Genomic DNA, 41588 nt, shown 5'->3' with positions numbered 1-41588 from the left:
AACGATGGCACAGTGGTTGAGGGTGATTGGATTACGCATTTTGGTATTGAGCAGCATGGTACTGCTGAAGATGACAGTATCAGTGGCAGCAATATTAATAGCACCATAAAAGGCTTTGAAGGCAACGATACATTATCGGGTGGTTTAGGTGATGACACGCTTGATGGTGGCGCGGGTGATGACTTATTGAATGGAGGTTTTGGGAGTGATATTTATCATTTTGATATTGGAAGCGGTCAAGATATTGTAAGTAATTATGATTCAAGTCCTTCTAGTATTGATGTAGCTCATTTTGATGATATTTCAATTGAGGATCTTTGGTTGAGTCAGAATGAAAATGATCTACAGATCAATATCGTTGGCACCGATGATCAAGTTACCATTTCCGATTGGTATAGTGGTGGGAATTATCAACTTGATCAAATAGAGATGGGGGGGGAAGTATTGCTAAATGCTCAGCTTGAGCAACTTGTTTCTGCTATGGCAAGCTTTGATGTACCAACTGGAGTTGGAAGTATTGTTACTCAAGAGGCTAAAGATGCAATAAAACCTGTCCTAGTTGAAAGTTGGCAAACCATCTAGGAATAGGCTCGTTGTATAACTAAAATTCTATTAGAAGGCACCGCACATAATAGTGATGTGCCTTTTTATTTTAAGCTCTAGCCTTTAAGTAGTTTAATTTCAGATGAAGTTATGGGCAATGATAATATATTAAAATTTGTCAGCTTATGGTTATATTTTATGTCAGTATATGGTTATATTTTATGTCAGTATATGGTTATATTTTTTAGCTAAGCGATTGAAAGTTGGGTGTGGTCTATGTCAGCTTATGCTTGCAGCGACAGTAATTATATCGTCATAAAAAAGGCTGCCTAGGCAGCCTTTTTTATTTGTATTTTAATACGATTATTTGGCATCGAAACTGAATGCTTGACCTGCAATAGCAGCTTCATACATTAAGCCACCTTTAGCTGCCGTGAAAATAGCCATACCGTTCATGTAATTAGCTTTGGCTGCGGTGCGGTTACCCGCATTACCTGCCGCGGCTGAGTTGCCCGTTGAGCCCACTTGCGCGTTTGCGCCAACGGTAATGGCAACAGCTGATGCTTGTGCACTGAATTCAAAGGTACCGCTAGTAAAATCATCGTAGGCGGCTTTATTCTTAAAAAATATAATTTCGCTGTAAGCTTGGCCACCTAACTGAAAGCCGATAGACAATTGCGATAGAGTGGAGTCGCCAGTATGGATCCCGCCTTTGTACACTCGACCCGCGCCATACGCTGCGCCAATACCAATGCCGCCTTTACCCACGGTTGGATAAATGGCATAACCATAAGCATTTTGGAAAAAATTCTGTACTTCAGGGGCTTTTCTAAAGTCTTCCACTGTTTTGGCATATTTATCAGCATGTGCAAAATTTGAAAAAGTCAGTCCTATTAAGACGAAGGTGACGGACAACAGTGATAATATGTTTTTCATATTTACTCCTACAAGTAAGGGAAAGCAGGGCTCAACTTAGGCTGAACCATTAGCTAGCACATGCTAACAGCAACTTGAATCCTTGAGCGGTAACGAGGTTGATGCTCAATGACTAAAAAGTCGATAATCAATTCAGACTAGCAGCATAACAAAGCCAGAGCCGGAAGCACAAAACTAAAACGCCTAATGACAGCTATTGTTCAGGCTGACTCACTAGGCGTTGTTAATCTTTAGGTCGAAATGATGAAAATTGATTAGTTTGAGTTTTGCTTAGTCTTCTATACCTAAGACATAATAATCAAACCACTTTTTGTCCCACTCCATTTTTGCTTTACGGTGCTGATAATGGCTCAGGCCGTGGCCTTCTCCTGGGTAGACCACTAATTCTACAGGTACATTTAAATAGTGCCTTAAGGCACGATATAGCCCTTGTGCATGGCCAACTGGCACGCGTTGATCGTTTTCGCCAATGTGAATAAGAGTAGGCGTGGTGATATTATTAGCTTTGGTCAATGATGAGCCATGGGAGTATGCTTCTGGCTTTTCCCAAGGTAGTCCTTCCATAAAGTTAACCACATGACCGGGTGTATCTTCTAGCATCCACTGTAAACGTTGATCGAACACCCCAGCACCAGAGCTCGCGGCTTTAAAGCGATCAGTTGTGCTAATTAAAGCATTCGTTAAATAGCCGCCATTACTCCAGCCCATCACAGCCATTTTATCTTCATCAACAATGCCTTCTGCGATTAAGTAATCGACGCCAGCAAGAATATCGTTGACTTCAATATCGTGTTCACGACCGACTAATTCGGTTAAGAACTTATCGCCATAGCCAGTGGAACCACGATAGTTTGGCGACAAAATAGCCCAGCCATCAGCAGAAAAAGTGCCACGACCATAGGAACGGTGTTGCAGTGCATAAGGGGTGGCAGCAGTCGGCCCACCATGAATTTGCACGACTAAGGGTAAACGACCTTGTGTTTTGGTGTAGCCATGGGGAAGTTCTAGAATACCTTCAACATCACTGCCATCTGGCGCGGTCCATTTTACTATCGAAATTTGAGGTAATTGCCATTGGCTGACTTGAGAGTTGATATCGGTAATACGCTTAATTTTAGCGCGGCGATTGTTGGCATCTGCAATGAATAAATCACTGAAATGGGTTAAGCCATTATGGCTTAGCGCAACCTTCTTACCAGACTGGCTAAAGTCATAACTGCCAACGACAGTATCAGCACCGATGACACTGCGAGTCTCTTGCTGTTGACCATTGTCAAACTCCGTGCAGTAAATTTTAACTTTGGCTTCGATTGCACCGCGATAACAAATCTCATCACTGTCGGGGCGCCATTTAAGATCGTCGCCATTTAAGGTGACTTTATCTGGGCGAGTTAACTCAGTTATTTTCGTGTTGTTAGCGTTAATATCTGCGATGAACAACTTACCTGGGTGACCGTCAAAATCGATTCTAAATGCCAGGTTATGATTGTCTTCATGCCATGATAACCCGAGCAACCAGCCATATGGTGATGGGGCTTGTTGGCGCCATTGAGTGTCTTGCAATACTTGATGCTTCTGATTGCTGATATCAAAGATGTCGATATCTGACCAGCCTTCAAGTTTGACTAATTCATTATCTTCTGTGGTAATTCGGGCAATTTTTGATTGGTCTTGATTCACGCTAAATTGCCACACGACTTTACCGTCATCAATCAGTGTTTTTTGCTTATAGTGTTCTAAGTCCAGAACATGTAATGGATTGGAATCGTGCGAGCCGTGACCATACTCTGGTGCACTATGGCTGTTTCGCATGGCGCTCCATTGGTCTGTTTCTTCAACGGTTTTATTGCCGATAAAGTACAGGTTTTTGCCATCTTGGCTTATTTGAAATGCGTTAACACCTTTAACCTCTTTGGTGAGAGGCTGAATGTCATTACCGTTTGCGGTCATTCTAAAGACTTGATTTTTACCATTGTGTGGCGCTTTTTCACTGGTATCAGTGCGTTTGCTGAGGAAATAAATATATTGCCCATCTGCACTCCATACCGGGCTTGATTCATTTTCGTTACTAAAAGTGAGACGTTGAGCTTGACGTGTTTTAGTGTCAACTTTCCATAAGTCAGCTTGCGCTTTATCGAGCTCTTTATCCCAACGGCTTTCGACCCAAATAGCGTGTTTAGCATTGGGACTGAAACGGACTTGTTTCATTATGCCGATATCAAAAAAATCGTCGATAGTAATTTTATTAGCTTGATTAGCATAGACTTGAGTTGATAAGCCCATTAGCGTGAACATGCCAATACGGCGTAAGGTTGTGCTGGATAGTGTCATGGAGGTCCTTTCCTTTTTTATTATATTAATTGACTCGCTTTTCTGTCGTGTTTTCGTCGTTCATTATTGTCTGTAAGTAGTTCAACTCTTCTGAATTAAGTAGCTGCTCGCTGGCTTTTTGTGGTTTTTTACTGGCTTCATTACTCAAATTTGTGGTTCCGCGAAGATAAGCCGCGCGGGTAATTTGGTGTAACCCGTAAAGTGCAAATACATAGACAGTCAATAATAGAGATAATCTAGCAATGGTATGCGCCAGCACTGAAACGGTATCGCCAAAATAAAACGGTACTAATAACATGATAAGGCGTAATACCCAGTTAAGTAATATTCCACAGGTTAGAATTAGCAGCCAACGAAATCGAATGTCTTTTAAGGTTTGTTGGTTTGCTAGCTTAAACCGCTTTCTGTGTTTTCTGAGGGTTTTAAAGATAAGCGTAAAGTAAACAGCACTCTGTAAAATGATGAATCCAGGCATGATCAGGGCAATCATATTGATATGACTGAGTTCACTGACCGTTGCGACTGATTGGCGAGATGCGTTTGGATCGATACCGATATTAAAAGACACAGCTAACACAATCACCAGCATGGAAATAAAGGTGGGCAGTAGATGTTTACTACTATTGAGCTCTGAAACCTTTATTTGCAGGCTCGATTTACAGTACGAGTACAGTAGTGGCATCAATAGAAAATAAAATGGCACCATGAGGGTAAGCACAAAGTGCATCTGATATTGCACACTGTCTCGTGGGATAGCACCAGTAGCAAAAAAGAGCGCAATTAAGATGAATAATGCACCAAGAAGACGATTACTTTGAGTGGTTGCAGGATCGTTATTGGCATAGATATAACGTACATATAAGCCCACTCCTAAGCAATGAATGCCACTGAGTAATGATAACCATATGTAAGCTTGCGCAAAAAAAGATCCGAGTTCGATGAATTACCCCTTTTCAAAGTAGAGTGATAATACCTGTAAGCGACTATTTCAACCAGTACCCTAAGTTAATTTTTGCTTTCTTATATGTCGATTAGACACACCCTCAGGTGGTTTTCCTGGCGCAGGCTTTCTTTCTGCCAATAAATGTTTAATCGACATGATGGGATGGGGAATTAACATACGCGGGCCTGAGTAAATCATGATTTCTCTGACTTTTTGTTTCATGTGCGGTTTATAACAATGCACAGGGCATTTATTACAGGTCGGTTTATCTTGACCATAAGGACAACGGTCGAGCCTGGTTTCTGCATATTGCAGTAGCTCTGTGCATTCAGCGCATAAGGTTTGCTTGTGTTCTTGCTGATGATGAGCGCGACAATATATTTTTGCCATAGCAGTCATCGTATTCAGTTCAAACAACAATTGACCAGAGAGAAGTGGAGTGGCTGACATAGATAAATACCTTAGTAATTTACTCGGGTATGGTTAGTGTAACGAGCATCATATTAGGAGTTCAATTTAGGTGATAATAAGCTTGAGCTAAAGCACAAAAAAGTAAAAATTTGAATTTATCCCCAGTTATCATGTTTAAAGGCACAAAAGCGGGATAAATACTTGATTTATGACCACACAATAGCTTATTAATACCTATATAGCTGTTTAAAAATGCAGCGTAGAAATATACTCGCTTGAATACGCTTTGACCTTTTTATAAAAGCTATTTTAAATTCATAATTCATGACACAGGCATGGTGTTATCAATGAAAATTATCGTAATTGTTTTATTAGTGTTGTTAGGCGTCTATTTGTATCGTCGAACTCAAAATGTGGCTAAACAAGAGCTTGAGCAGCCAGAGTCGACAGAAACCGAACAGGAGCCAACCAGTGTCATTGAAGGCGAGGCTGATACTGTGGTTGCAGAAGCTGAAAAAGTGGATGCTGTGCCAGAGCCAGAGCCAGAGCCAGAGCCAGAGCCAGAGCCAGAGCCAGAGCCAAAAGTCGAAGAGGCCGTTACTCAAGCCGCGCCCGTTATTCAAGCGGAGCCAGCTGCTGAGGTTGAAGCTGAAACTACATCTGAGCCTGAAGCTGTCACAGCAGAAGCAGAACCTACACTCGAAACGCAGCCAGAACCAGCCACAAATGATCTGGCTCTGCCTACGACAGGCGCTTGGGCTGGTGAAGTGTTCACTGGTTTAGTGGCGAAGCATGATGTGAATGCTGATGCAGCAGTCCAACATCAGAGCTTATTGAACATTATTGGCCACAGCTATAAATTGCGTAAACAAGCTGAATATTGTCAGTACGGAGCGCAATTGACAGATATTTATTTATCTACTTTTGAGCAATACCAGCAAGATAATAAGATTGCAGCTGATGAAAAAGGTCCAGGCTTTATGCAGCTTTCAACTATGCTTAATGACACCAAACAGTTTGATAAAGCCATTGCAGTGTGCCAGCAAGCAATGACTTATCAATTAAGCGACGGAACTGTCACTGGCTTTGAAGGTCGAATTAACCGTATTGAAAAAGCAAAATCTAAAGCAGGTGACTAATTCAATGCTTAACTAACACATGACTCATTAAATTCATGTTGATGATTATAAAGCGGACTCAGGTTCGCTTTTTTATTGGCAAAAAATACTGATTTGTATAGACAAACCGGACTATGTTGCCATTATAGGGCGCATTTAAATCCCCCATGAGTAATGATGACATCATGGTAGTTATTTGAATCGGGATGGCATATTTATTTAAAGAAAGACTAAAGAGGGTTTTATGAATTCCAAGATACTAATTAAGATAGTTTTTTGTTTGGGTTTAGTCAGTCTGGCAGGGTGTTTACGCACACCTGAATGGACACTATTTTATTATGCAGACGAAGCCCAAAAGCCTCAAAACCCAATAAACACAGATTATATAGCTGGTTATTATGACACCCTTGAACAATGTCAGTTAAAAGGGGACGGCATGTTACGTCTAAGCGGTAAAAGCTATGTTGCAATGGACAATAGCGCCCTTGAAAATGCGACTGCGATTCCAGTCGCCATCGAGAAAGGATATCAATGTGAGCAGCTATGTGAAGTTAATGACGATAATGTCATTATCTGTAAATAGGCTGTCCTAGGGAAAGGCTTAATGCAGTTTAAACAAGATTTTTTTGAGCAACTAGAAGGGTTTTATTCGCAAGTTTACCCTTTGCCGATCAGTAATCCACACTGGTTAGCATGGAGTGATGATGCAGCAAAACTCATCGGGTTATCAGAGCCTAATGATGAGCTGCTAATGCAGTTATCAGCGAATCATGCCGTGCCCGGTGCCAGTTATTATGCCCAGGTTTATAGTGGTCATCAGTTTGGTGGCTATTCTCCTCGTTTAGGTGATGGTCGTTCAATTATTCTTGGAGAAGCATTCACAACCAAGCCAACAGGTGAACATAGCCTTGCTTGGGATGTGGCACTAAAAGGTGCAGGGCCAACACCATACTCCCGTCATGGTGATGGTAGAGCAGTAATGCGTTCGGCGGTGCGAGAGTTTTTAGCCTCAGAAGCATTGGCGGCGCTGTCGGTGCCGACAACTCGGGCACTCGCCGTTATCGGTTCAGATTTACCTGTATGGCGAGAGTCGCAAGAAACCGCAGCGATTACAGTCAGATTAGCTAAAACTCATATTCGATTTGGTCATTTTGAGTATTTTTGCCATAGCAATGAAGGTGGTAAGGATAAATTAATCAAACTGCTTAACTTTACCATTGCTCAGCATTACCCGCATTTATCTCAGGACTATCAAGGTTACAAAGCCTGGTTTACTCAAGTTGTTAAAGATACAGCGGTGTTAATTGGACATTGGCAAGCCGTTGGTTTTGCTCATGGGGTGCTGAATACCGACAATATGTCGATTCTTGGTGACAGTTTTGACTTTGGTCCGTTTGCTTTTTTAGACACCTTTAAAGAAGACTTTATTTGCAACCATTCTGATCCGGAAGGGCGTTATGCCTTTGGCCAGCAGCCTGGTATTGGCCTTTGGAATCTGCAGCGTTTGGCGCAAGCATTAACCCCGGTGATAGAATCCGATGACCTCGTTGCAGCGCTTAATACTTATCAAGCTGAATTAGTGCAGCAATATTTATTACTGATGCGGGCTAAAATGGGTCTTGGACTCGGTGATTTAGCTGCAAACACAGTGGATAAAAGTACATCGAAATTAGCAGAGTTACAGGCAGCACAAGATAAAGCTGATTTAGACTTTATTGGCCGATTTTGCGCGGTTATGCAACATAATATGTTGGACTATACCCATACTTTTCGTGCACTTGGTCAGCTAGATATTGGGTGTAATAATCCTAATATTGCTGATGACATTATTGACCGACCTCAATTTGATACTTGGTTTAAAGATTACCAACAACGCGTTGTTGCAGGTAATAATGGCAAGATGGTCGAGATAGCCGCATGGCAAACAGACCGAAATAGCGTTAATCCAAAGTACATTTTGCGAAATTATTTAGCCCAAGAGGCCATTGTAGCGGTCGAAGAAGGTGATAATAGTAAGCTCGTTGAGCTGCATCAATTACTGACAACCCCTTATGCAGAGCATACAGATAAACAACATTATGCTGAGCGTCCTCCGCAATGGGGACAAGGTTTAATCATTTCTTGCAGTAGTTAATTATCATTACTTGTATAATAGTTAGTTATCGTTATTTGTATAATGGTTACGGTCATTGATAGTCATTAGTCGGCCAATGGGCGCATGTAAATCAGCCCAATAAATCAGTTTACCAGCACACTTAAGGAAGATTATGAACTCAGGTTCATTTGAGAAAAAAGCGCCAAATTCAGTGGCAATTAAAAATGCCCAATTAGATGACGAAGCATTGAGTATCTTGATCTCTGCCAATATTGATTTTGAACGGTTCGAGGCGTTTGCTGACCCTTTAGCTTTGGCGTTAGATTGTGAGGTGCGTGAGCGCCAATGGGGCGCAGATCGCCACCAATGGCTACTAAATTTTGAAGGTAGTCAGCTATGGCTAAACTATGAGTTTTACGGTGATATTTGTTGGATATCCACAGAGACCCAAGCTGATTTGGAAGTGCTAGAGTATCTAATGACTTTGCTCGCGCCGCTGATAACGTCTCCGAATTCATCAATATGTACAGCACAAGATGCATCAAATAAGGCAAAGGACGATTTATGAGTAATCGCATAGAAGAGTCAGTCCCGCAGGTCACACTCACGCCAAACCAGCAGGATGCATCGTTTCATTACCAGGCGCTTACCCCTGATTTAATCCTCGATGCGATTGAAAGCCTTGGCGTATTCCCTGAAACCGGTTTGTTAGCGCTCAATAGTTACGAAAACCGTGTTTACCAGTTTCGATGTGATCGTGGTAATCGTTATGTGGTGAAGTTCTATCGTCCACATCGTTGGAGTGAGGCGCAAATTCAAGAAGAACATGATTATGCATTAGCGCTGGCAGCAGAAGATATCCCTATCGCAGTGCCATCAATCATCAATGGCAAAACATTGCACCATTATCAAGGTTATAAATTTACTTTGTTTCCGTCTATTGGTGGCCGTGCATTTGAAGTCGATAATTTAGATCAACTTGAATCTGTCGGACGTTTTATTGGCCGCATTCATCAATATGCGAGTAAGCAGCCTTTTCAATATCGAGAGCCACTTTCAAGCAAAATACTGGGAGATGATGCGCTGGCCTTTTTACAAGATTCTGGACAAGTTTCAGAAGGGATTAGCCAACAATTTTTTACTGTTGCTGAACAAGTACTGGATAAAGCCAAGGGCATTATTTCAGCCCATTCGTTTCCTACGATTCGTCTGCATGGGGATCTTCATGCCAGTAATATTTTGTGGACCCCAGATGGTCCAGGTTTTGTTGATTTAGATGATGCGCGCCAAGGTCCTGCTGTGCAAGATATTTGGATGATGCTGACAGGTGACCGACAGCAACGCTTATTACAGTTAGATGTGTTACTGGAAGGCTATCAGGAATTTTATGATTTTGACCAACGAGAGCTTAAGCTCGTTGAGCCTTTGCGCGCCTTAAGAATGCTGCATTACAACGCTTGGCTAACTAAAAGATGGCAAGATCCTGCATTTCCAATGAACTTTCCGTGGTTTGGTGATATCAAATACTGGGAACAACAAACGTTGGCATTTAAAGAGCAGCTAGCTGCGTTAGATGAAGCCCCTTTGAGTTTGATGGGATATTAGGCTTCTAAGATTCAATTGTAGATTGTTACAAATGATCTTGATAAGGTCTTGAGATACGAAGATAACCTACATTATGATACGGTTTAAGAAATTATAAATTTAGCTATGCATATTGGCTATATCGCTAATGGCATAAAACAGATGGCAAGTTTTAAATATTTTATTGTAAACAATATATTTTAAAGATTGCACACTAAAGGAAGCAAAATGAAAAAAGCACTATTAATGGCAGCAGCACTACTTTTAGCCCCAATGGCTGCAACTGCTGCAGATTATAAAGAAGGTGTGCATTACACCGTGATTAACGAAGGCCCAGCAACATCTAAGCCTGAAATCACCGAGTTTTTCTCATTCTTCTGTGGTCACTGTTATAACTTTTCAAAAACAGTGGTACCAAAAATTGAATCTACTTTGCCAGAAGGTGTGACATTCAACCAAGCGCACGTTGAGTTTATTGGCCGTGAAATGGGTACTGAAATGTCACGTGCATTTGCTATTGCTCATCAGTTAAACGTTGAAAAGAAAATTGAACATGCCATTTTCGTTGCGATTCATGACACAAAACAACGTTTCACCAGCCTAAAAGACATCCGTATGCTATTTATCGCCAACGGTGTTGATGGTAAAGATTTCGATGCGGCTGCAAATTCATTTATGGTGAATGCACAAATGTCTAAAATGAAGCGTGACACTGAGAATGCTAAATTATCAGGTGTACCTGCGTTAGTCGTTAACGGTAAATACCGTGTTGAGACGGGGTCAATCAAGTCTTATGATGAGTTATTAGAGATTGCTTACTACTTAACGTCTAAAGATAAATAGTCGGTATTTTATTGGCGCGTTAATCGTCGATAACCAGCTAACGAAAGGAGCCTATAACGGCTCCTTTTTTATTGAGGCATTATTCATGAAGAGTGTGTAATGTGCTGAAAAAAAGCAAAAAAAAACCGTAGGTTTTAAAAATAGGATTTTAAAACGATACGGTGATGAGCCAATTGGCTCTTTATTTACCCTGAGTAACGTGGTTACTCTATCAAAGCGTCAAAAAAATGGCAAGCGTCATTTTTGTGTTGTTTTTAAATATCGATGATTTAATGGAAATAGTGTGGGTTATTTCATAGAAATTTAGATAAAAAATGTTTAATTTAATGAAACTCTGAAGGGCTTTATACTGTCCAATATAAGCCAATAAAGATAACAACCAAGCTTAGGAGTTCTCATGAGACGTTTCCCGGTTTATGCACCAAAGCTCATTGTAAAACACGCTAGAATTTTTGTGACAGGAGTGATTTGGGTTAAAGATTTAGGTTGTATTGAATTTAATCGTGGCCGTTTTGTGATGCCGAAAAAAAGCCTGCCAAAAGTGAAGCAGGCTGTTTCAGAACTTAATGAGCTACTTGCAGCTCAGCACCATGAAGCAAGTGCCGTTTAGCTTTCGCTGTTAAGCAAACCAACAAGACCGTTTACTTTGTCGTTCCATGAGTTTAGGTCTTGTTGCAGTTGTTGATTAGACTCAGTCAACTGAACATTCTTTTGCTTCTCTTCTTCAAGCTCCATTTTTAGTAGCTCAGCATTTTCAAGAGTAGCCTGGATTTTGGCTTCCAGTTGGGACAATAATTCAAGGCTCATATCGGGAGTCCTAATAGTTTCTGGATGGAATGCTGATTCTAGCAGTGACTGGGGTTTAAGGAATAGACAAATCTGTTAAGTGGTTAAAAAAAGTACCACTTTTACTACTATTTTCTAAGCTTTTATCATCCACTGGTTTATTTGCCCTGTTTTTTGTATTCAGACTGCAACAATTTACTTTTGTTGGGGGATTTTTCAGGGAAACCTTTTTAGCGTTATTCAATTTATTCCCTGTCTTTAATACGATATTGATTATTGTGCACTTCAATTGACGGTTAAATTTACTCCACATTGTCCATTTGCTTGACATTGCAACTGATGATTCATAGTCTGCAATCTCTGTTTTCAAGGTGGTATCAAATGGACATCAAATATAATTTAAAATCGTCACGCCGTACTGAGCAATTTCAACCTGAAGGTAATGTTGGCTTTGGTAATCTCAGAACTGATCATATGTTTTTAATGGACTATCGAGATGGCCAATGGTGCGACCCTCGCATCGAACCGTATGCTCCTTTTGAAATTGCCCCTGGTGCAATTTCACTGCATTACGGACAATCAATTTTTGAAGGCGCCAAAGCCTTTATGCATGATGATGGTGAAATCTATACTTTTAGATTAAATAAAAATGCCGAACGCTTAAACACCTCTGCAGACATCTTATGTATTCCTAACCTTGATGAAGATAAACAACTTGAAGCAATTAATGCATTAATCGATGTGGACCGTTTATGGTTCCCGATGCAAGACGGTGCATGTTTATATATTCGTCCATTTATTTTTGCAACAGAAGATAGATTGTCGGTTAGCCCTAGCTTGAATTTCACCTTCTGTGTCATTTTAAGCCCAAGTGGTGCTTATTATGCCGATGGCGTGAGCAAAGCGATTCGTTTGCTTATCAGTAAAAAATTCCATCGCGCGGTTTCTGGTGGTACTGGCGCATCTAAAGCCGCAGGTAACTACGCAGCGTCTTTACGTGCAGGCCAAGCGGCAGCCGAGTATGGTGCAGCGCAGGTGTTATACCTTGACGCTAACAACCAGCAGATTGAAGAAGTGGGCGCGATGAACCATTTCCATGTGTTAAAAGACGGTACGGTTGTTATTCCAACCTTCACCGACACGATCCTTAAGTCTATTACGTCTCAATCAATGCTTGAACTTGGGCATATCTTAGGTTGTGAAGTTCGCCAAGAAACGATCATGCTTGATAAGTTCATCGCCGATATTGAAGCGGGTGAAATTGTTGAAGCTGGCGGCTTTGGCACCGCAGCGGTAGTATCGCCTGTAGGATCATATATCTTTGAAGATGGCCGTGTTGTTACTGTTGGTGACGGCGAAGTGGGCCCGAGTATTAAACGTATTTACCAAATTTTCACTGAGTTACAAAATGGCCAACTTGAAGGCCCTGAAGGTTGGGTTAAACGCGTTGAGCGTGTTGCACCATAATTAGTTACAAGGTCATTATTAGCAGAACTTGAGTCGCGAATAGCTAGCTCTTGGCTTAACAAAAATGCGACCTCCTTACGTTATATTTATAACGTTATTTAGGAGGTCGTTTTTTATTGTGCGTATTCAAAGACGAATGATGGCAATAGGCACTAATGAATTCTTATCTCATTATGGCTTATTGCTCGCTGACGATATCCGTACTTTTTTCAAGCTTATCTTGCTTTAATTTCTCTAAGCAATCATCAGCTGTTAGCGGCTTACTTAATAGGAAACCCTGCACTTGATCGCAGCCTTCATATTTTAAGAAGTCGAGCTGCTCTTGAGTTTCAACACCTTCAGCGACAACATTAAGCTCTAAACTGTGGGCGAGGGTAATGATTGCGCTGGTAATTGCGGCATCATCGGGATCTTCAATAATATCACGGACGAATTCTCTATCGACTTTAAGGGTATCGATAGGGAAACGTTTTAAATAACTTAAGCTTGAATAGCCAGTACCAAAATCATCAATGGCAATAGTAAGCCCCAAGGCTTTTAACTGTGATAATACTTTCACAGAATCTTGTGGATTACCCATAATCATCGACTCTGTTAGCTCAAGTTCTAGGGCACTTGCTGGTAGGCCTGATACCGCTAATGCCACTTCAATGGTTGAAATAATATCGGCTTTAAGCTGCCTTGCTGATAAGTTCACCGCAACCGAAATATCGTCAAAACCAAGTTGATGCCAACTAGCTAGCTGGTTACATGCTTCATCAATTGCCCAGTGACCAATGGCATTAATCATCCCTGTTTCTTCTGCAAGCGGAATAAACTCAACAGGTGAGATAAAGCCTAGAGTCGGACTATTCCAGCGCAGTAGAGCTTCGACACCTAAAATGCGCTTGGTCTTGATATCGTATTTAGGTTGATAGACTAAATAAAGCTCATTATTTTGAATCGCTTCTTTAAGTCCTGCTTCGAGTTCAACGTGGCGCGTTGCGTATTGGTTTAACTCTTCGGTGTAGAATTGGAAGTTATTACGCCCCAAAGATTTAGCGTGATACATGGCTGTATCGGCATACTTAATTAACGAGGTGCTGTCATCAGCATCATTGGGGAACAGGCTAATCCCAATCGATGGAGACACCGTCATGTTTTTACCATCTAATAAAAAGGGTGCTTTAAAGGCATTAAGTACTTTTTCTGCAATGATAGTGGCAGCTTTGAGTTTGGCGACACCTTCAAGAATAATGGTAAATTCATCACCACCTAAACGGGCTACAGTATCACCATCGCGAATGGCGTTCTGTAGTCTTGATGCCACGGCTTTTAATAGTAAATCACCCACGTGATGACCCATAGAGTCATTGATATGTTTAAAGCGGTCTAAATCAAGGAATAGCAGCGCCACAATCGACTTAGAACGATGTGCTTTGGTGATTGCTTGATTTAATCTGTCCTGGAATAGGGTTCGGTTTGGTAAACCCGTTAGCGGATCAAAGTTAGCTAAAATTCGTAGATCTTCTTCGGCTTTCTTACGCGATGTTATATCGGTAAACACAGCTACAAAGTGACTGGTTTCCCCTTTATTGTCGATGACTTGGTTGATTTCAAGCCAGGCGAGAATGCCTTTTTTATCTTTGGTGCGGATGTTAATTTCACCGGCCCAGTGCTTTTTGCGCAGCAGTTGTAATTCAACATTATGGTAAAATTCTCTAGAACGTTTGCCATGAGCCAAATACAAAAAGTGTTTACCTGCAATGGCGTCATGATCAAAGCCTGTGATACGGCTAAACGCAGGATTGACTGTACGAACTCGATAATCTAGTTCACCGACGACTACCGCCTCATTCATACTGTGCAGTACTTGAGTAGACAGTTTAAGCTCGTTCTCGGTTTCTTTTCTGACCGTGATATCTTTATGGGTACCGGCCATTCTGACTGGACGTTCTTGTTGGTCCCACTCAACGACTTTTCCGCGATCAATCAACCAAACCCATTTTCCAGGTTGTTTTTCGACTCGGTATTCTGCTTCAAAAAACTCAATTTCGCCGTCTAAATGCTGATTGAGAATTTTGGCGACTCTGACTTTATCTTCTGGATGGATGTTATTAATCAATGCCTGGGTTTCGTCGCCTAGCATTAATGGCGGAACCATATCGGTGCGATAGACTTTATTTTCGCGAATGTTCCAATCCCACATGCCATCGCCTGAAGCCCAAAGTGCGAGTTTAAGTCGCTCTTCAGAGGCGCGAATACTCATTTCAAACTCACGTTGCTTTTCACGTTTGAGTTGTTTTAAGTAAACGATAAAGGTCAATATCAACATGATGGCAATACCATAGATGACGTAGGCGCCTTTACTGAGATATAAAGGTGGAACAACAGTAAACTTAATGCTTAATGGGGTTTGTTGATAGTTGTTGTCTGTTAACGTAAAACGAACTAATAGCTCATAATCTTTAGGTGAAAGATTGGAAAAGGCTATTTCATTGGTTTGATGTAAATCGACCCAGTTATCATTTTGGCCAAGCAATTTATAGCTAAACTGGTGGAATCCAGGGTAATTAAACTCTAATGCACTGACATCAAATCGAATGATTTTGTCCTCATACGGCATTAATAGCTCTGGGGGAGACATGAGATTATATAATTGATGACGTTCTTCACCAAAGCTATAACTGGTGAGTGCTAACTTGGTATCTGGCCTAATGGCTGGCACATTTTCTGGCATGAACTGGTTTAGGCCGTTAATGCCGCCAAACCATAATTCTCCATCAGGATCTTTAAATTTAACACCACCGTTAAACTCATTGGCCTGTACGCCATCAAATTCATTAAAAGTGGTTAAGTCATGGCCTGCTAGGCGGATTAGCCCTGAATTTGTACTAAGCCATAAGTCGTGATTGTCATCTTCAAGAATGGCATAAATCGTATGCTGTTTTATTTGTTCATTTAGGGCTTGGAAATGGATAGAGCCATCTGCTGTTTCGATAATTTTATCGACGCCGCTATGAGTCGCCATCAGAAATTGATCATCACTGGTGACAATAAAATCTCTAATTCTGTTATCACTTAAGGTGGTGTCATCTGCGGGTTGACGCATTTTTAAGGTCAATTGCTGTTGGTCTGGCTTTAAGCGCACTAAGCCCGCCATGGTGCCAATCCATAAGCTGTCATTATGATATTTAAGTGACAGAATCGTTTGTTTATTCGGAGAGTAGTCAGGTTGGAAATCAAACTGATACTGATGTAATACACCTTCACCCGGTAAAACGAAATACAAGCCGTTGTTACTACCTATCCACAGGCGTTGCTGGTCATCTAAGGCTAAACTACGGATATGTAGAGTATTTGGTATTAAATGGTCAAATGCTGGGAGAAAGGTTAATTGCTGGTCAGTGCTTAATCTTGCTAAGCCATGGCTAGTGCCAAACCATAAATTACCATCTTGAGTTTGGGTGATAGCATGAACAGTTAGGCTTAGCTCATTTTCATTAAGGTTGAGCGCTTTAGCAAACAAATCATTGTAGTAATAAAATTGGCCTTGTTGTTCATCAAAGCTCTTAAGGCCAGCACTTTCAGTTCCTATCCATAAGCGTTGTTGTTTATCACGAAAAATAGCGCGGATCATATTGGCCATTTTCGGCTTTGACGGATGCATTTCGTATATATGATTGAAATAGATTTGATTCAGATTGAGCTTGTTAATGCCTGAATAACGCGTGCCGAGCCACAGAGTACCATCATGGGCGAGCATGATGCTCTGCAAGTTATTCTCACTAATGGATTTACGGCTGTTAGGGTCATATTTATGGACTCTACTGCGCCATTGATTATCGATGTAATCCAGTTGAGTTAAGCCAGAATTAGCCCCAATTGCCCAAACTTGGCTACTGCTACTAATGACGAAATCTTTTATTTCATTAAATATTGTCGGCTGTTCATTAACCCAGATTGTTGTTTTAGCATGGGTCTCTAAATCGTATCGGATAAGTTTGTTCTCAATGGCTAACCAAACTGAGCCATCAAGTTTGTTATTCTGAATACTGTTTACTCTTAATTCAGACGGGATATCGAGTCGAATAATGGTGTTGCTATCAATAGTAAAAGTGCCGCTTTTTTCTGTGCCAACGAAAATGTATTTATCATCAACATTTGCGACACTGGTAATGTGCGGTTCCACATTATTACTGAGGCTGATTCTGGTTATTTTGTTGGATTTGAGCGATAAAGTGTATAAACCCGTTTTAGTACCGATCCATAAATAGTCACCAATAAGGGTGATTTTTGACACCCGTAAATCCGCTAAGCCCTGTTCGACACCATAATTGGTAAATTGGCCTGTTGTAAGGTCTAAACGGCTTAGCCCTTGGGAGTAGGTAGCAACCCATAAATTATCATCAGCGGACTGCAGTATATCTGTGATGTAATTTCCTACGATACTATTCGGGTTGTTGCTGTCATTCAGAAAAACATCAAATTGAATGCCGTTGTAACTGTGCAGACCATCTTGGGTACCCACCCACAGCATGCCAGCTTTATCCATGAATAATTTTGTGACTGAATTTTGGTTCAACTCATTAGAGGCTTCAAACTGTTCAAAAGACAGTAAGTGGTTATCGTTCTGGGGAGTGAAGGCAAAAACGGAAGCCGACATTGAGGTAAATAAAACCCAAATGAACAAGCATGCTCTCAACGTTTTGGATAAAGGTAAATTCAATCTGCACCTATTGTTATGGGTATGAGCATTGATAAAGCATCATGCTGGGCTGCATTTTGTTAGTTTTGGCAAACTCTTTTAACAATGATAGTAAGGCAGTCGCAAAATGGATCATTATCAAGTCAATTGTAAGTACCACGTTAACGGTATTTACAGCCAATAACCTCCATATTACGTAGCTATGTGTTTTATTTCAAATTAGATTTCAGTTTTTGATTCTAGTGAATGTTATAAAATGGCGTAGTGATTAACAATGAGAAGAAGTGAGCCTGTAAAAACGAAAAAACACGCTAATTAGCGTGTTTTAAAATGAGATTAATGACTACTTTTTGTCTGTTGTATCAGCTATGTACTGTTTGAATATCTCGTCTAGTTGCTGATCTTTTTCTAGCCAAACATTATTAAGCCAGCGCTGAAACTCAACCCGTGTTTCAGCCTGCGAGAAATACACTTCTGAATCTACTACCGGGACAGGTAGTTGCTCAACTCGCACTACAATTCTTTTTACTCGACCAGACATGACTTGATAAAGCACGCCTTCCTTTGCTTTGGCGTCCGCATCTGGATAGGCCAATGTCATATTGAGTAGACCTGTAAATTGCTCGCCCATAGCCGATAAGGTAAAAGCAATCCCGCCAGCTTTAGGGCGCAAAAGATGACGATAAGGTGACTGTTGACGACGATGCTTATCAAGCGTAAAACGGCTGCCTTCTACATAATTAATGATAGATGTAGGTGTGTTTTTAAACTTTTCGCAGGCTTTACGCGTTGTTTCTAAATCTTTGCCTTTTAATTTGGGATTCTTTTTAAGCTTAGCAGGACTAGTACGGTTCATAAATGGCATGCCAAGAGCCCAACAACCTAAGCCTAAAAAGGGCACGAAAATAAGCTCTCTTTTTAAGAAAAACTTCAACATTGGAATATTGTTTCGCAAGATATAAGTTTGCGCAGCTATATCAAAACCACTGACATGGTTACTGATAAGCAAATACCAACCATTTTGGTCTAACCCATCTAAACCTTGAATGTCCCACTCGACTTTAGCGATTAATGCCAAAATGCCGCCATTACATGTAGCCCAAGCCCACATAAAACGATTCATCAAGCTCAATAGTGCTTTACTAGGTCCTTGAAAAGGGATGAACAATTTAATGATGCCGCCAATACTGATTAAGCCTGCCCATAGAACAGTATTAATAATCAATAAGCAGGTACTAATGAAAAAAATAATTGGACCGGGTAAAAAATTTAGCATGGAGCTAAATACCTCTATTTATTGTTTTCAGCCATTGAGCTGATTTTATTGTCTTTTTCTAACCAGAGTTGATTCAATTGATTTTGAAACTCAATTTTAAACTCTCGGTCTTTACTGTAATCACCGCGCATAGCATCGGGGATATCTGTTACTTGAATATCAACATGCACTTCATCTAGGTCGTTGCAAATATACTCCCAATAAGAAGGTATTTTACCTGGATAGTAAATGGTGACATTAACTAATTTATTAATTTGGCTGCCCATGGCATCAAGCGCAAAAGCCATTCCACCCGCTTTCGGTTTGAGTAGATGCTCAAACGGCGAGCTTTGCTTTTTATGTTTACCAGGATGGAACCGCGTCCCTTCAACAAAATTCATCACACTCACAGGCTTGTGCTTAAATTTTTCACAAGACTTACGGGTGATTTCGGTATCTTTGCCTTTCAGTTTAGGGTTTCTCTTTAACTGCGCTGTTGAATAGCGACGCATAAATGGGAAGTCTAATGCCCACCAAGCTAAACCCAAAATTGGGACATAAATGAGCTGTTGTTTTAAGAAAAACTTCAAAAATGGAATTTTTCTATTAAACACTCGCTGTAAAATTAAGATATCTACCCAAGATTGGTGATTGGCAATCACCATGTACCATTCTTTTTCTGAGAATTGGTTATCACCAGTCAACTTAATCTTCGTTGGATGAAAAATGGCTTCTATAATCCCATTCACACTGATCCAAGCGCTGGCGCAATTATCCAAAATATAGCTGCAAACCTTACGAATGAATATAATTGGCAAGACCTTGAATATACTGAAAATAAGTATAGGTGTTACCCAGAAGATAGTGTTTATGACATAGCAAATAAATGCTACAGATCCTTTAATTTTTGCGAACAGCGGCATCTAGCTCTCCTGTAAATGGAGGCTTATGTTACTCCGTGATAAGCATATCCTCAATCAGCAGAACAATAATATCGCATTTTTTACTAAAAAATTACCTGTCAGAGAATCGGTATCGGGCTGAATTATCCGCTTTTTAATAATTTGTATCTCGGCACGGGCTTTTTATTGCTGGCTTAAGCGATTCATCAGACGATCCATTGCGCGGTACCCCAGTGCTTGAGCAATATGACGTCGTTCTGTGGTGTTTGATTGTTGCAGATCGGCAATAGTGCGAGCGACTCTTTGTATACGATGAAAACTTCGCACAGATAAACCCAGTTGTTGAACACTTTGGTCGAGAAACTCTAAATCAGCCTGGCTCATGGATAAATGTTGCTTCAACAAGGCTGGTGATAGCTCACTGTTAAGCATGCCTGCACGGGCAAACTGTCGTTGCCTAGCAAGATTAACGCGCTTGGCAATACTTTCACTGCTCTCAGCTGTTTTTTGCGGTTGAGTCAGTGTGCCTGCAGGGAGTTTCGGAACTTCAATGGTTAAATCAAATCGATCTAAAAACGGGCCTGACAAACGGGATAAATAACGTTGAATTTGATCGGGAGTTGAACGTGCATTTTCAATATCACCACAAGGACTTGGATTCATGGCTGCAATCAGTTGAAATCGACTCGAAAATTTAACCTTGGCTGCCGCGCGTGAAATAACGACTTCGCCAGACTCCATAGGTTCTCGCAGACAATCGAGTACTTTACGTGGAAACTCGGCTATTTCGTCTAAAAACAATACGCCTCTGTGGGCTAGTGAAATTTCACCTGGTTTAGGAATACTGCCGCCACCCACTAAAGAAATGGAAGAGCAAGTATGATGCGGTGCGCGAAACGGTCTTTCTAAAAAGGCATTAGGCTTTATGTTAAGCCCTGCAACGGAATGAATAGCTGCCACATCAATCGCTTCTTCGTAGCTCAGTTTGGGCAATAGTGGAATAATTCGATTTGCCAGCATGCTTTTCCCTGTGCCTGGAGGGCCTAAAAAAAGCGTGTTGTGTCCACCTGCAGCGGCGATTTCTAATCCTTGTTTAGCTTGATACTGGCCGATAACTTCACTTAAACACAATTCTGGTCCAGTGCTTACCTCTTCAAACCATTGCGGCTGCTGATCCACTAAAGGCAGTTTAGCTTGGCCATGCATAAAAGATGCAAGGTGTTGTAAATGAGCGACAAAGTGAGTTTGTTGATAACCGACTAATTCAGCCTCTCTGCGGTTTTCTAGGGGGATAAAGAGCTGATGCTGCTGATTTTTAGCGGCAATAATGGCAGGCAAAATCCCAATACAAGGACGCACCTCACCTGACAGGGCTAATTCACCAATGAATTCACTATGGGCTAACTTATCTGATGGCACTTGACCTGAAGCCGCTAAAATCCCTATTGCAATTGGGAGATCATAACGACCGCCTTGCTTGGGGAGATCTGCAGGGGCAAGGTTAACCGTAATGCGCTGCATTGGAAATTCAAAGCCTGCATTAATCAATGCACTACGAACACGCTCGCGAGCTTCTTTAACTGAGGTTTCAGGTAATCCAACTAAGTTAAATGCGGGTAATCCATTACTTAAATGCACTTCTACAGTGACTTTAGGGGCTTCAACCCCGCAGCAGGCACGGGTGATGACACAGGCAATCGCCATAAACAAATCCTTTTGTTTGCTAATTTTAACTAAAATAATCCATTAATCGCAGTTAAGTGTAGCAGCTAAAATGAAACATAGATTTGCGCAGGCTTTGTGCTAACGGTTTGTGCTAAAGAATTTCACTTCACAATATAAGATGTCGTTATTATTAAATATGAGCTCACTAGTATTTAGCTATCATTGATTTTGTGAATATTTCTTTAATTCAGCCATGCGATCTTCAAGGTTAGGATGAGTACTGGCCCAGTCGGGAATATCTATTTGATGCTTTGATTGTAGTAGTTTGTATAGAGATACCAGCGAGTCAGTATTTTGATACCAGTTATGTAAGTGCTCGGCTGCAAAGTTATCGGCCTCGTGTTCGTGGTGACGCGAGTAGCTTAAACTGGTGCCTAATACCGTTACACTCATTAAGGTGTCGGCAATACCACTGGCTTCACCTACGATCATCGCAGCAGCTATCGATAAGATGGAGGATTGCACTATGCTGGTCATAATGTGTCTATGTCGAATATGGCCTAACTCATGCAAAAGCACAGCTTGAAGTTGACTATCGTTGTCTGCAAGTTCAATCATTTCGTCGGTAAGAATGATATGGCCGCCAGCCATGGCAAATGCATTAGCGCCCTCTTTGCTTGAGAAAATAAGTAACTGTGGTGGTTGTGAAAATAATTCTGCTTGTTGGGGGAGTTTGTTTACTGTGTCGCTAAATAGTAGTTGAAGTTCAGCTTGGCGGTCGCTAGTTAAACTTGACTCGCTAAATCCCATTTCTTCCACCAGTGACAAACTGTAGTCGCCGACTTGCTTTTCAACAGAGTGAGGTACCATATTGGCAATCAATTTTGACGCTGTTGGAACACCATAAACAATCGTACTGTAAGTCACTATAACGGTGACGATACAAGCTACAACAATCAAGCCTAAATGTTGTTCAAGCTTATTAATGACAGAGGGTTTACTGTGCTTAGTGAGCCATTGATTTAAATGCTGGCTTTGACTGGCTACAAATACTTGGCCGCTATTAAAGGTAATATTACGTGGTGTATTTCCAAGTGCTGCAGAGATTTCTGTGGTTTCAAGTTGATGTTGACCGCTAAAAGGTTCACTACTCACCGTTAGCATTCCATTTGCCCCTAATACCATTGAAGCTGGGTATTTGGTGGCATTTTTAGGTGCCAGAATGTGGCCGTCTATTTGTTCTATCACAGCATTCTCAACATGGTTTTTTGATTAAGGTGAGGTTGAATAAAACTTTCTCACAGCAAAGTGCTGTGAGAAAGATAATTACACTTGTCTTTATGAGTTGTCATTACAACTTATCAAGCGCTTGACTTACACAATACCTATGTTGATATCAAAGGCTCCCGCCACTTCATCAGCAATTGCTGCATCGCTTTGCTCGTTATGATCATGAGCGTGCACCAGTGACAAATCACCTTCAACTTCGGTTACTGAAGCCATGTATTTTGCGCTACGCACTTCTGCCCATGCGATACCAAAACCAAATGTGACGATGACTAATAAAAAGTTGGTGACAACTAATGCTAAAAAACTGCCTAGTGCCATGTTCGAACGCATCTGCAGTTCACCATCAAGCTTGGTCTCATTAAACATATAATTACGAGTGCAGACTTTGACATAAGCAGCTATCACCATACTCAGTGCAAGCATAAAGAAATAGCTAACGATTAACATCATATAGCCCATCGCTTGACCATCTTGCATAGCATCTGAGCCTTTGAAGCCATTTTTAATCAGTTCGACAATAGAATCCATAACACCAAACATAAAACCGAAAGCAAATGCAATTAAAGTGCTGGCCACCATAGCGCCCATAAATAAGGCCATCGCTTTTAATGCAATTTTCATATATTCACGGATGTTCAGTTCAGCTTGAAATGCTTTAGTACCGTAGCGGTAGCCATTAACCATATATTGAGCAATACCTGCCGAGACCCAGGCATAACAAAAAACCATAGCAGCAAAGAAAAACAGCACAGCAACGACAACACCGACACCAATAAGCTCATCAGATAAGAACTTTGACCCCGCTGCAATTGCCATCGGTCCAGCAATAACAATCAAGTAAGCGAGTAAAGGTTTAACTAATAATTGCAGGTAAGCCCCAGCGTACGATCCTTCAAAATTAAAGCGCACATTTCGAAAACGAGTCATGCGTGCATCAAAACGCATATTACGAACAGCCAGAAAAGGCGTGGCAAACATTAAGATAACGGCGAGTGCGATGGCAATAATGGGGTTAATAGCATTTAAAATCGCCCAGCCAATTAACAGCACAACAGCAATAATACGGCCAATTAAAATCTGCATTGGTGTGGCTAAATATTCAAAGCGGTCACCGCCAAGTTCCGTATTGCTGTAGAAATAACAGTGAGTACGGACTTTTGCCCAAGCTGAATAAATGCCGAAGGTCACCATGGTCAGGAGCATGTTGACGATCCATATGCCAAAGAATTCACCGCCAATGCCATGAAATTTAAAAGATGTTTTAGTTGAGGGGGTTATTGCATTAACTGAAGTGGCACTTGTGCCTTGTGCTGAGTCTAGATTGCTCATTTATATTTCCTTCCGTTGGAATTAAGCTGCATATTAGAGCGTTAAATGACAAATAAATCAATGTACTTAATCAGTTAATAACATTTGATGCATAAGTAACTAATGTAAATACTGGCAAGAGTGAATGTTTTAATGCCATATTTCCAAATCCTGACGCTGAAAAAGAATTGTGTCGGAGTCATTTCATTTAGATGTAGTACTCGATCAAATGCCTGCTGGGGTAGTTAAAGCATTAAAAGAAACCGATAGAAACCCAGGTGAAGACGTTAAAGTTTCAACCATCAATCTGTCTGTATATTCTTATGCGTTATTAAAAAAGCTGAAGTCAACTCAGTGGGCGGCTCGTTTTTAGTCGTGCCTTGAACTAAATTTTCAACGTCACTTGTCAATTGATAGTTAGCTATTGATAGTCAGCAATTTTCGATCATTTTTGGATAACAATGGCAGGCTCTGTATCAACAAGAGGTGCTTGAGGTTTGCCAATCAAGCCCTAACTAAATCACATCTAAAAATGCTTTTAAAATGGGTTCTTGAATACGTTTTTCTTTACAGCAACACCCGAGTTTAAAAGGGGGAATAAGCTGCGGTGACTCAAGCTTCACTAAGCGCTCCCTCACAGGGCTATTTTCGACAACTACTTCAGGGCTGATGCTCACACCACATCCCAGTGCCACCATCGATGTAATGGCTTCTTGGCCTGACACTTGTGCATAAATATTGGGCTTAAACCCCATCGCTTTAAACCAATTATCGGCTCTACGACGACCTGGTCCATGATCAGGCACGATAAAGGGTAGTTGTGCCCAATTGATTGGCGTTTGATTGATCATCTGTTGGGCTTGGCAATGTATTGTTGGGGCGTAGACGTGCAAAGGTACTTGATCAATTTCTTCAAAATGTAGGCTGTTTGGAAGCGAATCAGGCAAGGCAATAATCGCAAAGTCGGCTCGATTGTGCTGGATCTCATCCACGGCATTGGCAGCATCACCAGTAATGAGAGTGATTTCAACTAAAGGATGCTCACGTCTGAAGCGATCTAACAATGCAGGCAAATGGCTATAAGCTGCAGTAACAGAACAATACAGATTAATACGCCCGTGAAGCAGGGGCTGGTCGGGGTCGATGCGACCTTTTAGATTAAGCCATTCTGATAATGTCTGCTCGGCGAAGCGCTTAAATTCATTACCTGCGTGGGTGATGCTGACACTGCGATTATCTCGTTCAAATAATTTGCAACCCACTTCTTCTTCTAAGCGTTGCAAGGCACGACTTAAGGTCGAAGGGCTGACATGGGTTTGTTCTGCTGTTTTGCCAAAATGCAGACTATCACATAGGTGTAAGTAGAGTTTTAACGCACGAATATCCATGAGATTGCCTTGTACAAGTCTTGGTTGTTTATTGAACGATATAAGGTTTTACCAGTATTGCATAAAATGAAACGTTATGTTCCGAATATATCATTTTAAGCAATAACAAGCATGCGCTATAGTGACTTCAATCACAACTTCTGAGCACTTTGACTGCCAGAATGTTGCGTCTCAAATTTCTGAATTAAAGGTGGTATCTCAGATGGCTAACTATTTTAACTCTCTGAATTTACGTCAACAATTAGCTCAATTGGCACAATGCCGCTTTATGGACCGTACCGAGTTTAGTGACGGTTGTAATTTTATCAAAGATTGGAACATTGTGATCTTAGGTTGTGGGGCACAAGGCCTAAACCAAGGTCTGAACATGCGTGACTCAGGTTTAAATATTTCTTTTGCGCTACGTCCACAAGCCATTGCTGAAAAGCGCGCTTCTTGGAAGCAAGCAACCGACAACGGTTTCAAAGTAGGTACGTTCGAAGAATTAATTCCTGATGCAGATTTAGTGTTGAACTTAACCCCAGATAAGCAACATTCAAACGTTGTCAATGCGGTTATGCCATTAATGAAGCAAGGTTCAACATTATCTTATTCACACGGTTTTAATATCGTTGAAGAAGGCATGCAGGTTCGCCCTGACATCACTGTTGTGATGGTTGCACCTAAGTGTCCTGGTACTGAAGTACGTGAAGAATATAAGCGTGGTTTTGGTGTACCAACGCTAATCGCTGTTCACCCTGAAAACGACCCTAAAGGTGATGGTCTTGCCATTGCTAAAGCCTATGCAAGTGCTACAGGTGGCGATCGTGCAGGTGTTTTACTGTCTTCATTTGTCGCTGAAGTTAAGTCTGACTTGATGGGTGAGCAAACGATTCTTTGTGGCATGTTACAAACTGGCGCCATTCTTGGTTACGAGAAAATGGTTGCAGACGGTGTTGAACCAGGCTACGCAGGAAAGTTAATCCAACAAGGTTGGGAAACGGTTACTGAAGCGCTTAAACATGGCGGCATCACTAACATGATGGACCGTTTATCAAACCCAGGCAAAGTGAAAGCTTTTGAAGTTGCTGAAGAATTAAAAGTGATTCTTAAGCCACTATTTGAAAAGCACATGGATGACATCATCAGCGGTGAGTTTTCTCGCACCATGATGGCAGACTGGGCTAATGACGATGCAAACTTATTGCGTTGGAGAGCAGAAACCAACGAAACGGCATTTGAAAACTCACCTGTATCTGACGAGTACATTGATGAACAAACTTACTTTGATAAAGGCATTTTCTTAGTTGCTATGATCAAAGCGGGTGTGGAATTAGCATTCGATACAATGGTTGCTGCCGGCATCATCGAAGAGTCAGCTTATTATGAGTCTTTGCATGAAACGCCACTTATTGCGAACACTATTGCACGTAAACGTCTATACGAAATGAACGTCGTGATCTCTGATACTGCAGAATATGGTTGTTACTTATTCAACCACGCAGCTGTGCCATTACTGACTGATTACGTTAAGTCAATGTCATCTGAGTTACTTGGCGCTGGCCTTAAAGAAGGCTCAAACAGTGTTGATAACAAGCGTTTAATTGAAGTGAATGAAGCGATTCGTCATACCGATGTTGAGTTTATTGGTGCAGAGTTACGCGGTTACATGACTGATATGAAAGGTATTGTTGAAGCTAGCTAATATTTGTTGATTGTGTTGTGAAGTACCTGTTCAGCTAGGCTGTCGAGCAGGCATCAAATCTACTTTCAATGAATGATAAGTAGAAACAATCTATTGAAAATTAGGGGGGTAATTTAAGTTCACCGATGAATTTAAACTTACCTTCATAGCTTTAGATTTTTGTTGTTGTTTGCATTGTCTCGGCAGGGAAGCTGAATTTTTTTTACAACACAGGATTTTTTGTTGTGTTTATAAATCACTTTATGGTACTCCTATAGAGGATGAATTATAAACAAGTCTGGCACTGAGCCTGACTTAACAGAAAAGTTAACAAATATTTTTTAGGACTCAGTTATTTATGTTTAACCAAGCTGCCCAGCTCATTATTGTGATTATTACCGTCGTGATTATTAAGTCACCGCGGGGGTGGCGTTTGGCAACGAGACTGAGTTAATAGTCAGAATTTGCAAAAACCCCCGCTCCGAAAGGACCGGGGGTTTTTTGTTTTATGGGCTTTAACAATCACTGTGACTATGTCGCTTTATCAAAAAATATTTAATTTTAAACGCAGATCAATGACGAGAGTATCAATATGGAATCAGGGCAGAAAATGCGTGGTGCAGACGCAGTCATCAAAGTTTTAGCCGCACACGGTGTGACCACGGTATTTGGTTATCCTGGTGGCGCAATTATGCCGATTTACGATGCACTCTATGGTCACCCAGTAGAACACCTTTTGAGTCGCCATGAACAAGGCGCTGCATTTGCCGCAGTCGGTTATGCTAGAGCAAGTGGTAAAACAGGGGTGTGTTTCGCGACATCAGGACCCGGTGCCACTAACCTTATTACCTCTTTGTCTGATGCGCTATTGGACTCAGTGCCTGTTGTTGCGATAACTGGCCAAGTCTCTACCGCCGTGATAGGTACCGATGCCTTCCAAGAAATCGATGTATTGGGGATGTCATTATCATGCACCAAACACAGCTTTATGGTCACCGATATTAATGAATTAATTCCAACCTTATATAAAGCGTTTGAAATCGCGGCTTCAGGCCGCCCAGGTCCAGTATTAGTTGATATACCTAAAGACATCCAAATAGCAGAGCTTGAGTATAAAACACCATTACTGACTGTCACTGAAGAACCTGCACCTGAAGTCACAGCCATAGATGCTGCACGTGAATTATTACAGCAAGCAAAGAAACCCATTTTATATGTTGGTGGTGGCGTAGGCATGGCTGGCGCGGTCGATCATTTGCGTCAGTTTATTGATAAAACAGGTATTCCATCTGTTGCCACATTGAAAGGCTTAGGCGCCATTGCCCATGGCACTAAAGGTTACCTTGGTATGTTAGGCATGCATGGTGGCAAAGCGGCAAATTTAGCGGTGCAGTCATGCGATCTATTGATTGTTGTCGGTGCACGTTTTGATGATCGGGTGACTGGGCGTTTAGCCACTTTTGCTGGAAATGCCAAAGTATTGCACCTTGATATCGATATTGCCGAAATTAACAAGCTACGTCAGGCTGATGTAGCGATTTCAGCAGATTTCCGTCAAGTGTTACCCGCCCTTGCAGCATCATTGGATATGCAAGCTGAATTGACGCAGTGGCAACAAGAAGTGGAAGACTTATACCGTGAGCATCAATGGGATTATCAACACCCTGGCGATCTTATCTATGCTCCAGCAATGTTACGCCGCTTAGCTAACAAGTTACCAGAAGACAGTGTCGTGAGTTGTGATGTGGGCCAGCATCAAATGTGGGTGGCGCAGCACATGTGGTTCCGCCGTCCTGAGGATCATTTATCTAGTGCGGGTTTAGGCACCATGGGGTTTGGCTTACCAGCAGCAATTGGCGCTCAAGTTGCTCGACCTGATGCGACCGTTGTAACGGTATCGGGTGACGGATCATTCATGATGAATGTACAAGAGCTTACCACCATCAAACGTCGTAAATTACCCGTAAAAATACTGCTTATTGATAACCAAAAATTAGGCATGGTAAAGCAATGGCAGCAATTGTTTTTTGAGCAACGTTATAGCGAAACTGATTTATCCGATAATCCTGATTTTGTGTTAATGGCATCAGCTTTTGATATTCCAGGCCGCACCATTCATCGCGCTGAAGAAGTAGAAGCCGCGCTTGATGAAATGCTCGCAACCCCAGGGCCTTTTATGCTGCATGTCGCTATTGATGATGCGTTTAATGTATGGCCGTTAGTCCCACCAGGGGCATGTAACAGTGACATGATGGACCAAATGGAGAAGCAAACATGATGAATGCAGTTGAATTAAGATTAAAGCCGCAACCTGAGGTGCTAGAGCGTGTTTTACGTGTGACACGTCATCGCGGCTTTACCGTGACAGAATTAACCATGACCGTAAATGAAGACAGTACATTAAAAGTGAATTTTGATGTCGAAAGTGAGCGAGTAATTGGATTGTTAACACATCAACTGACTAAGTTATTTGATGTGCTTGATTGCCAAGTGCTCACAAGCTCAGCAGTGCCAGTTGGAGCTGAAACACCAGCTTCAGTAAGCGCTTAACCATTCATCAATATTCAACAAGGAAAACATTATGGCTGCGACACAATCAGAACTCATTTGGTTTAATGGTGAAATCATGCCTTGGCAGAACGCCAAAGTACACGTGATGACTCACGCAATGCATTACGGCACCTCAGTATTTGAAGGCATTCGTATTTATGATACTCACCTTGGCCCAGCGGGTTTTCGGTTAACAGATCATGTGCAGCGTCTGTTTGATTCAGCCAAAATTTACCGGATGAATGTGCCTTATAGTTTTGATCAAGTGATGCAAGCCTGTAATGACTCAGTCATGAGTAATAATTTACCGAGTGCGTATATTCGCCCGTTAATATTTTTAGGGGATGTAGGCATGGGGATCACCCCGCCAATTGATGCCCAATGTGATATGGTCGTAGCGGCTTTTGCATGGGGAGCATACCTAGGTGAAGACAGCATGGATGCAGGTGTTGATGTCGCGGTCACTTCATGGCAACGCTTGGCGCCAAATACGATTCCTACAGGCGCTAAAGCGGGGGGGAATTATTTATCTTCACTGCAAATTTCGACCGAAGCAAAACGTAATGGCTTTGATGAAGGAATTGCACTTGATACCAACGGTTTAGTCAGTGAAGGCGCAGGGGCTAACTTATTTGTGGTTAAAAACAATAAGATTTATACCCCGCCAGCAACAGCGGCAATTTTGAAAGGGATCACCCGAGATACCATCATGGTGCTAGCTAAAGACTTAGGCTATGAAGTGATTGAAGAAGCAATGGCACGTGAGTTTTTGTACGTTGCAGACGAGATTTTTATGACAGGCACAGCAGCTGAAATTGTCCCTGTCAGAAGTGTTGATCGTATCGAAGTGGGCGCGGGTAAACGCGGCCCAGTGACTAAACAAGTTCAGAGCAGTTTTTTTGGCCTCTTTAATGGTGAAACCGAAGATAAATGGGGCTGGCTAGAACCGCTTAAAAAGTCAGTATAAAACTGGCTACAAATAATAATGAAAAATCCTGTGAGTAGTCTATTAACTACCAAAACATGACCATATTTGACCAATTCCATCGAAAATAATGGAATGACAAAGGAAGGAAAAAACAATGCCTAAACTACGCTCAGCAACCAGTACCGAAGGTCGCAACATGGCAGGAGCACGCGCGTTATGGCGTGCAACTGGTGTAAAAGAAAAGGATTTTGGTAAACCAATTATTGCCATTTCAAACTCGTTTACTCAATTTGTTCCGGGGCATGTGCATTTAAAAGATATGGGCCAATTGGTTGCAGGCGCAATTGAAGAAGCGGGTGGTATTGCTAAAGAGTTCAATACCATTGCAGTCGATGATGGTATTGCTATGGGGCACGGCGGCATGCTGTACAGCCTACCTTCTCGCGAGCTGATTGCCGACAGTGTTGAATACATGGTGAATGCGCATTGTGCTGATGCATTAGTGTGTATTTCTAACTGCGACAAAATTACTCCTGGCATGTTGATGGCGGCGTTAAGACTGAATATTCCCGTCGTTTTTGTGTCAGGTGGCCCAATGGAAGCGGGTAAAACTAAGCTTTCAGATCAAATCATTAAACTCGATTTAGTCGATGCAATGGTGGCAGGTGCAGATACTAATGTCAGTGATGAAGACAGCAAGCAAATTGAACGAAGCGCTTGTCCAACATGTGGTTCTTGTTCAGGTATGTTCACTGCGAACTCAATGAACTGTTTAACTGAAGCATTAGGTCTGTCTTTGCCTGGTAATGGTTCTCTTCTTGCCACACACGCAGCTCGTCGTAACCTATTTTTAGAAGCCGGTCGCCGCGTTATGGATCTTGCGACCCGTTATTACCGTGATGACGATGACAGTGTTTTACCACGTAATATCGCTTCATTTAAGGCATTCGAAAACGCGATGGCATTGGATATCGCTATGGGTGGTTCATCTAATACCGTTTTACATTTGATTGCAGCAGCGCAAGAAGGTGAAGTCGATTTCACCATGGATGACATTGATAGAATGTCTCGCTTGGTGCCGCATTTATGTAAAGTCGCTCCTTCAACACCGAAATACCACATGGAAGATGTGCATCGTGCTGGTGGTGTGATGGGCATTTTAGGTGAATTAGACCGAGCCGGTTTATTGCATACCGACGTACCGCATGTGGCGGCTGATAACGGTGGAAACTTAAAGTCCGTGTTAGCCAAATATGATATTGCTCAAACTCAAGATGCGGATGTCAGACGCTTTTACAGTGCAGGTCCTGCAGGTATCCCTACCCAAACGGCATTCAGTCAAGACTGTTACTGGGATAGCGTAGATGATGATCGTCAAGAAGGCTGTATTCGTACTCGTGAAAACGCTTTTAGCCAAGAAGGTGGCTTAGCGGTGTTATCGGGTAACGTGGCTGAAAATGGCTGTATCGTTAAAACTGCGGGTGTAGATGAAGAAAACCTCACCTTTACGGGTAGTGCAAGAATATACGAAAGCCAAGACGATGCTGTTGATGGCATTTTAGGTGGTGAAGTGGTTGCCGGTGATGTGGTTGTTATCCGTTATGAAGGCCCTAAAGGTGGCCCAGGAATGCAAGAAATGTTGTATCCAACCACCTATCTTAAATCCCGTGGTTTAGGTAAAGCATGCGCACTTATCACCGATGGTCGTTTTTCAGGTGGGACTTCTGGATTATCAATTGGCCATATCTCACCAGAAGCAGCGGCTGGTGGCACCATTGCGTTAGTTGAAAATGGCGATCAAATTGAGATTGATATTCCATCTCGTAGTATCAAATTAGCCGTTTCGGATGCTGAGCTGGCTAAGCGTAAAGCGGCAATGGATGCCAAAGGCCCATTAGCGTGGAAACCTGTTAGCCGTGAGCGTTACGTGTCATTAGCACTTAAAGCGTATGCTTTATTGGCAACCAGTGCCGATAAAGGTGCGATTCGCGACCGCAGTAAGTTAGAAAGCTAAGCGAATAGATTAAGCTTATTATCAGCACATTCTTATTATCCTAAACCCTATGTTCTTAGGTAAAGATATTAAGAATGTGTGCATTTGAAATATAACCAACACTGATGGAATTAAGCCTATGTCTTTAGCACAAGAGTATTTGCAAAAAACGCTGCTGTCATCAGTTTACGACGTAGCGAAAGTCACGCCGCTGTCGAGTTTAAATAAATTATCGGCTCGCTTAGGTAGTCAGGTTTATCTTAAGCGTGAAGATATGCAACCTGTGCATTCGTTTAAATTGCGTGGTGCATATAACCGTATGTCACAGCTAACGCCACAGCAATGTAAAGACGGTGTGGTGTGCGCTTCTGCGGGCAACCATGCTCAAGGTGTGGCAATGTCAGCAGCCAGTAGAGGCATTGATGCAGTCATTGTTATGCCTGGCACGACCCCAGAAATTAAAATCGATGCCGTAAAAAGACTCGGTGGCAATGTGGTGTTATTTGGTGAAGCGTTTGATCAAGCAAACGAGCATGCTAAGCAATTAGCCGAAACGGAAAATCGCACATATATAGCCCCGTTTGATGACGAAGCTGTGATAGCAGGTCAAGGCACAATTGCCCAAGAAATGCTGCAGCAACAACGCGACCTTGATACCGTATTTGTACCGGTAGGTGGTGGTGGGTTAATTGCAGGTATTGCAGCTTATTACAAAGCGGTGATGCCTCAAGTTAAAATTGTCGGTGTTGAACCTGAAGATGCCGCTTGTTTAAAAGCGGCCATGGAAGCTGGCGAGCCAGTGACACTATCGCAAGTTGGCTTATTTGCTGATGGCGTAGCAGTAAAACGCATTGGTGAGGAACCTTTCAGAGTCGCGAAAGATTATGTCGATGAGGTCATAACGGTAACATCAGATGAAATCTGCGCAGCGGTTAAAGATATTTTTGAAGATACCCGCGCTATATCAGAGCCCGCAGGTGCATTGTCTGTTGCTGGACTTAAAAAATACATACAGCAGCATCCAAAAGAAGCGGGTAAAGGTGAGAAGGTTGCGGCGATATTAAGTGGCGCCAATGTCAACTTTCATAGTTTACGTTATGTGTCTGAGCGCTGTGAATTGGGTGAACAAAAAGAAGCCGTGTTAGCAGTAAAAGTGCCTGAAAAACCGGGCAGCTTTTTACGTTTTTGCCAAATTCTCAATAAACGGGCAATGACAGAGTTTAACTATCGTTTTAATAGTCGTGACAGCGCAGTGGTGTTTGCAGGTATTCGCATTAGCCAAGGCCAAGCTGAGTTAGATGAGATTATTACCAACTTAGAAGCTGAAGGTTTTCAGGTTCAGGATTTATCTGAAGATGAAACCGCCAAGCTTCATGTGCGCTATATGGTCGGTGGTCGCCCACCAGAGCCGTTAGATGAGCGCTTGTTTAGCTTTGAGTTTCCAGAGCACCCAGGGGCGTTACTTAAGTTTTTAACCACGCTTCAAAGCCAATGGAATATCAGCTTATTCCATTACCGTAATCATGGCGCAGCATTTGGTCGTGTATTGGCGGGGTTTGAAGTACCCGCTTCTGATGAGGCGGCATTCGCCCAGTTTTTGACTGATTTAGGTTTTGTTTATCAAGAAGAAACTCATAGCCCTGCTTATCAGCTCTTTTTAAGTTCAGGTCAGCATTAGTCTCACCTTTTTCATCATCTTGACTCATCAAAATAGCTTCTTCGGGAAGCTATTTTTATTTGGGGTGAGATAAGTACTAAAAAGGCTTTTTAGCTAATAAATTTCATGTGGATAGCGCCTTTTGGCCTATCTGTGTGTTATTGTCATTTCAGCCCAAAGAGGCAATAGCCACAAACGAGATAATATTCGGTGGCGTTAAATAAAATTAAAAATGTAGGTTTCATTGAGCTATTACAAATTGACCTCGAGCCAAGGAGACTTTGATGTTATCTGTACCAACAATTTCAGCACCAAGTATTAATGCTTTTAATCCACCACGTCGCACGCTAATGGGGCCTGGCCCTTCAGACGTGTATCCAGAAGTACTTGCTGCACAAGCTAAGCCAACCATCGGTCATTTAGACCCATTATTTGTCGCAATGATGGATGAGTTAAAGTCCCTTATTCAATACGCCTTTCAAACTGAAAACGAAATGACCTTAGCCGTGTCTGCACCTGGCAGTGCGGGAATGGAAACGTGTTTTGTTAATTTGGTTGAAGCTGGCGAAAAAGTCATTGTTTGTCGCAATGGTGTCTTTGGCGAGCGTATGCGCCAAAACGTTGAACGTGTGGGTGCCACTGCTGTTGTCGTCGATAACGAGTGGGGCGAACCCGTTTCTGTCGAGGCCGTAGAAGCAGCGCTGAAAGCGAACCCTGATGCTAAGTTTCTCGCATTTGTGCATGCTGAAACCTCAACCGGCGCATTATCTGACGCTAAAAGCTTATGTGCTTTAGCGCAGCAACATGATTGTATTTCAATCGTTGATGCTGTGACCTCGCTTGGTGGTGTTGAGCTACGTGTTGATGAATGGGGCATTGACGCCATATATTCTGGTAGTCAGAAGTGTCTTTCATGTGTACCAGGTATTTCACCTGTGTCATTTTCTGATAAAGCCGTCGCGAAAATCAAAAGTCGAACTACGCCTGTGCAAAGTTGGTTTTTAGATCAAACTTTAGTGATGGGCTATTGGGGTAATAAAGACAGCGGTGCTAAACGAAGCTACCACCATACTGCGCCAGTGAATGCACTATATGCATTGCATGAGTCATTACGATTACTCGCCACTGAAGGCTTAGAAAATGCCTGGCAGCGTCATGCTGATATGCACCAATTATTACGCAGTGGCCTTGAACAATTAGGATTGAACTTTGTTGTTGATGAGTCGTGTCGTTTACCACAGCTGAACGCAGTATACATTCCACAGGGCGCAGATGATGCGTTAGTGAGAAAGCAATTACTGGAAAATTATAATCTTGAAATCGGTGCTGGATTGGGTGCTCTGGCTGGTAAAGCTTGGCGTATCGGTTTGATGGGGTATGCTGCCCGCCGCGAAAACGTCGCTTTATGTTTGCGCGCATTAGATGAAGTGCTTAATTAGCACTTCATCTGCACTTAATTAGAGATTAACTTCGCTAAGTGAGCATAAAAAAATGGCATCCTAGGATGCCATTTTTGTTTTATCGTTAATTGAATCTACTATCAGCTGGAGTTATGCGTCAGCTGAAAGCTTTTTTTCTAATTCTTCAACTTGAGCTTGTAATGCTTCGAGTTTTTCACGGGTTTTTAGTAACACGTGCTGCTGAACTTCAAACTCTTCACGAGAAACGACATCTAATTTCATTAGTTGGCTTTGTAAAACTTGCTTTGAACGCTCTTCGAATTCGCCTGCAAATTGCTTTACACCACTAGGAAGGTTATCACTCAGCTGCTTAGCAACTTCTTCAAGTTTTTTTGGATTAATCATCGTCAATACCATCTTCAATTAGGTTTCTTGTTTATGAGTTAATTGTACCTGAGCCCGTCTGCATGTCCAAAGTTATCGCTCAGCTTGTGTGATGGTTCTAACATTGCAGGGGAGAGCTTGATAATCAATACGCTTGCTATGCCGCTTTCGATCGAATCGCCTTAAGGGTTAACCGAATAGTGATATCGTTGAATTTAATCATTGTCGATCGCTGCTTTCTGGTATGATCGCACTCCGTTTATTTTCGTTATTGGTAAAGTCGACAGCATGAAGTTAAATCCTGGGCAAAATGATGCCGTTCACTATGTTTCTGGACCTTGTTTAGTCTTAGCAGGGGCAGGCAGTGGTAAAACTCGGGTAATTATTAACAAAATTGAATACTTAGTCGAAAAGTGTGGCTACAAGGCGCGCAATATTGCCGCTGTGACTTTTACCAATAAAGCTGCGCGTGAAATGAAAGAGCGTGTTTCACAATCGATGGGACGCAAAGAAGCTCGTGGATTATGGATCTCTACATTCCATACGCTGGGGTTAGAGATCATCAAGCGTGAGCATAAAGTGGTCGGTTTAAAAGCAGGCTTTTCGCTGTTTGATGATCAAGATACCTTTGCACTGCTTAAAGAGCTTACTGAAGATGAGCTTGAAGAAGATAAAGATCTCATTAAAGCCCTCGCCAGTGCCATTTCTAATTGGAAAGGCGACTTAGTCATTCCTGATCAAGCGCTTAAACGTGGCGGTGATGAACAAACGCAATTATTTGCTAAATTATATCAACGCTACGCTCAGCACATGAAAGCCTACAATGCGCTAGATTTTGATGATCTTATTTTGCTGCCGACATTATTATTACGTAACAATGAAGAAGTGCGTACTCGCTGGCAAACTCGTTTTCAGTACTTGCTGGTGGATGAATACCAAGATACCAATACCAGCCAATATGAATTGGTGAAGCTATTAGTGGGTGAACGAGCTCGTTTTACCGTGGTAGGTGATGATGACCAATCCATTTATTCGTGGCGTGGTGCGAAACCACAAAACTTGGTGTTATTGGGCAAAGACTTCCCGCAATTACGCTTAATCAAGTTAGAGCAAAATTACCGCTCTAGCCAACGAATTTTGCGTGCAGCGAATATCCTGATTGCAAACAACCCCCATGTTTACGATAAAAAACTGTTCAGTGAACTCGCTTACGGTGAGCCGCTCAGAGTGCTGTTTGCCGCCAATGAAGAGCAAGAGGCCGAACGTGTTATCGCTGAGATAGTTCGTCATAAGTTTATGGGCAAAACTAAATTTGGTGATTATGCGATCTTGTATCGAGGTAACCATCAATCAAGGCTGTTAGAGCGCGCCTTAATGACCAACCGGATCCCTTACAAGTTATCTGGTGGTACGTCGTTTTTTGCCCGCGCAGAAATTAAAGACATCATGGCTTACTTACGTTTAGTAGTGAACCCTGATGATGACAATGCATTTTTGCGTGTGGTGAACTTGCCTAAGCGTGGTATTGGCCCTGCAACGCTTGAGCGTCTTGGTAATTACGCCAATCAAAAACATATCTCGATGTTTGAAGCGATTTTTCAGGCAGAGCTTAATCATCACTTAGCGCCAGCGGCAATGGCCTCCCTGTATCAATTCGGTAAGTTTATTGTTGATACCGGTGAAATTGCCACTCGCGGTGAACCTGTAGATGCAATTAAACAGCTTATTCGTAAGATAAATTACGAAGATTACCTATATGAAACCAGTACCAGTGCCAAAGCGGCTGAAATGCGGATGAAAAATATTTCAGAGTTATACCGTTGGGTGACTGAAATGTTGGAAGGTGATGAATTAGATGAGCCGATGACATTACCAGAAGTGGTAACGCGCCTTACTTTACGTGACATGATGGAGCGCAATCAAGAAGATGAAGGTGGCGATCAAGTTCAATTGATGACACTGCATGCTTCAAAAGGCTTGGAGTACCCATATGTGTTTATGGTGGGTACTGAAGAGCGTATTTTACCGCATCAGTCGAGCATCGATGAGGATAATGTTGATGAAGAGCGCCGTTTAGCTTATGTGGGCATTACACGTGCACAAAAAGAGTTATGGTTTACTATGTGCCGCGAACGTCGCCAGTTTGGTGAAACCATGCGCTGCGAACCCAGCAGATTTTTGCTGGAATTACCGCAAGATGATTTGATTTGGGAAAACCGTAAGCCAAAACAAACTGAGCAAGAAAAAGCGCAATCCGCTAAAACCAATATTGCTAATATTCGAGATATGTTTAAAAAATAGCAATATCTCTTCAATACTCGCCTTATGGCTTATGGCTTATGGCTTATGGCTTATGAGTTGTGCTATCGGTAAAAAAATGAGTCTTGGCTCAATCAGCTTAGCAAGCAACGCAATGCATTAAGCTTGGGTTAACTCAGCGATATCGACCCCTTCGCTATGTTGAGTTAACACTAAGTTTACCAGTGAAAATACCTGCCCTTGACCTTGAATGTAACCTAACTCTTCTAATATCTGCTTTTGCTTTTGAGTGTCTACACCTTCTGCAAAAATCTTAAAGCCCAATGTTGTTGCAATCAGCTGGTAGGCTTTTGCTAGCTGCAATTGCTTATCGTTGACTAAGTGTTGGCTGATATCGGCATCGAGTTTTAGGGCTTTAATTGGTAAGAAGCTCAAACTACTTAATGAGCTATATCCGGTGCCGTAGGCATTAATGCCAATATTGATACCAAGTTCTGATAGTGATTCGAAGGCGCTAATATGGTTGGTGCTGTCTTGAACAAAGGCTTTCTCGTTAAAAAATACCCACAGTTTAGATGCACAAATTTTGCTGCGCTTGATGGTATTCCGTAAACTGCGCAGTCCATATTTATGCTTAATATGCTGACTTGAAAGTGGCATATGTATTTGTATTTTCTCACCTAGACCATTGGCGAGAGCCTGATAATGTTCATCGATATACTTAAAAATATAATCATCTAACATCGTCATGGTTTGAGTTTGGTTAGCAAGTGAAGTGAGTTGCTCGTTATCGATTAAGCCTTGAGAAGGATGCTGCCAATAACTAATAGGCTCATAAGCTATGATCTCTTTGTCATCAAAAGACACTACAGGGGTTAATTCAACCACAATGTCATTTTGTTCTATGGCATTTAAAAAATCTTGCTCTAATTCAATGCGTTGATTGAAATGATATTCAGTTTGTCTATCAAATATCACGTAACAACCTTTGCCTTTTGATTTTGCTTGATACATTGCCGTATCTGCATTTCTTAAGATAGATTCGCTAGTATCTGATGAAGCCACACAACTGAATGCAACCCCAATACTGGCACCTGAAATCACTTGCTGCTGCGCTAAAGTGTATGGTTCTGAAATGGTCTCTAATATTCGCTCGCAGACATCTTCTGCATCTTTATGCTGGTGGATTGAATCTAATAGAATGACAAATTCATCGCCACCGAGACGCGCTAAGGTATCGTTTTCGCGAATACATAACTTAAGGCGCGTAGAGGTTTCGATTAAGAACCTGTCGCCTTCTAAATGGCCTAGAGTGTCATTGATTTGCTTAAACCCATCTAAATCAATAAAGAGTAAGGCAAACTGTTCTTTTGGGTGGCGACGTATATGTTTGATGGCTTGAGTTAATCGTTCCATAAAGAAGCTACGATTAGGTAAACCAGTTAAGTTATCGTGTTTAGCATCGTATACCAGTTGCGCTTCCATTTTTTTTCGCTGCATGATTTGACGTTGTAAATTGTCATTCATTTCAGCGATGGCCTTGGTGCGTTTTTCTACTTTATCTTCTAATAATTCATGGCTACGTTTTAATTGTTCAACAGCGAATTTACGTTCAATGGCATTGGCAATATGTTGAGAGACAAATGTCAGCAGTTCTAAATCTCTTGCTGCATAAGAGTTCTGATCTGTCAGGCTGTAAATAGTTAAGCCGCCAGCAACCTCGCCATGGATAAATAATGGAATACCAATCCATTGTTTCATGGTTTGAGTATGGTTTAGCGCTGGATTGGTGCCATAGATCTCACCCGCATGGATCATGTCTTGAATATCTTGTTGGCTAAGAAGTTTGGGTTGTTTGTGTTTTAAAATAAATTCGGTTAAACCATCTTGCATCGCCCTAGGCTTTGGCGGCTCACTACTCATTTGCGAGACATAAAAAGGAAAAGACAAGGTTTGTGAGGCTTTATGCACGAGTGAGATAAAGCAGTTCTCTGCCGGAAGTAATTGGCTAATGACTTGATGGATTTTGGGGTAAAAGTCAGCTTCACTGACATCTGATGCTGAAAGGTCGGCTATTTGGAATAACGACTTTTGTAACTTTTCCGCTTTCATTCTTTCTTGAACTTCGAGCTTCACTTTATCGTACGCTTTGCTCAGTTCTTTGGTGCGCTGAACAATGGCGATTTCAAGCTCTTCGTTATGGCGCAAGCGTTCCATCACCCCAGAAATATGGTGACAAATAAATCCCATCAATTCGAGCTCAAGTTCGCCGTAACTAATATCGTTACTGTAACTTTGAACTACGAGTACACCTGAGACAATATTATTATGTTTGATTGGTACCCCAAGCCACTGCAAACAAGCAGAGCCGAGGTCATCAATGAAACCTTGTGACACCAGCTGATCAAATCGCTGGGCATCACAAAAGAGTGGCTCACCTGTTTTTAAGACATAACCGGTGATCCCGCGCTCTAATAGAGAAGATAATTCCTCATCAGGATACAGTTCAGAAGGGTGGGAGTCTTTTTCATCGGCAAAAAAAGGTAAAGTGATGTTACCTGTTTCACGATCTATTGAAGCAATAAAAAAATTATCAGCAGGAATTAAACTTTGCAGATGATTGTGGACACCTTGATAAAAAGCATCAAGTGAAACCACATGGGTCGCAATGTTGGAAATCTCTAATAAGGCATTTTGAATGATTTCAGCGCGTTTATACTTTGTTGCTAAGCGCCTAAGCCTCGATACCCTTCTTTGAAGGTGCTCGATATTTTTACAACTATTAGAAGGGAGTCTTCCCTTTTCCATGATGCTCCCTCAATCCTTTCGAGAAATATAACCATCTTTGAGTATATGAAAGTTCCTCGATAAAGGGAACTATCAAGAGTTTAAAATGAAAAATGCTTAAAAACATCACAATTTACTCAAAACTTGAGCAAACGAACAAAAAAGTTATAAACAAAGGTGGACGTGAAGGTGATTTATCCCTATTATGTGCGTCGCTAACCAAGGCGAGCGCCCATAGCTCAGCTGGATAGAGCGTACCCCTCCGGAGGGTAAGGCCGAAGGTTCGAATCCTTCTGGGCGCACCATTCGGTAACGTTCGTTAGCAAGATTGAAATCAGTGGTGATTGTAGCTCAGTTGGTAGAGCCCCGGATTGTGATTCCGGTTGTCGTGGGTTCGAGCCCCATCAGTCACCCC

Annotated in this window: 33 protein-coding genes and 2 tRNA genes; 20 read left to right on the top strand and 15 right to left on the bottom strand. The window is 41.9% G+C overall.

From position 1 onward, the window contains the following. Positions 1 to 582, top strand: a 582-nt coding sequence (locus Q4600_RS20555; protein ID WP_303517945.1) for a calcium-binding protein, incomplete at its 5' end; no start/stop codon positions are given. A gap of 324 nt (positions 583 to 906) precedes the next feature. Here the strand turns inward: Q4600_RS20555 and Q4600_RS20550 are convergent. The 4 genes from Q4600_RS20550 to Q4600_RS20535 all read right to left on the bottom strand — a co-directional run bounded on the left by Q4600_RS20550 (position 907) and on the right by Q4600_RS20535 (position 5203). Then, on the bottom strand, positions 907 to 1479 hold the full coding sequence (locus Q4600_RS20550) for a lipid-binding SYLF domain-containing protein (protein ID WP_229372243.1): 573 nt from the start codon (positions 1477 to 1479) through the stop codon (positions 907 to 909). Between the two features lie 270 nt (positions 1480 to 1749). Further along, complete coding sequence (locus Q4600_RS20545; protein ID WP_303517951.1) at positions 1750 to 3774, bottom strand: S9 family peptidase; 2025 nt, start codon at positions 3772 to 3774, stop codon at positions 1750 to 1752. Between the two features lie 61 nt (positions 3775 to 3835). Further along, complete coding sequence (locus tag Q4600_RS20540) at positions 3836 to 4678, bottom strand: hypothetical protein (protein WP_303517938.1); 843 nt, start codon at positions 4676 to 4678, stop codon at positions 3836 to 3838. Between the two features lie 132 nt (positions 4679 to 4810). After that, entirely contained in the window at positions 4811 to 5203 is a 393-nt protein-coding gene (locus Q4600_RS20535; protein ID WP_102529575.1) for a nitrous oxide-stimulated promoter family protein, read from the bottom strand. Positions 5204 to 5511: 308 nt separating this feature from the next. Between Q4600_RS20535 and Q4600_RS20530 the strand changes: the two genes are divergently transcribed. The 7 genes from Q4600_RS20530 (at position 5512) to Q4600_RS20500 (ending at position 11414) form a co-directional block, all read left to right on the top strand. Then, entirely contained in the window at positions 5512 to 6303 is a 792-nt protein-coding gene (locus tag Q4600_RS20530) for a hypothetical protein (RefSeq protein ID WP_303524433.1), read from the top strand. A 223-nt stretch (positions 6304 to 6526) separates the two neighbouring features. Beyond that, positions 6527 to 6865: a hypothetical protein gene (locus tag Q4600_RS20525; RefSeq protein ID WP_303517930.1), complete on the top strand. Its 339-nt coding sequence runs from the start codon at positions 6527 to 6529 to the stop codon at positions 6863 to 6865. A 21-nt stretch (positions 6866 to 6886) separates the two neighbouring features. Further along, positions 6887 to 8416 carry a YdiU family protein gene (locus tag Q4600_RS20520; protein WP_303517927.1) on the top strand — a complete coding sequence of 510 codons (1530 nt, stop codon included), beginning with the start codon at positions 6887 to 6889 and terminating at the stop codon, positions 8414 to 8416. A gap of 133 nt (positions 8417 to 8549) precedes the next feature. Continuing rightward, on the top strand, positions 8550 to 8945 hold the full coding sequence (locus tag Q4600_RS20515) for a DUF3630 family protein (RefSeq protein WP_229372228.1): 396 nt from the start codon (positions 8550 to 8552) through the stop codon (positions 8943 to 8945). Further along, positions 8942 to 9982, top strand: a complete 1041-nt coding sequence (locus tag Q4600_RS20510) for a serine/threonine protein kinase (RefSeq protein WP_229372226.1) — start codon at positions 8942 to 8944, stop codon at positions 9980 to 9982. Before Q4600_RS20515 ends, Q4600_RS20510 begins: the two co-directional genes overlap by 4 nt. Before the next feature lie 207 nt (positions 9983 to 10189). Continuing rightward, positions 10190 to 10804: a thiol:disulfide interchange protein DsbA/DsbL gene (locus tag Q4600_RS20505; RefSeq protein ID WP_102529569.1), complete on the top strand. Its 615-nt coding sequence runs from the start codon at positions 10190 to 10192 to the stop codon at positions 10802 to 10804. A gap of 397 nt (positions 10805 to 11201) precedes the next feature. Further along, complete coding sequence (locus tag Q4600_RS20500; RefSeq protein WP_102529568.1) at positions 11202 to 11414, top strand: DUF1107 family protein; 213 nt, start codon at positions 11202 to 11204, stop codon at positions 11412 to 11414. Here Q4600_RS20500 and zapB read toward each other — a convergent pair. Together zapB and Q4600_RS20490 are read right to left on the bottom strand one after the other, a co-directional pair. Next, complete coding sequence (gene zapB / locus Q4600_RS20495; protein ID WP_102529567.1) at positions 11411 to 11611, bottom strand: cell division protein ZapB; 201 nt, start codon at positions 11609 to 11611, stop codon at positions 11411 to 11413. The genes Q4600_RS20500 and zapB overlap by 4 nt on opposite strands. 55 nt (positions 11612 to 11666) lie before the next feature. Next, entirely contained in the window at positions 11667 to 11960 is a 294-nt protein-coding gene (locus tag Q4600_RS20490; protein WP_133146662.1) for a hypothetical protein, read from the bottom strand. Positions 11961 to 11971: 11 nt separating this feature from the next. Between Q4600_RS20490 and Q4600_RS20485 the strand changes: the two genes are divergently transcribed. Then, the gene (locus Q4600_RS20485) at positions 11972 to 13057 is read left to right on the top strand and encodes a branched-chain amino acid aminotransferase (RefSeq protein ID WP_229372224.1); all 1086 of its coding nucleotides are present in this window, start codon (positions 11972 to 11974) and stop codon (positions 13055 to 13057) included. Between the two features lie 178 nt (positions 13058 to 13235). On the opposite strand, the gene Q4600_RS20480 is transcribed toward Q4600_RS20485, so the two are convergent. From Q4600_RS20480 to Q4600_RS20455, 6 genes are all read right to left on the bottom strand, one after another. Next, positions 13236 to 17702 carry an EAL domain-containing protein gene (locus tag Q4600_RS20480; RefSeq protein WP_303517918.1) on the bottom strand — a complete coding sequence of 1489 codons (4467 nt, stop codon included), beginning with the start codon at positions 17700 to 17702 and terminating at the stop codon, positions 13236 to 13238. A 385-nt stretch (positions 17703 to 18087) separates the two neighbouring features. Then, complete coding sequence (locus Q4600_RS20475) at positions 18088 to 19020, bottom strand: acyltransferase (protein ID WP_102529565.1); 933 nt, start codon at positions 19018 to 19020, stop codon at positions 18088 to 18090. 14 nt (positions 19021 to 19034) lie between these two features. Then, positions 19035 to 19922, bottom strand: coding sequence for an acyltransferase (locus Q4600_RS20470; RefSeq protein WP_229372219.1), 888 nt, complete (start codon positions 19920 to 19922; stop codon positions 19035 to 19037). A gap of 162 nt (positions 19923 to 20084) precedes the next feature. After that, on the bottom strand, positions 20085 to 21605 hold the full coding sequence (locus Q4600_RS20465) for a YifB family Mg chelatase-like AAA ATPase (protein ID WP_303517912.1): 1521 nt from the start codon (positions 21603 to 21605) through the stop codon (positions 20085 to 20087). A gap of 180 nt (positions 21606 to 21785) precedes the next feature. Next, positions 21786 to 22814 (bottom strand): M48 family metallopeptidase, encoded by a 1029-nt coding sequence (locus Q4600_RS20460; protein ID WP_303517909.1) that lies wholly within the window; start codon positions 22812 to 22814, stop codon positions 21786 to 21788. A gap of 126 nt (positions 22815 to 22940) precedes the next feature. Next, on the bottom strand, positions 22941 to 24185 hold the full coding sequence (locus Q4600_RS20455) for a YjgN family protein (RefSeq protein ID WP_248956462.1): 1245 nt from the start codon (positions 24183 to 24185) through the stop codon (positions 22941 to 22943). Positions 24186 to 24354: 169 nt separating this feature from the next. Between Q4600_RS20455 and Q4600_RS20450 the strand changes: the two genes are divergently transcribed. Continuing rightward, positions 24355 to 24537, top strand: coding sequence for a hypothetical protein (locus tag Q4600_RS20450; protein ID WP_303517906.1), 183 nt, complete (start codon positions 24355 to 24357; stop codon positions 24535 to 24537). A 142-nt stretch (positions 24538 to 24679) separates the two neighbouring features. Here Q4600_RS20450 and ilvY read toward each other — a convergent pair whose 3' ends face one another. Then, a complete protein-coding gene (ilvY, locus tag Q4600_RS20445; RefSeq protein ID WP_102529559.1) occupies positions 24680 to 25552 on the bottom strand; it encodes an HTH-type transcriptional activator IlvY in 873 nt (290 codons plus the stop codon). Positions 25553 to 25754: 202 nt separating this feature from the next. Between ilvY and ilvC the strand changes: the two genes are divergently transcribed. The 7 genes from ilvC (at position 25755) to Q4600_RS20410 (ending at position 35782) form a co-directional block, all read left to right on the top strand. Then, entirely contained in the window at positions 25755 to 27236 is a 1482-nt protein-coding gene (gene ilvC / locus Q4600_RS20440; RefSeq protein ID WP_229372212.1) for a ketol-acid reductoisomerase, read from the top strand. A 571-nt stretch (positions 27237 to 27807) separates the two neighbouring features. Then, the gene (ilvG, locus tag Q4600_RS20435; RefSeq protein ID WP_102529556.1) at positions 27808 to 29493 is read left to right on the top strand and encodes an acetolactate synthase 2 catalytic subunit; all 1686 of its coding nucleotides are present in this window, start codon (positions 27808 to 27810) and stop codon (positions 29491 to 29493) included. Then, positions 29490 to 29765, top strand: coding sequence for an acetolactate synthase 2 small subunit (gene ilvM / locus Q4600_RS20430; RefSeq protein WP_303517900.1), 276 nt, complete (start codon positions 29490 to 29492; stop codon positions 29763 to 29765). The genes ilvG and ilvM overlap by 4 nt, the downstream gene beginning before the upstream one ends. 31 nt (positions 29766 to 29796) lie before the next feature. After that, positions 29797 to 30732, top strand: coding sequence for a branched-chain amino acid transaminase (locus tag Q4600_RS20425; protein ID WP_102529554.1), 936 nt, complete (start codon positions 29797 to 29799; stop codon positions 30730 to 30732). 115 nt (positions 30733 to 30847) lie between these two features. Beyond that, a complete protein-coding gene (ilvD, locus tag Q4600_RS20420; protein ID WP_303517896.1) occupies positions 30848 to 32707 on the top strand; it encodes a dihydroxy-acid dehydratase in 1860 nt (619 codons plus the stop codon). 118 nt (positions 32708 to 32825) lie between these two features. Continuing rightward, a complete protein-coding gene (gene ilvA / locus Q4600_RS20415) occupies positions 32826 to 34364 on the top strand; it encodes a threonine ammonia-lyase, biosynthetic (protein WP_303517894.1) in 1539 nt (512 codons plus the stop codon). Positions 34365 to 34627: 263 nt separating this feature from the next. After that, positions 34628 to 35782 (top strand): alanine--glyoxylate aminotransferase family protein, encoded by a 1155-nt coding sequence (locus Q4600_RS20410; protein ID WP_102529551.1) that lies wholly within the window; start codon positions 34628 to 34630, stop codon positions 35780 to 35782. A gap of 111 nt (positions 35783 to 35893) precedes the next feature. Here Q4600_RS20410 and Q4600_RS20405 read toward each other — a convergent pair whose 3' ends face one another. Beyond that, positions 35894 to 36148, bottom strand: a complete 255-nt coding sequence (locus Q4600_RS20405) for an accessory factor UbiK family protein (protein WP_102529550.1) — start codon at positions 36146 to 36148, stop codon at positions 35894 to 35896. A 267-nt stretch (positions 36149 to 36415) separates the two neighbouring features. Between Q4600_RS20405 and rep the strand changes: the two genes are divergently transcribed. Beyond that, complete coding sequence (rep, locus tag Q4600_RS20400; protein WP_229372201.1) at positions 36416 to 38428, top strand: DNA helicase Rep; 2013 nt, start codon at positions 36416 to 36418, stop codon at positions 38426 to 38428. A 117-nt stretch (positions 38429 to 38545) separates the two neighbouring features. Here rep and Q4600_RS20395 read toward each other — a convergent pair whose 3' ends face one another. Then, positions 38546 to 41194: a diguanylate cyclase gene (locus Q4600_RS20395; protein WP_303517891.1), complete on the bottom strand. Its 2649-nt coding sequence runs from the start codon at positions 41192 to 41194 to the stop codon at positions 38546 to 38548. A gap of 207 nt (positions 41195 to 41401) precedes the next feature. On the opposite strand from Q4600_RS20395, the gene Q4600_RS20390 reads away from it, so the two are divergent. Beyond that, positions 41402 to 41478: transfer RNA gene (locus Q4600_RS20390), tRNA-Arg, on the top strand. A 35-nt stretch (positions 41479 to 41513) separates the two neighbouring features. Continuing rightward, positions 41514 to 41586 (top strand) — tRNA-His (locus Q4600_RS20385). The last annotated feature ends 2 nt before the right edge of the window (positions 41587 to 41588 follow it).

Origin of the sequence: Shewanella sp. 2_MG-2023 (genome assembly GCF_030548905.1) — a bacterium.
In the GTDB taxonomy this organism is placed as follows: domain Bacteria; phylum Pseudomonadota; class Gammaproteobacteria; order Enterobacterales; family Shewanellaceae; genus Shewanella; species Shewanella electrodiphila.
Note: the sequence above shows the minus strand (reverse complement) of the source record. Positions and strands in the feature narration are given on the sequence as shown.

Coding starts and splice junctions, on each gene's coding strand:
- Q4600_RS20535 (WP_102529575.1), bottom strand. CDS start 5,203: ATGTCAGCCACTCCACTTCTCTCTGGTCAATTGTTGTTTGAACTGAAT.
- Q4600_RS20480 (WP_303517918.1), bottom strand. CDS start 17,702: ATGTCGGCTTCCGTTTTTGCCTTCACTCCCCAGAACGATAACCACTTA.
- Q4600_RS20410 (WP_102529551.1), top strand. CDS start 34,628: ATGTTATCTGTACCAACAATTTCAGCACCAAGTATTAATGCTTTTAAT.
- ilvM (WP_303517900.1), top strand. CDS start 29,490: ATGATGAATGCAGTTGAATTAAGATTAAAGCCGCAACCTGAGGTGCTA.
- Q4600_RS20550 (WP_229372243.1), bottom strand. CDS start 1,479: ATGAAAAACATATTATCACTGTTGTCCGTCACCTTCGTCTTAATAGGA.
- Q4600_RS20485 (WP_229372224.1), top strand. CDS start 11,972: ATGGACATCAAATATAATTTAAAATCGTCACGCCGTACTGAGCAATTT.
- Q4600_RS20525 (WP_303517930.1), top strand. CDS start 6,527: ATGAATTCCAAGATACTAATTAAGATAGTTTTTTGTTTGGGTTTAGTC.
- ilvY (WP_102529559.1), bottom strand. CDS start 25,552: ATGGATATTCGTGCGTTAAAACTCTACTTACACCTATGTGATAGTCTG.
- ilvG (WP_102529556.1), top strand. CDS start 27,808: ATGGAATCAGGGCAGAAAATGCGTGGTGCAGACGCAGTCATCAAAGTT.
- Q4600_RS20510 (WP_229372226.1), top strand. CDS start 8,942: ATGAGTAATCGCATAGAAGAGTCAGTCCCGCAGGTCACACTCACGCCA.
- ilvC (WP_229372212.1), top strand. CDS start 25,755: ATGGCTAACTATTTTAACTCTCTGAATTTACGTCAACAATTAGCTCAA.
- Q4600_RS20520 (WP_303517927.1), top strand. CDS start 6,887: ATGCAGTTTAAACAAGATTTTTTTGAGCAACTAGAAGGGTTTTATTCG.
- Q4600_RS20545 (WP_303517951.1), bottom strand. CDS start 3,774: ATGTTCACGCTAATGGGCTTATCAACTCAAGTCTATGCTAATCAAGCT.
- Q4600_RS20475 (WP_102529565.1), bottom strand. CDS start 19,020: ATGCTAAATTTTTTACCCGGTCCAATTATTTTTTTCATTAGTACCTGC.
- Q4600_RS20500 (WP_102529568.1), top strand. CDS start 11,202: ATGAGACGTTTCCCGGTTTATGCACCAAAGCTCATTGTAAAACACGCT.
- Q4600_RS20455 (WP_248956462.1), bottom strand. CDS start 24,185: ATGAGCAATCTAGACTCAGCACAAGGCACAAGTGCCACTTCAGTTAAT.
- Q4600_RS20470 (WP_229372219.1), bottom strand. CDS start 19,922: ATGCCGCTGTTCGCAAAAATTAAAGGATCTGTAGCATTTATTTGCTAT.
- Q4600_RS20465 (WP_303517912.1), bottom strand. CDS start 21,605: ATGGCGATTGCCTGTGTCATCACCCGTGCCTGCTGCGGGGTTGAAGCC.
- Q4600_RS20530 (WP_303524433.1), top strand. CDS start 5,512: ATGAAAATTATCGTAATTGTTTTATTAGTGTTGTTAGGCGTCTATTTG.
- ilvD (WP_303517896.1), top strand. CDS start 30,848: ATGCCTAAACTACGCTCAGCAACCAGTACCGAAGGTCGCAACATGGCA.
- Q4600_RS20395 (WP_303517891.1), bottom strand. CDS start 41,194: ATGGAAAAGGGAAGACTCCCTTCTAATAGTTGTAAAAATATCGAGCAC.
- Q4600_RS20405 (WP_102529550.1), bottom strand. CDS start 36,148: ATGATTAATCCAAAAAAACTTGAAGAAGTTGCTAAGCAGCTGAGTGAT.
- Q4600_RS20425 (WP_102529554.1), top strand. CDS start 29,797: ATGGCTGCGACACAATCAGAACTCATTTGGTTTAATGGTGAAATCATG.
- zapB (WP_102529567.1), bottom strand. CDS start 11,611: ATGAGCCTTGAATTATTGTCCCAACTGGAAGCCAAAATCCAGGCTACT.
- rep (WP_229372201.1), top strand. CDS start 36,416: ATGAAGTTAAATCCTGGGCAAAATGATGCCGTTCACTATGTTTCTGGA.
- ilvA (WP_303517894.1), top strand. CDS start 32,826: ATGTCTTTAGCACAAGAGTATTTGCAAAAAACGCTGCTGTCATCAGTT.
- Q4600_RS20505 (WP_102529569.1), top strand. CDS start 10,190: ATGAAAAAAGCACTATTAATGGCAGCAGCACTACTTTTAGCCCCAATG.
- Q4600_RS20515 (WP_229372228.1), top strand. CDS start 8,550: ATGAACTCAGGTTCATTTGAGAAAAAAGCGCCAAATTCAGTGGCAATT.